This window comes from Bradyrhizobium sp. NDS-1 (assembly GCF_032918005.1).
Taxonomy (GTDB): domain Bacteria; phylum Pseudomonadota; class Alphaproteobacteria; order Rhizobiales; family Xanthobacteraceae; genus Bradyrhizobium; species Bradyrhizobium tunisiense.
On the sequence record NZ_CP136628.1, the window covers coordinates 1536078 to 1591074 of the forward strand.

Consider the following 54997-nt stretch of genomic DNA (forward strand, 5'->3'; position numbering starts at 1 on the left):
CCTACCTAGGGCTCATACAGCTCCATCGAGCGGCTCGCAAACCACATCCTTCTCGGAAAGGGCGGGTCATGTGCAGACATATGATTGCAGTTTTGGTCACCGGCTTCATTTTGGCATCCGCGGGTGGTCTCGCCGCGCAAGCGCAGACTCCAGTCAATCCCGTGATACGTGGCTCCGATGATGCGGTGCCAAAACCCATTGGCAAGGTCGTAGCCGTCACAGGTTCGGTCTCGATCGAGCACCAGGGTGCGGCCGTCGTCCAGGCGAACCTCGGTGACCCCGCTCAGGCAAAAACCGGCGATGCCGTCTATCTCCGCGACGTCGTGCAAACGGGGGCGGACAGCCGTGTCAGCATCAATTTCAGCGATGGCTCTTCGTTCAATTTGTCGAGCAACGCGCGCATGACCCTGGATGAGTACGTTTATGATCCCGACGGCAAGTCCAATGCCACATTTTTCAATCTGGCCAAAGGCACGGCGACTTTCGTCGCCGGCCAGATCGCCAGGACCGGCGACATGAAGGTCGATACGCCCGTTGCAACGATGGGAATCCGAGGCACTACGCCGCACATCGAAATTGCGGATGACGGCGCGGTCAAGTTCTCGACTCTCATCGAGGAGGGCAAGAGCAAACTGGCAAAGAAGCACGTGACTGCTGTCACGCCCGAACGGGGGAGCGGTCCGAGGCCGAACATTTGCAGAGGGTGCTGAAGCGACACGGGCATGACCATCCGAGCCGCCATCATCGACAGCGTCGCGTCCGCGCTCGTGATGCTGTCGCTCGGCTTGCCGGCGGGCGCGCAGCAACCGCAGAAGAATAGCCACCTCAGGAGCATCGAGCAGTGCAATGGCTCGGACCGTATTCCGGCCCAGGCCCGGGTCGCCGGCTGCACGGCGCTCATCAATTCGAGCGATACCAAGCCCGCCGCGCTGCCTCTGGCTTATAACAACCGTGGCAACGCCTTTGCCGCGGCGGCGGAGTACGACCGCGCAATCAGCGATTTCGATCGCGCGATCGAGCTCGCCGAGGGCTACGTCAAGCCGGTGAACAATCGCGGCGTTGCCTATCTGCGGAAGGGGGCCTACGAGGACGCGGTCAAGTCCTTCGACGAGGCCATCAGGCTCGATCCTGCTTATGTCCGCGCCTTCGCCAATCGTGCGCAAGCCCACCTGAAGCTGAAGCGGTATGACCAGGCCGCGCTGGATTTTGACGAGGCCATTCGTCTCGATCCGAATTTGACGTGGGCGAGGAGCGGACGTTGCTGGGCCCGGGCGGTGATCGGCGATCTGCAGGCCGGTCTCGACGACTGCGACAGGGTCATTCAATCGGGATCGAGCGACGCCGCGACCTATGATTCACGCGCACTGATCCATCTGAAGATGGGGCAGCTCGCCGCCGCGGTCGACGACTACAGTTCAGCGCTGCGCCTGGCGCCAAACCTGGCAAGCGCGCTCTATGGACGCGGACTTGCCCGACTGAGGCAGGGCGACAACGCCGGCGGCGACCGCGACGTCTCGGCGGCGAAGAGGATCGACCTCAAGATCGCCGACGAGTTCACCCGCTACGGCGTGCAGTGACGTCAGGATTGGTTCGCCGACATTCGTCCGCTAGACGTTCGATCCGTGGATGGCGTCGATCACGGCATCCGTCACTTCCTTCGTCGTCGCGTTGCCGCCGACGTCGGGCGTGAGCACGCCGGCTGCGCAGACTTTCTCGACCGCCGCCATCAGCCTTACTGCGGCATCCTTCTCGCCGAGATGCTCGAGCATCTGCGCGCCGGTCCAGAAGGTCGCGACCGGATTGGCGATGCCCTTGCCGGTGATGTCGAAAGCCGAGCCGTGGATCGGCTCGAACATCGAGGGGAAGCGGCGCTGCGGATCGATGTTGGCGGTTGGCGCCACGCCGAGGCTGCCCGCCAGCGCGCCGGCGAGGTCGGACAGGATGTCGGCGTGCAGATTGGTCGCCACGATGGTGTCGAGGCTCTTCGGATGCAGCGTCATGCGCACCGTCATGGCATCGACCAGCATCTTGTCCCAGGTGACGTCGGGGAATTCGGCCGCGACCTCGGCCGCGATCTCGTCCCACATCACCATGCCGTGGCGCTGCGCGTTCGACTTGGTCACGACGGTCAGGAACTTGCGCGGCCGCGACTGCGCGAGCTGGAACGCATAACGCATGATACGGGTGACGCCGACGCGGGTGAAGACCGCAACTTCAGTGCCGACCTCTTCCGGCAGGCCCTTGTGCGCGCGGCCGCCCATGCCGGCATATTCGCCTTCCGAATTCTCGCGCACGATCACCCAGTCGAGATCGCCTACGCCGACATCGCGCAGCGGCGAGGCCACGCCCGGTAATATCCTGGTTGGGCGCACATTGGCATATTGGTCAAAACCCTGGCAGATCGGCAGCCGCAGGCCCCACAGCGTGACGTGGTCGGGCACGTCAGGGGCGCCGACCGCGCCGAAATAGATCGCGTCGAACTTCTTCAGTTCGGCGAGGCCGTCGGCCGGCATCATCACGCCGTGCTTCTTGTAATAGTCCGAGCCCCAGTCGAACGTCCTGACGTTGAAGGCGAGGTCCCCGCTGCGTTTCGCCAGCGCCTCCAGCACGCGGACACCGGCCGAGATCACCTCGGGGCCGATGCCGTCGGCGGGAATGGCTGCGATGGAATGGGTGCGCATGGGGGAGGCTCCGTGTGAGAGATCGTGCCGGCCTGTCGGGCCGTCCGCGTTGCCGGCAAGTCTAGACGGGAGTGCAGCGCGAGCTCAATTGACGCTGGTTTATACAAAAAAATGATATAATCATCGTGGCGCGGGACGAGAGGATTTTGCGGAATGGAATTGCATCAGCTCCGATGCTTCCTGGCGGCGGCCGAGCAGCTGCATTTCGGCCGCGCGGCACAGCAGCTGCAGATGCTGCCATCCGCGCTCGGCCGGCAGATCAGGCTGCTGGAAGAGGATTTGGGAGCGCGGCTGTTCGCGCGGACGACGCGTGCGGTGGCGCTCACTGAGGACGGCACGACGTTGCTGCGCGATGCGCGTGCCATTCTCGCCAGGGTCGAGGCGGCCGAGAACAATTTGCGCAACCGCTCGCGCGCCGGCGCCGCGCGCCGGCTCCGGATCGGCGCCATCGATAGTGCAGCGGCCGGATTGCTGCCGCCGCTGCTCCGAGATTTCCGCGTCAGGCACCCGGCAATCGCAGTGCAGCTTCTGGAAGACAAGACCGTCCGGCTGCTGCCGAAGATCTTGAGCGGCGCGCTCGATGTCGCCTTTGTTCGCCCGCCCGCCACTGCGGACAAGCGGCTCGAATTCCGCGATCTGCTCCTGGAGACCGCGGTCGTGGCATTCCCGCAGCGGCACGCGCTGGCCAAGAGGACGTCGATCACGCTGGCCGAGATTGCGGACGAGGCGATGCTGGTACCGGACCGCCGCTCGCGGCCGCACAGCCACGACCTCACGATGAAGCTGTTCGAACAGGCTGGGTTGACGCCACGCATGGTGCAGGTCGCCGATGAGAAGCAGACCATCATCAACCTGGTGGCAACACGGCTCGGCGTCGCCATCGTGCCGCGCTGGACCGCGCGAATGGCGGTGACAGGCGTGCGCTTCGTGCCGCTCCGGCCGAAGCAGAGCGGTCCCGTCGGCCGCCTGCCGCTCGCCGCGGCCTGGCTGCGCGGCTCGCGCGATCCGGCCCGCGACGCCATGCTGGCTGTGCTCGCGGCGCGGCTGCGCAGCTATGCGCGGGAGGCGTGAGGCGCTATGACGGCAGCCGGATCAAAGGTGAGTGCGATGACTGAACAGAGAGCGTCGGGCGAGTTGCGCGTTGCCATCGCGGGCTTGGGCTCGATCGGCACCAAGGTCGCGACAGCCCTCGATCAGGGCATTGAGGGCTTGACGCTGTCGGCCGTCGCCGTGCGCGATGCCGCCAAGCATCAAGCCTTCTTGAGCGGCTTGTGCTCCCCGCCATCCGTGCTGCCGATCGCCCAGCTCGGCGACGCCGCCGACATCGTGGTGGAATGTGCGCCGAGCAGTCAGTTGCGCGCAATCGTCGAGCCCGCGGTGACGCGCGGCAAGGCAGCTATCGTGGTCAGCGTCGGCGGGCTGCTCGATCATTTCGATCTCGTCGACCTCGCCCGCACCAATGGCGGCCGCATCATCGTGCCCACGGGCGCACTGATCGGGCTCGACGCCGTCAACGCCGCCGCAATCGGCACCATTCATTCGGTGAAGATGGTGACCCGCAAGCCGATCGACGGCTTGAAGGGCGCGCCGTTCATCGTCCAGAACAACATCGACATCGACAATTTGCGCGAGCCGCTCAAACTGTTCGAGGGCACGGCGCGCGAAGCGGCCAAGGGCTTTCCGGCCAATCTCAACGTCGCGGTGGCGCTGTCGCTCGCGGGCGTCGGGCCGGATCGCACGCAGGTGCAGATCTGGGCCGACCCGACCGTGACGCGCAACGTTCACCGCATCGAGGTCGAGGCGGATTCGGCGCGCTTCTCGATGGCGATCGAGAACATCCCGTCTGAAAATCCAAAGACCGGCCTGATCACCGCGCTCTCGGTGATCGCGCTGCTGCGCAAGCAGCGCGCCACGCTGTGTGTAGGGACGTGAACCCTTACGCGCCCGTCACGCGCCAGATCACGTTGCCGACGTCGTCGGCCATCAGCAGCGACTTCTTGTCCGGTCCGATCACGACGCCGACCGGGCGGCCGTAGGATTCCTTCTCGTCCGGTGCGAGGAAGCCCGACAGGATGTCGCGCGCTGGGCCGGAAGGCCTGCCGTTCTCGAACGGGACGAACACCAGCTTGTAGCCGGACAGCTTGCTGCGATTCCACGAGCCGTGCTGGCCGATTGCCATGCCGTCCCCGAAGCCGGGCAGGGTGCCCGCGGGCATCCAGCACAGGCCGAGCGAAGCCGTATGGCCGCCGAGCGCGTAGTCCGGTTGAATCGCCTTTGCGACCATCGCCGGATCCTGCGGCACGCGATCGTCCACCGTCTTGCCCCAGTAGCAATAGGGCCAGCCATAGAAGCCGCCGTCGCGCACCGAGGTGAGATAATCCGGCGGCGTCTCGTCGCCGAGGCCGTCGCGCTCGTTGACCACGGTCCAGAGCACATTCGTAGTCGGCTCCCAGGCAAGGCCCACCGGATTGCGCAAGCCTGCGCCGAAAATGCGATGCGTGCCGGCGACGAGGTCGAGCTCGTACACCGCCGCGCGGCCCTCCTCGACCTCCATGCCCATCTCGGCGATGTTGCTGAGCGAGCCGACACCCGCATACAGCTTCTTGCCGTCCGGGCTTGCGAGGAGGCTGCGTGTCCAGTGTCCGCCCGGCTTGAAGGTCGTCAGCCGCTTGCCCGGCGCGGTGATGCGGTCGGCGCCCGCGACGTAAGGAAACGCCATCACGCCATCGGTATTGCCGACATAGAAGGTGTCGCCGACCAGCGCCATGCCGAACGGCTGGCTGAGGTTTTCCATGAAGGCGCCGCGGACTTCGGCGACGCCGTCGCCATTTTTGTCGCGCAGCAGCGTGATGCGGTCGGCGGAAACGCCGAGCGCCGCGGCGCGGCGCATGGTGGCCTGCATCGCATAATGAAACACGGACCTCGGTGCGCCCGCGATCTGCGTCGCTTCGGCGATCAGCACGTCGCCATTGGGCAGCACCTCGATCCAGCGCGGATGATCGAGACCGGTCGCGAACGCATTGACCTTGAGCCCGGGCGCGACTGTCGGCTTCTGTCCCTCGCTCCAGCCCCGCGCGGTCGGCATCTTCAGCGTCGGAATCGCACCTTGTGGCTTCGCTTCGGGGATGGCGGGCTTCTCTCCCCAGGCCGGCACGGGCTCGGTCCCCGTCAGCTTGCGCCATTGCAGCGCGATGCCGCCGAGGAGCGCAACGAACTGCGCGAAGATGCTGGAAAAGGTCATGAGAAGCCCCTGTTTGCGCGCGCATCCAACTGGTTGACGCGGCCCGCGTCAACCTGTGCGGTACGCCCGTGGGGTCTATTCCCGTGGAATAGCAGCCGATCGAATTTGCATGGGACGAACGCCGGCGGCTTGCCCGTCGATCAGCGGCGGATCTGCCGCTCCAGCCGTCGCGCCGCGCGAAAATCATCGAGATGATGGAGGTTCGGCGTCAGTGCGGCCTCCTTGGACAGCAGATGATAGACACGCGCCACCGTGCGCTGCTTCTGCTTCGGCCGCCCAGGCGGCAATGTCCGCGCCTTGCGGATTGCGGCGATCGCATGCTCGCGAAAATAGTCGTAGGCATCCGACATGGCTCGATGCTCTGCGGTTCGGACAGGTGTCGACGGGTAACGGGCCAGAGGGATTGCGGTTCCTCGGCGCGCCGGTCGTGCGCCTGCCCCGGACGCAGCGCCGCAGCGTTGCACGCTGCAGCGCGTCCGGGACACGAGAGGGAGGCGGGTTACTATACCTACCGCGGCGACAGGAACGGGATGATCATCGGCACGCGGCGGCAATAGGCACCGTAGGCGTCTTCGCCGAGCTCCTTGGACAGGAACACCTCTTCCATCCGGCCCTTCTGCCACATGCCGAGCGAGATCAGGATCGCACCGAGGATCGTCGTTACGAGGCCGATGGCGATGCCGGTGACGAGCATGCCGAAGATCAAGCCGGTATAGATCGGGTGACGCACGATGCCGTAGGGGCCGGTGTCGATGACGCGGTGGTCTTCCTTCTGGGTGATGGCGTTGGACCAGAATTTTCCCAGATGCAGTCGGCCCCACCAGGCGAAGGCAATGCCGGCGGCCGAGAGGATTGCGGCAATGGCGATGCCGGTGTTGCCGAGCACCCAGAGCGGCTTCCAGCCCAGTATCTCCGCGACCCACGGCGTGTACAGGATGCCGCCGACCAGGATCGGCAAGCGAAAGCGCTGCGACTCCAGCGTCATGACCTGCTTCTTGGTCTGGCCTTGCCAAAACGAAGCGCCGACCCAGCTGGCGAGAAAGGCGAGCCAGAGCAAGGCCAGCACTTTGGTCGGCCAGGCCGTGGTCCAGCCACCCCAGGCGACGGAGAGAAGCTTGCTGAAATCGAAGGACATGAAGGTTCTTTGCGTTAGGCGGCGGCGTTAGCTCGCGCGCGAGGAGAGCGCGCGATGCTCGATGGCGCCGGAGGCCGGCTGGCCGCCGCGGGCGAGAAGATGGGTGATGGTTTCGCGCAAGACGGGCTCGATCGGGCGCGGCGAATAGCCGAGCTCGGTGCGCGCCTTGCCGATCGAGAGGTCGCTGGCGGCGAGCGCGATGCGCACGCCCTCGGCGGTGCCGTTGGGCGGCCGGCGCGTGACATGATCGGAGATGTATTCGAGCATGATCGCGGAGAGCTCGGCGATCCTGCCGGGGACGACGACCGGATACTGCCGGCGGCCGCTCATCGCCGACATCATCCGCAGGATGTTGCCGAGCGGAACGCAGTCGCCGCCGAGGATGTAGCGCTGGCCGAGGCGTCCGCGCTCCATGGTCAGCACCAGGCCCATGGCGACGTCGCGCACGTCGACGAGGTTGACCAGGAAGTTGAGATGCGGCTGCACTTTCTTCTGGAGGAAGTACCACAGCATCGCCGTCGGCGGCGTCAGATTGTGGTCGGCGGCGCCGATCGGCATGGTCGGCGTGCCGATCACCAGCGGAAAGCCGTTGGCCGCCGCCTTGGCGGCATGATGCTCGGCGAGCGACTTCGACCGCGTATAGGCGCCCGGCATCGCATCGGCCGGCTGCAGCGCCTCTTCGGCGGGAACGCCTTTGAGGTCGGAATAGGGGAACAGGATCGATTCCGTCGAGCAGTGCAGAAAGCGCGACACGCCGCGCTTCATTGCGGCCGCGAGCACAATCTCGGTGCCCCGGCAATTGACCTCGTGAAAGTCCTGCTTGTTGGCGACCCACATGCCGGGCAGGCCGGCGAGGTGATAGACCTGATCGACCCCGGCGACCGCCGTATCAACCGCAGCGCTGTCCAGCACGGAGCCGTGGACATGTTCAACGTCAGTGTTCGCCGCCGCCGGCGCGCGGACGTCGAGCACACGTACCCGCTGCCCACGGGCACGGAGCGCTTCGACGAGATGATGTCCGATGAAGCCACTGCCACCGGTAACCAGGACGAGAGCCATGCAGAAGGTTGCTGTTTCGCTTATAGAGCTATCGGGTTGATAGGGAATTGGTCGGAAGAGGCGCCAGAATCGCGGCAAGGTCGCGACGGAAGCCCAAGGCAATGAATAATTTTGCCATTACGAACATCGGTCCAAGCAAAAGATGCGAAGGAAAAGTGAACAATGAGGCTTCGCGGCCCTCAAAAACCTTGTGGCCGATAGCCTGCGCGGCGAGGCCGAGCGCTACCAGCACGGCGAAAATTGCCCACATCGTGGCGGTGCTGACTTGCGCCGCGATGCTCGCCGCAACCGAAAACAGCACGATCGAGACCGCGAGAATGCCGATCCCGAGCGCCATGTCGAGCAACAGCCAATAGACCAGAACCGGCAAGGCCAGGATCACCGCCAGGCTGACGTCGAAACCGAACAGCGGCAGCTTGACCAGTGTGAGCGGCAGCACGGCGCCGGTGAACAACAGCAGGATACCGACCACATGCATCGCCGTGTTCCGGGGGTCGCGATGGTACTCGACATAAACGGCAAGTTGGCGCTGAAAATAGCCACCCATTTCGGTCTCATGCAGCACGGGGTCGGGAAGGGCGAACAGAGGCTATAGCACTGGACCGGGCGGTGCACAAACCGGCGCTCTTGTCGTGCAAAACCGTATTGGTGCGCTCCCGACAGGCTATAAAATATCAGAACTTCAAAGGGTTCCGTCAGCCGCGAAGCCGCGTTGACTCAGCGCTTCTTCGCGGGCTTTTTCGCCGCAGGCGCAGGCGCCGCAGCCGGATGCGCCTCTTCAGGCAACTTGGCATAGGTCAGGATCTGCAACTGGCCGTTGACGGCCGACGTCGGCTTGGCCCGGTCGAGAAACTGCTCTTCACCGAGGCCGATCGGGTGCAGCCGCTTGGTCGAGATCTTGAACGTGTTCACCAGCACGTCGCGGATCGCGTCCGCGCGGCGCTGGCTCAGGATCGCATTGGCCTCGCGCGTCTTCGAGTTGGATTCGACATGGCCCACGATCAGGAAGGTGTAGGGCAGCAGCGAGGAATGAACCAGCGCGTCCGCGATGCGGCCGACGGTCTGGTAGGAGGCCGGCTGGATGATCGGCGTGTCGGCGTCGAACTGGATCTGCGCGTTGAAGGCGGGCAACTGGGCGAGATCGGGTGCGATCAGCGGCCGGTTCACCGGACCGGGATCGTTCTTGATCCTGGTCTTGGCGCGCTCCATCACCTGCTGCTTCAGCGCGTGAAGGTCGATCTCGGCGGCTTGCTCGAAACGGTTGAGCTTGGCGACGATGTCGTCGCGGGTCGGAGCCGCCGTCTGGGCGCGTGCGGTGTCCGCGAGCAGAGCGAAGCCCAGGGCGATGCCTAGTCCGGCGGTGGCGAGCCCCTTCGCGCGCATCAGCGATACCCCGCATCGTCGACGGCCTTGAGGCAATTGTTGCTGATGCCCTTGGGCGTCGAGACCAGGCAGGGGACCGACTTGCTGGTCTCCTTGGTCGAGCCGCCGCAGACCTTGACGATCTCGCGCTGGCAGGCGTTCGCCACCGTGACGCGCGCGGCCACGCGCTTCTGGATGGCGTCGAACACGCCGAGATAGTCGCTCGTGCATTGCGGCGAAAGCACATCGCGGTTACGCGACAGGCATTCCTTCAGCCGGTTCGAATCCGGATTGACGCCGCGGCAATTGGCAACGATTTCCGCGCCGCAGCTCGCCGCCAGCTTGCCGATCGAATCGCCAAAGCTCATCGTCTGCGCCGCGCTGAGCGACGGCATCCCCAATGCAAGCACGATCAATATGACGGAGCCCCGGACCATGGGTTGCATCTGATACGGGGAAGTTCGCGATGGTCAAGGGCTGTTCGGACCAGAACCGTCGAACGTCCGGCCAGTGCGGCGAACAATCCTCACTCCGGGGCCTCGGCGAGGGGCGGCCATTCGATCAGGACGACCGTGTGCTTCCCCAGATCGTCGGCAAATTCAGGGGCGGCCTTGAGCTCGTCCAGCGTCCGCGGCGGCGGAAGCTGCCGGCCGTCCGCGATCAGCTCCTGCGCATAGAACGCGAGTGCCTCGGGCGCATTCTCCAGGGCCTCGTCGACATCGTCACCGCCGGAAATGCAACCGGGCAGGTCGGGGAACCAGAGGCCCACGGCTTCGTCCGGATCGGTGTCCTCGATGATGGCAACGTACTGAGCCATATCGCGGGCCTCACGCCCGCTGCACGAAGCTGTCCACGACCTTCTTCTCGCCGGCCTTATCGAAGGCGATGGTGAGCTTGTTGCCGTCGATCCTGGTGACGCGGCCGTAGCCGAATTTCTGGTGGAAGACGCGGTCGGACAGCGAGAATTCCGAGGTGGTGCCGGTGGATTTGGCGACCAGTTCGCCCTCGATCGTCAGGGGACCGCGACGGCGCGAGGAGAAGCTGCCGAAATCGGGGCCCGATGTCGAGGAGGAGGAGAACGTCGCGGCCTCTTCCTCGAAACCGCCGCGCCCGCCACCATTGCGGCCGCCTTGTCCACCTCGGTTGCGGTTGGCCTGCGCGCGCTGCCAGCCCGGCGTCGAATAGGTGGAGCCGAACGCCTCCATGTCGTCGAAGCGGGAGGCGCCGTAGCCGCCGGTGCCGCCCCAGGCCGAGCCGCCCTTGGATTCCGTGATCTCGACATTGGCCGCGGGCAGTTCGTCGAGGAAGCGCGAGGGGATCGTGGTCGACCAGGTGCCGTGGATGCGCCGGTTGGTCGCGAAATAGATCATCGCGCGGCGGCGGGCGCGGGTCAAACCGACATGGCCGAGCCGGCGTTCTTCTTCCAGGCCGGCGCGGCCCTGTTCGTCCAGCGTGCGCTGGCTCGGGAACAGGCCTTCTTCCCAGCCGGGCAGGAACACGTTGTCGAATTCCAGCCCCTTGGCCGAATGCAACGTCATCAGCGACACCGCATCCTCATCGGCGCCGCTGTCGCGGTCCATCACCAGTGAGATGTGCTCGAGGAACCCTTGCAGGTTCTCGAACTCCTCCATCGAGCGCACCAGTTCTTTCAGGTTCTCCAGCCGGCCCGCGGCGTCCGCCGAACGGTCCTTCTGCCACATCTCCGTATAGCCGCTCTCGTCGAGCACGATCTGGGCGAGATCGGTGTGGGCGGTGACCTCGCGCTGGGCGCGCCAGCGATCGAACTGGGCGACGACGTCGCGAAGCGAGCCGCGCGCCTTCGGCTTCAGTTCGTCGGTCTCGACCACCGCGCGGGCCGCCTCGAACAGCGGAATGCGGCGCTTGCGGGCGTGGTCGTGCAGCATCTGCACGGTGGCATCGCCGAGGCCCCGCTTCGGCACGTTGACGATGCGCTCGAAGGCGAGGTCGTCGGCCGGGGAGTTGATGACCCGCAAATACGCCAGCGCGTCGCGGATTTCCGCGCGCTCGTAGAAGCGCGGGCCGCCGATGACGCGGTAGGGCAGGCCGAGCGTGACGAAGCGGTCTTCGAACTCGCGCATCTGGTAGGAGGCGCGCACGAGAATCGCGACCTCGTTCAGCTTCTCGCCGCGGCGCTGGATCTGCTCGATTTCCTCGCCGATGCCGCGGGCTTCCTCTTCCGAATCCCACGAGCCCGTCACCGTGACCTTCTCGCCGTCCTGGTCCTCGGTGCGCAGCGTCTTGCCGAGCCGGCCTTCATTGTGCGCGATCAGATGCGAGGCGGCAGCGAGGATGTGCCCGGTCGAGCGATAGTTGCGCTCCAGGCGAATGACCTTGGCGCCGGGGAAATCGTGGTCGAAGCGCAGGATGTTATCGACCTCGGCGCCGCGCCAGCCATAGATCGACTGGTCGTCGTCGCCGACGCAGCAGATGTTTTTGGTGGGGGCGGCGGGAGCGGCTGCAATCGCCGCCCGCTCCGTCCTTCCGGGATGCGCCGAAGGCGCAGACCCGGAATCTCGATCGTCGGACTCACTGCCGGATTCCAGGTTCGGCTCTTCGAGCTGCCCCGGAATGACGGCCGGGGCGGCTGGCTTCGCGGCTGCAGCGGGCGCCTGCGACAGCAGCCGCAGCCACAGATATTGCGCGACGTTGGTGTCCTGATATTCGTCGACCAGGATGAACTTGAAGCGCTGCTGGTATTGCCGCAGGATATCCGGGTGCTCGCGGAAGATGCGGATGTTCTCCAGCAGCAGATCGCCGAAATCCGCAGCGTTCAGGATCTTCAGTCGCTCCTGATAATTCGCATAGAGCTTGCCGCCCTTGCCGTTGGCGAAGGTGGCGGCCTCGCCCGAGGGCACCTGCGACGGCATCAGGCCGCGGTTCTTCCAGCCGTCGATCAGGCCGGCCAGCATCCGCGCCGGCCAGCGCTTGTCGTCGATGTTCTCGGCCTGGAGCAACTGCTTGAGCAGCCGCACCTGGTCGTCGACATCGAGCACGGTGAAGTTCGACTTGAGCTGAGCCAGCTCGGCGTGGACGCGCAGGATGCGGCCGCCGATGGAGTGGAAGGTGCCGAGCCACGGCATGCCCTCGACGGCGTGGCCAAGCATCTGGCCGAGCCGGTGCTTCATCTCGCGCGCGGCCTTGTTGGTGAAGGTCACCGACAAGATCTCCGCGGGACGGGCGCGGCCCTGGCTCAGGATATGGGCGATACGCGTCGTCAGCACGCGCGTCTTGCCGGTGCCGGCGCCGGCCAGCACCAGAACCGGGCCGTCGAGCGTCTCCACCGCCTCGCGCTGTTCCGGATTGAGGCCGGAGAGATATTTCGGGCCCACGGACGCGCGCGCACGCGCGGCGATGCCGCCGGCTGCGGGCTGGTGGTCGGGTACGCTGGTGATCTTGCTCGGCTCGGTCATGCGAATCATCGGCCCCACGATGGCACCGCGGGGTGGTGGAAGGGAGCCTTCTTAACAGGGATTGGTGCCTATATGGGGCGGCCGAACGAGGTTTTCCACGTGCGCGGCAAGCCAATTTGTTCCTGCAGGCCCTGCGAATTTCCATCCTGTGCCGGCCGGAACCATCGTTCCGGCGTCGAGATTGTCTGGACAGGTGGTGCGGTCAGCCGCGCCAGACGCAAACGGACATCAAGACGAGGGTTTGACCATGCTTGGCTGGGTTGTGACGTTTCTGGTTATCGCGCTGATCGCCGGCATTCTAGGCTTCGGCGGCATCGCCGGCGCTTCGATCGAGATCGCCAAGATCATCTTCTTCATCGCGGTTGTTCTGTTCCTGGTCTCGGCCGTGGTGGGCTTGGCGCGCGGCCGCAACAGGATATAGCGCTTACCGCTTCGAGGGCATCGCCACGTTCCGGCCGATGCCCTCGGGCCGCGGTGCGGCGCTGTGGGCCTTTGTCACCGCAGCGATACGCTCGCGAATATCGAGCGGAAGCGGCGCGACGCGCCGCGTAGTCATATCCATATGCAGCGACATGTTCTCGGAAGTCGCCGAGAGCCAGCCTTCGCTGGCATGCCGCATCTCCTCGAACGTGTGGAGCCGCTTGTCGTCGGCCTCCAGCAACCAGACGAAGATCTGCACGGGATCGCCGAGGTGGATTTCGCGCAAATAGCGCACGTGGCATTCGGCGGTGAAGCTCGAGCCGCCTCGCTCCTTCATGTAGGCCGGCCCCATCCCGAGCTCGAGCCAAAGCTGGTCGATCGCACGGTCGAACATCACGTTGTAATAGGCCATGTTCAGATGGCCGTTATAGTCGATCCATTGCGGCTCGATCTGCATGATCGCGGCGCGGAACGGCTCTGCTTTCGGCGTTGAGGCGGCAGTCTCCGGCATATGTTCTTCCCTAGCCATGCGTCCGGTCGCTTGACTTGACCGGTTTTATGTCCTTTGCCACGGTTCTTCTGTCGGGAGGAATTCCGTGGGCACCACCATCACCAATAATCCGCCGCGGCCGGAGCCGAAAGCCCTCGCGAGCGCGCTGGAGCAGCTTGCCGCACGCTTCGGCAACCGCCTGATCACCTCGCAGGCCGTCCGCGAGCAGCACGGCCATACCACCACCTGGCTCCCCAACCAGCCGCCTGATGGGGTGGTGATGGCGCAGGAGACCGTCGACATCCAGGACGTGGTGCGGATCTGCGCTAAAAATCGTGTGCCCGTCATTCCCTTCGGCACCGGCACCTCGCTCGAGGGCCAGGTCAACGCACCCGCCGGCGGGATCTCGATCGATCTGCGCGACATGAACAAGGTGCTGGCGGTGCATGCCGAGGACCTCGACTGCGTGATCGAGCCCGGCGTCACCCGCAAGGCGCTGAACGAGCATCTGCGCGACCAGGGCCTGTTCTTCCCGATCGATCCCGGCGCGGATGCCTCTCTCGGCGGCATGGCCTCGACCCGCGCCTCCGGCACCAATGCGGTCCGCTACGGCACCATGCGCGACAGCGTGCTGGCACTGAAGGTGGTGCGCGGAGACGGCGAGATCATTACGACGGGCACGCGCGCCAAGAAATCATCCGCGGGTTACGACCTCACGCATCTGTTCGTCGGGGCCGAAGGCACGCTCGGCATCATCTCGGAGCTGACCATCCGCCTCCGCGGCATTCCCGAGACGATCGCGGCCGGTGCGGTGTCGTTCGAGAGCGTGCACGGCGCCTGTCAGGCCGTGATCCTGGCGATCCAGACCGGTATTCCCGTGGCGCGCATCGAGTTGCTCAACGCCGCGCAAGTGCAGGCCTGCAACGCCTATTCCAAGCTTACGCTGCCGGAGACGCCGCTGCTCTTGATGGAATTCCACGGCAGTGAGATCGAGGTCGCCGAGCAGTCCAAGGCCTTCGGCGAGATCGCGAAGGACTGCGGCGGCGGTGATTTCTCCTGGACCACCAAGCCGGAGGACCGCACGAAACTGTGGCAGGCCCGGCACGATGCCTATTGGTCGGTGAAGGCGCTGCGGCCCGGTGACAGCATCGGCGTGGTTGCGACCGATGTCTGCGTGCCGATTTCACGGCTCGCCGATTGCGTCAGCGAGACCGAGGAGGATCTCAAGCGCCTCAATCTGCTGTCGCCTATCGTCGGCCATGTCGGCGACGGCAATTTTCATTGCTCGCTGGTCTGCGACACCAACGACGCGGGCGAGATGGCGCGCGGCGAGGAGTTCATGCATCGCCTGGTCGAACGCGCGCAGGCGATGGACGGCACCTGCACCGGCGAGCACGGCATCGGCCAGGGCAAGCAGAAATACCTCAAGGCCGAGCTAGGTCCTGAAGCGCTGGATGCGATGCGGGCGCTCAAAAAGGCGCTCGATCCGCTCAATATTTTCAACCCCGGCAAGATCGTGCCGGAGGTGTAGCGCCGGCGAACCGTGGGAACCGGGAACTTTCGGCAATCCCGCCGGTTCCAATTCCCGCCAAGTTCCGGTGCCTCAATGGCACGGCTTTGCGCGGGAGGGTGCGATATGCGACCGGTCATGGGAATAGCCGCTGTGGCATTTGCCTGCATGCTGGCGGGCGCGGCGTTCGCGAAGGGCGGACATGGCGGTGGTCATGGCGGGGGCCATGGAGGCGGGCGCGGCGGCGGCCATTTCCGCGGTCACGGCGGCGGGCACGCGCATGGCGGACATCATCGCGCCGTCCGGTTCACGACCGGTGCACGGCGCGGCGGCCCCAATTTCGGTCAGATCCGCAATGCGGCGATCCGGCCCGCAAACTTTCGCAATGCCCTGAACTCCAGCGCATTCCGCAATGGCCGGTTGATCAGCAATCCGTCGGCGCGCGCACAGCTCGTGGCCGCGGCCGCGCTGGCCGGCTGGAGCGGCGCAAGCAGCGGATGGTGGCAGCATGCCGGTGGCGGTTACGGCTGGGTTGGGCCGCTGTTCTGGCCGTTCGCCTACAATGATCTCTACGACTACACGATCTGGGGCGACGGGCTCGGCTTCTGGGGCTACGGCTATCCGGACATCTATGCCGGCCTATTCGGCCCCTATGGCTATGACCGCCTGTCGGCCTATCTGCCACAGCAGCCGCAGGGGCGGCGGCGGGCGCGCAGTGCCCCGCTCGATCAGCTCTGTGGCAGTGACCGCCGTGCCATCGTCGGTCTGCCGATCGACCAGATCGCAGCTGCGGTGCAGCCGACGGATGCGCAGGGCGCCGCTCTCGATGCGCTCGGCAACGCCTCGATCGACGCGGCAGCGCTGATCCGCACATCCTGTCCCACGCAGGCCGCAGCGACGGCGCCCGGCCGGCTCGCGACGATGCAGCAGCGTGTCGAGGCGATGCAGAAGGCCGTCGACCTGGTCCAGCCTGCGCTCGACCAGTTCTATGGTTCGCTCACCGACGAGCAGAAGGCGCGCTTCAATGCGCTGGCCGACGATCAGCGGCGCGCGACGGCGTCGGGCAATGCGAGCGGATCGCCGGTGCAGACTTGCAGCGCGTCCGCCGCGTTCGATTGGCCCGGTGCCACTCTCGAGGAGAGGCTTCGTCCGAACGACACCCAGCGCGCTGCGCTCCAGGTGCTCCAGGATACCAGCGCCAAGGTCAGCGCATCGCTCAAGGCGGCCTGCGAGCCCAATGAGGTGATGACACCGCCGGCGCGCATGGCCGCTATCCGCAAGCGGCTCGAGCTGATGCTGGATGGCATCAAGTCGGTGCGCGCGGCGCTCGATGATTTCTACGCCACGCTGAACGACGAGCAGAAGGCGCAGTTCGAGGCGATCGGGCCGCGCCGCATCTCCTGAACACGCTTGCGAACTATGCCGCCATGAAGCTGGACGAGGCGCGACGGGGGGACGGGATGAGGTGGTTTGCAAGGCCGCGCCCGGCGGATATCTGGGACGAGCCGGTCCAGGGACCGATCGGCGACATCGAAGCGGCCGACCGCATCCGCAAGATATGCCAGGATGCGAGGGTATGCGCCGAGGCCGTCGGAGCTTCCGCGCAGTCCGGCGAACGCGAACGCTATGAACGTGCGGCGCGCAACGCGATGGAGATCGCGATGAAGATTTCCGACGATCTGATGCGCGACGACGCGGTCCGCCGCATCGTCGATCTCTGCGTGAAGGCCGACGATATAAAGACCGCCCAGATACTGTCGCGCGCAATCCAGGCCAGCTGGGTCCGCGAGGCGGTGCAGCGCGATTATCCTGCGCTAGCGGAATAGAACCAGGACCGCCTTGTCACGGGTGAAGAACGTGGATGCCCGGGACAAGCCCGGGCATGACAGCCTCGTGGTATGCGCGAATGCGGTTGTGCCGACAGGCTCAGTATCTGCGGTAGTCGCCGCGATAATGGTCGCCGCCGCCGCGGCCGCCGCCCATCCCGATGCCGATCCCGATACCGACGCCGATGCCCTGCATGACGGCGGCGGGCGGCGGACCTGGAGGGGGCGCGCGCTCATAGACCACTTCCTCGGGCGGCGGACGGCGCTTGGGCGGCGTCTCGACCACCTTGCGCTTCGGCGGCGTGTCGTCGACGCGCTTCTTGATGATGGGCGGTACACTCGGATTGGCGGGCGTTGCCGGCGGTGTCGGCGCCGAGCACGGGCAGGTCGGCGCCATCGCGACTGCGACCGGAGCCGGCGTCGCCGCGGCGGAGACGGGCAGGCCGTAGTTGCGGTTCTGCACGCGAAGCAGCAGCCTGCGTGCGGTTGCAGCGAGGTCGCTGTTGTCCCAGTTCGCAAGATACGCTTCGAACGAAGCGCGGGTGTTGATCGCGGTGGCGCGCTCCCAGGCCAGCATCTGGCGGCGCCGTTCCAGCACCGTGCGCAGGCGAGGCGTGCGGGTGTCCTGTGCGTAGAGCTCGATATAGGCCTGATACGCCTCCACGGTGTCTTCGGTGATCACGAGCTCGTAGGCGACCATGGCGGGCTTGCCGCGCAATTCCTTGCGCCAGTCCTCCAGGCTGCGCGTGCCGCCGGCAAGCGCCATCGCGGATGCGCCGGGAAGAGCGGGCGTGCTGCCGCTGCTCTCGCCGAAAAACTTGAAGTCGGTGGTCAGCGAGGAGCTTTCCCAGGGGATCTGCCGTCCGTCGGTCGATTGCGCGACGGCGACACGGATGCGCTTGAACACCTCCTCGATCGGCAGATTGGGCTGCTTGGCGACGGTCAGCACGGCCGCGGTGTAGGGGCTGTCGATGCCGTTGCCGTCCTCGGCTTCGGCGCCGGGCGAGGTCGAATAGGAGATGAAGGAGCCGGGTGCGCCGGCCTTGGTGTCGACGATCGCAAGCCCGTGGCCAGCGCCGCTGAGCGCGGGGAATGGATTGTTGCGGCAGGCATCGAGCATGAAGATGCGCGCCCGAGTCGGCAGCGCGCCGAGCGTGTTGAGCATGTCGTTCAGCCGGACGCCCTGCAGCGGAATGTCGGCCTCGCGCTTGGGATCGAGATCGACGGGAACGAGATAGTTCTCGCCGTCGATCTGCAGGCCATGGCCGGCATAGAACACCAGCGCCACGGTGTCGGCGCCGCTGGCGCTGACCTTGCCGGCGAAATCGGAGATCGCCGCGCGCATCTCATTCTGCGCCAGATTGGCGGCCGTGGTGACGGTGAAGCCGGCATTGCCGAGCAGTTCGGTCATGCCCTTGGCGTCGTTGGCGGCGTTGGGGAGTTCCGGCACCGTGCGATAGGCGGACTGGCCGATCACCAGCGCGAGCCGCGCTTCGGCGGCGGCATCCGTCGGTGCCGTCAACAGGGTGAGCGCAAGGAAACCGGACGCAAGAAGCAAACTGGAAAAGGCTGGACGGCGCATGATGTCACCTCCATTGGCAATGGGCGCAATGATGTCACTTTTTCTAGGGGGCCGCCATCAGTCCGTCTGTGCCCTGGATCACGTTCGCCGTGCGGCAAAATGGGGCAGGACGTCTACCGCGCCGGAAGCATCATTCGGGGTCGATCCATGGTGAATTGCACATCGATCCATGCTCAATTGGATTGATGCCGGCTCTGCGCGGGAGCGCTGCTGCGCGGTGACGTTTCCCTGCCTGGCTCGGCATAGCCTTCGTGCCATCGCGTTCGACAGCGCTGCCTCGCATATACGGCGACTGAAGGAGTTCTGCTGTGAAAGTCCTGCTGGCCCACACGCCTGAGATGCGGCGAAACTATTACGGCGATCGCAGCTTGAACGGCCTGCGTGCGGCCGCCGAGGTGATTCTGCACGAGGGAGAGGAGCCCTTGGACGCCACCGGCCTCGTGCGCGCGGCGAGGGAAGTCGACATCATCGTCGCCGACCGGATGACAGAAGGTCGCGGCGAGATTTTTGCGCAATTGCCCCGTTTGCGGGCCTTCGTCCGCTGTGCCGTCGACATCCGCAACGTCAATGTCGACGCCGCCTCGCAAGCCGGCGTGCTCGTGACCCGCGCGGGCCCCGGCTTCGTGCAGGCCGTGGCCGAACTCGCGCTCGGCTTCATGGTCGATCTGTCCCGCGGCGTCTCGCGCACCACCGCCGACTACCAGGCCGGCCGCAAACCCGAGGCGCGGATGGGCCGCCAGCTCGCCGGCAGCAAGCTCGGCATCATTGGTTATGGCAGCATCGGGCGCTATCTTGCCGAGGTGGCAAAGGTGCTGCGCATGGAGGTGCTGGTCGCCGATCCCTTCGTCGATGTCAGCGATGCCGCCATCCGGCAGGTCCCGCTCGACGAGCTCCTCGCTGCGTCGGACTACGTCGTCTGTCTTGCGATTGCGAATGAGCAGACCGAAAATCTGATCGGCGAGGCGGCGCTGGCGCGCATGCAGAAGCATGCAATGTTCATCAATCTGTCGCGCGGCAATCTCGTCGAAGAGGCGGCGCTGGCGCGCGCCTTGCGCGATGGTCGCATCGCCGGCGCGGCGATGGATGTCGGTCGCGCCCCCGATCAGATGCCGACGCCGGAGCTGGCGAAGCTCCCCAACGTGGTCGCCACGCCGCATGTCGGCGGGCTGACGCCGCAGGCGATCGAATACCAGTCGCTGGAAACCGTGCGGCAGGTGGACGCAATCGTCAGAGGCGTGGTCCCGCCGGGGGCGGTCAACGCCGAGCGCTGGACGCGGCGCCCCTAAAGCCGGTCCACCGCCCGGAACGTGCCGTCCTTCTGGATCACCGTCAAAAATACCTTCGGCGGCGTGTCGAGCATGCGCAGGCCGACGCTGATGATGCTGCCGCTGATGTCGAAGCGGCCGACATCGTTGATGGCGCGAAGCAGGCTTGCGCGCGTCGGCTTCGGCCCGGCCTTTTCCAGGGCCGCAGCCGCGAGGCGACCGGAGAGATAGCCTTCCAGCGACACGAAGTCCGGTGTCAGCGTCGGGTCGAACGCCTTCTGCGCTGCCTGGTAGTCGGCAACGAGCTTGAGCGAGCGATCCCACGGGAACGGCACGACTTGCGAGACGATGACGCCTTCGCCTTCGGGGCCGAGTTCCTTGGCGAGCGCAGTGGCGCCGACGAAGGAGACGTTGACGAAGGTCGGATGGAAGCCGCGGCGGTGCGCAAGCTTGATGAACTCCGCGCAGGGGCCGTAGGTCCCGACCATCACGACGGCCTCCGGTTCGGCGCGCTTGATCATTCGCCAGGCGGCCGTGACGGCGCGGGTGTTGCGCTCGAAGGTGCCTTCGGCGGCGAGCTCCAGGCCACGCCTCGCGAGCGCGCGCTTTACGCCGGACAGGCCGTCGCGGCCGAAGGAATCGTCCTGGTAGAAGATGCCGATGCGTGTGAACTTGCGATCCTCGGTGAGGTGCTTGATCCACGCTTCGGCCTCCGCACCGTAACTCGCGCGGATGTTGACGACGTTCGCAAGCTCGAGATCGCGCAGGAACTCGGCGCCGGTGAACGGCCCGATGAAGGGCACGTTCCGGGCGCTGGTGATCGAAATGGTCGCCATGGCGGTCGGCGTGCCCACTGCGCCGATCAGCGCGAACACCTTGTCGTCGTCGATCAGGCGCAACGTCTGCGCCACCGAACGGTCGGGATCGTAGCCGTCATCGCGGCTGATGAGCTGGAGCTTGCGACCGTGGACGCCGCCCTTGGCGTTGATCTCGGTGAACGCCGCGACGATGCCTTGCCGCATGTGACGTCCGAGTGCGGAGGAGGGGCCTTCCAGTGCGGCAGCCTGGCCGAACAGGATCGCATCCTCGCTGACGCCGGCCTCGTCGGCCTTCGCCGGAAGCATGGCCGCGGTCAGGAGCGCGATGGTCAGGACGACGGATGTCGCTGATCGAAATCGATACATCGGGAGATCTTGCCGGATGGATAAAATAAGACGTGGGCAAGATAGCTCCCGCACCTGAATAGCTCGCTAACCGGGTGCGCGCCGGCGGCCCGTAGTGTTCCGGGCAAAACCGGCAGATTGTTTCCACAACGCCGGGTCATTCACGCACTTCATTAACTAATTCACGCGTTGCATGACGATCCGGTTCCCGAAATTGTGCAGTTCTTAACCGCGGTCTTGCTCCGATAACGGCGTCGATGCCTCAACCAGAGGTTCGGCGTCGCAGACTAGGGGACGGCGGCTTCAAGATGGGCGTTCGCGATCGGAACGATCAGGATCGGAGGCGTGCGACAACCGGATGGTGGCGTGCTGCGCCGCTGCTCGGACTTTATCGCCCTGCGCTCGTCGCGGCCGGCGTCGGTCTTCTGTTCTCGGTCGTGGGCGCGGCCGCCGTGGCGCGGTGGGAAGATCGCGTCAACAGAATCGAGTTCGAGAACGCGGCCGAAACCGAAGCGATCGTCATGCAGAACGGCATGGGCGAATACATCTCCCGGGTCCTCGCGCTGCGTACGCTGTTCGAATCGACCAACGACGAAGTCACCCGCAGTGAATTCGAGACTTTCAGCGCCCGTCTGTTCGAGCGCCATCCCGGCATGCTGCGCATCGGCTGGCTGCCACGCCTCAACCGCAAGGAGCGCGCGGAATACGAGGCCGCGGCGATTTCGGACGGCGTTTCCGGCTATCGCATCAAGTCGCTTCAGGGCGAAAGCTTCGCGACTGCGCCGCAGAGCGACGAATATTTTCCGGTGTTCTACTCGACCCAGCCGAAGACCTCGTCGGTCTACGGCATGGACTACGGCACCGTTCCGGAGCGCCGCGCGATCTTGGAGCGCGCGCGCGACAACGATAGGGTCGCAGCCATTCGCACGCGCCTGTTCGAGCCGAGGGAGGGGGGCAGGCTGCCCGATGTCCTCGTTGCCGTTCCCGTCTACGCCAAGGGAACCTCGCGCGAGACGGTCGCGGACCGTCGCCGCAATCTCTCCGGCTTCGTCATCGGCATTTTCGATCTGCCGCTGCTGATTCAGTCCATTCGCGTGTCGACCGGAGCAAGCTCCGCGGTCAGCATGAACGTCTATCCGCCCTTTATCGGCCAGATCATCAGCCTGGAGCAGATGTTGCCGGACTATTCGTCGGCGGCGACGGCGCCGCAGTCGATGCGGGATGTCGCGCGGGCGCTGCATTGGTCGGGTAGTCTCAAGATCGGCGATACCGATTGGCAGGTGCGGGCGGTGCCAACTGCCGGCGGTCCGCTGGAGACGACTTATGATCGCGCGGGCGCGGTGCTGATCGTCGGCATGCTGCTGACGCTGTCGCTGTCGACCTATCTGATGCTCGCCAGCCGCAATTCGCGGCGGCTGACGCTCGCCAACCGGCGGGTGCTCGAGCTCGCCCAGACCGACATTCTGACCGGACTGCCGAACCGCGCCTTCTTCCTCGCCCGGCTCGACGAGCTCAATGGACGGCTGGAGGATGGCGCGCCGACCTTCTCGATCCTGATGCTCGACCTCGACCGCTTCAAGAACGTCAACGACTCCCTCGGTCACGGTGCCGGCGACGCGCTGCTGCGCCAGGTGGCGCAGCGGCTGAGATCGGCCGTGCACGCCGGCGACGTGCTGGCACGGCTCGGCGGCGACGAGTTCGCCATCATCCAGGAGCGGTGTCAGGATCAGCGCGCCTGCTCGACCGAGCTGGCGGGGCGGATCGCCAAGCTCTTGACCGAACCGTTCCTCCTGCCCGGTCATCGCGTCGAGATCGGCACCAGCATCGGCATCGCCGTCGCGCCGGATCACGGCCGCGACCAGGAGCAGCTTCTGAAGAAGGCGGACCTTGCGCTCTATCGTTCGAAATCGGCGGGCCGCAACTGCTTCACCATCTACGACGAGGCCATGTCGGCCGAGCTGGAGGCCCGCAACACGCTGGAGGGGGACCTGCGCGATGCGATCGCGCGCTGCCAGCTTGAGGTGCATTACCAGCCGTTCGTCGACGCCCTCAGCGGCGAGCGGCACGGCTTCGAGGCCCTGGTGCGCTGGCGGCATCCGACACGCGGCCTGATCCCTCCGGACCAGTTCATTTCGCTCGCTGAGGAGACCGGGCTGATCGTGCCGCTCGGCGAGTTCGTGCTGCGGCGCGCCTGCGCGGACGCGGCCGGCTGGCCTCCCGGCCTTTCGGTCGCGGTCAACCTGTCGCCGATCCAGTTCAAGGAAGCCGAGTTGTTCGAGATGATCTGCGCGGCACTCGCCGATTCCGGCCTGCCGCCCCAGCGGCTCGAGATCGAGATCACGGAATCCGTGCTGCTGGAGCGCGGCAGCGAGAACCACGACTTCATGCAGCGATTGAAGCAGCTCGGCATCGAGCTCGCGCTCGACGATTTCGGCACCGGCTATTCCTCGCTGAGCTATCTGACGGCGTTCCCGTTCGACAAGATCAAGATCGACAAGTCGTTCATCCGCAACCTCACACATCAGCCGCGCAGCTCCGCCATCATCTCCGCGATCGTGACGCTGGCGCGCGGGCTGGACATGTCGGTCACCGCGGAAGGCGTCGAAACCCGCGAGGAGTTCGATCGGCTGAAGGCGCTCGGCGTCAACTTTGCGCAAGGTTATCTGTTCGGTCGCCCGCAGCCGATCGAGCGGATCCTGTTCGACGAACCCGTCAAGTCGCCACGCCGCGACGCCGCCTGAGGGCGCGCCTCGTCCTTCGGGACGGCGCTGACGCGCCTCCATCATGTCCGACTGTTGCGCGCCAAAAGCGGCGTCACGCGAAAATAGCTTGACCCGGACACCCCCAGATGGTCGGAAGGACCGTCCAGGGATGAAATAAACAAAACAATGCGGCTTCCGTTCTTCTACGGCTGGGTCGTGGTCGTCGTGACCTTCGTCACGATGGCCATCGGCGTCAACGCGCGTACCGCCTTTTCGCTGTTCTTTCCTCCCATCATCTCCGAATTCGGCTGGGAGCGCGGCATCACCGCCGGCGCCTTCTCATTCGGCTTCGTGGTGTCGGGTGTAGTCAGTCCGCTGATCGGCCGCCTGATGGATCGCGCCGGCCCGCGCGCGGTGATGGAGCTCGGTGTCGTACTGATGGGCGGCGGGTTGTTGCTTGCGCCGCTCACGAGCACGCCCTGGCATCTCTATGTCACCATCGGCGTCATGGTCGGTGCCGGCTCGGTGTGTCTCGGCTATTCCGGCCAGTCACTATTTCTGCCGAACTGGTTCATCCGCAAACGCGGCTTCGCCATCGGCATTGCCTTTGCCGGCGTCGGCATCGGCTCGGTGACGCTGCTGCCGTGGGTGCAGCTCATGATCGAACAGACCGGCTGGCGCACCGCCTGCACCGCGATGGGGCTGCTCATCCTGGTCGTGCTGGCGCCGATCAACTTGTTGCTGCACAAACGACCCGAGGATATCGGCCTGCAGCCGGACGGCGATGCCGCTCCAGCTGCGGGAGCGGCATCGCCCGTCTCCAATATCGTCGATCCGGTCTGGGTCGGCACCGAATGGACACTGAAGCGCGCCGTCGCGACCGCGCGGTTCTGGTGGATCGCGCTCGGCTATTTCTGCGGTCTGTACATCTGGTACGCGGTGCAGGTGCACCAGACCAAATTCCTGCTCGACATCGGCTTCAGCCCTGGCGTCGCGGTGTGGGCGCTCGGCCTCGTCAGCCTGCTCGGCATTCCGGGCCAGATCCTGCTCGGCCATGTCTCCGACCGGATCGGGCGGGAATGGGTGTGGGCGATCAGCTGCGCCGGCTTTGCGATCAGCTTTGCCGCGCTGATGGCACTGAAGTTTCAGCCGTCGCTCTGGCTGGTCTATGTGATGGTGTTCGCGCAAGGCGCGCTGGGCTACGGCCTCACCTCGATCATGGGCGCGGTGGTGTTCGAGATTTTTCAGGGCAGGCATCAGGGCAGCATTTTCGGTACGATCATGCTGGCGGCGCTGGCGGGCGGTGCCGCCGGTCCCTGGGTGACCGGCGTCCTCTACGATCGCGCCGGCGACTACACGCTCGCCTTCGGCATCGCCATCGTCATGAGCGGATTGTCGGCGCTCTCGATCTGGCAGGCTGCGCCGCGCAAGGTGCGGGCCGTTGCCGGCCGGCTGCACAAGCTCCAGGGCCGAGTCGCCGAGTAGGTTCCAGACGCGCTGCATTGCCTGTGTCTGTTTCGCCGAACGTTAAGCACGTGGCAGCATTGGCGAATGCAGCCGGGATTGCAAAAACGTCTTGGACACCTTCCGCGCGTTAACGTCGGGCCATTGCCGCTTCTTCCCGACGCTCTCACGGTCCAAATGATGTCTGCCTCCGATTGCCTCGTGACGGAAATGCCGGGCGTGCTGCTGGCCGCGCTGGAACGCACCGACGATGCCATCATCATCGTCGACGGCGCGCGGCGCGTCACGCATTTCAACGCCGGCGCCGAGCGGATCTGGAAGCTGGCGCGCACCGACGTGCTCGGCCGCGATGCCGGCATTCTCACCTTGAAGTGTCTTCAGGACGATTCGATCGCGGAGTTTCGCGACGAGATCAGCCTCACACGTCCCGATGGCAGCCGGATACGGGCGGCCATCTCGCTTTCTTCGGTCGCAAGCGGTGGCGTGGCCCATCGCGTCGTGTTCGCGCGCGACGTGACCACCGAAGCCGAACGACGCGCGCGGATCGCGCTGCTCGACGCCGTCTCGGACCAGACCAACCGCGCCGTGCTCATCACGGACACCCAGCTCGGCATCCGCTACACCAATGCGGCGTTCACCACGCTGTTCGGCCATTCCCCCGCGGAAGCCGAGGGGCGGCGGGTGACCGATCTGCTGGCCGGCCCTCACACCCACCGCAAAGCGCTGACGCGGCTCGGACGGCGTCTCATCAAGGGCGGTCCGGGCGGTGAAGCCGAGGTCCTGACCTATACCAAGGACGGCGAGGAGATCTGGGTCAGCGCCCGGATCGATGCCTTCCGCGACAGGAAGGGCCGGGTCAAGCATATCTTCGCGCTGCTCGATGACATCACCGAGACCAAGCAGCTGCGCTCGCTCCAGCAGCTCATCATGAGCGCGCTCGCCGACGAGGTGCCGATCGGCGAGATCGCCGACCGGCTCTGCCGCCGTGTCGAGGAGATCGCGCCCGACGTCGTCTGTTCGCTGCTCCACATCGATGCCGCCGGCCTGATCCATCCGCTCGGCGGCCCCAGCCTGCCCGAGGACTATTCCCGCGCATTGGACGGTGTCGTGATTGGCCCCAATGTCGGCTCTTGCGGCACCGCCGCCTTCTATGGCGAACCAGTGCTGGCGACCGATCTCGAGACCGATCCGCGCTGGCAGCCGTACAAGGCGATGCCGCTCGCGATCGGCCTGCGGGCCTGCTGGTCGACCCCGGTCAAGGCCAAGGACGGCCGCGTCATCGCGACCTTCGCCTTCTACTATCGGGAGCCCCGCGCGCCCAGCAATTGGCACCGGCGCATCGTCGAGGCCTGCGTCAATCTCGGTGCCTTCGCGATCGAGCGCAAGGAAGCGCGCGCCGAGATCGCACGGCTCGCCTATCACGACATCCTCACCGGCCTGCCGAACCGTGCGCAGCTGCGGCACCTCATCACCACCGCGATCGACGCGTGCCCGACCGGCAGCCATGTGGCGCTGGCCTTCCTGGACGTCGATCATTTCAAGGACGTCAACGATACGCTGGGTCACGCCGCCGGCGACGAGCTGCTGATCCAGCTCGCCCAGCGCCTGCGCGAGCAGATCGGGCCCGGAGACATGCTGGGCCGGCTCGGCGGCGACGAATTCGTCATCCTGCTGCCGCAACGCAACGCGCAAGACGCCGAGCGCGTCGCAGCCGGGATCACGGAAGCGCTCGCCGCACCCTTACGGCTCGGATCGAAGCTGATGCCGATGTCGGCCAGCATCGGCATCAGCCTCTATCCCGATCATGCTACCGACATTGACACCTTGATGCAGCAGGCCGACGCCGCCATGTACATGGCCAAGCAGGCCGGGCGCTCGACCCATCGCCTGTTCTGCGCCGAGATGAACGGGCTCGCCGAGCAGCGCCTGGCACTGATCGCAGCGCTCCGCCGCGCCATCGCGGAAGGCGCGCTGAGCCTGAGTTATCAGCCGCAGATCCGCAGTTGCGACGGCGCCATTCACGGCGTCGAGGCACTCTCGCGCTGGCGCGATGCCGTGCTCGGCGACGTCTCGCCTGCAAGGTTCATCCCGCTGGCCGAGGAGTGCGGCCTGATCGAGCAGATCGGCCTGTGGTCGGTGCGCGAGGCCTGCCGCCAGATGGCGAGCTGGCGCCGCGCCGGGCTCAGCATTCCCTGCGTCTCGGTGAACCTGTCGCCGATCAATTTCCGTAACGTCACGCTGGCCGCGCGGCTCAAGGACATCCTCGCCGAATACGACCTGCCGGCCGACGCCCTGATGCTGGAGATCACCGAAGGCGCGTTCATGCAGGACGGCGTCGCCGCGCTGGAGACCATGAACGCGATTCGCGAGCTCGGTGTCGGCCTCGCCGTCGACGATTTCGGCACAGGCTATTCGAGCCTCAGCCGGCTCGCGCATCTGCCGATCCGCGAATTAAAGATCGACCGCAGCTTCATGCGCGACATCGAGAACGACGCGGGCGCGCTCGCGATTGCCACCGCCGTGGTCCGCGTCGGCCAGGGCCTCGGCATGACCGTCGTCGCCGAGGGCGTCGAGACCGAAGGCCAGCGCAAGACGCTGGCCGAGCTCGGCTGCGACGTCGTGCAAGGCTTCCTCTACGCCCCCGCGCTTCCCCCCGTCGCCTTCGAGCGCTGGCTGATCGAGCACTGCGCGGAGCAGGCCAGGGCGATGCTGGGCCGGCTTGATGTTGCGGCGGCGGGGAGTGACGAGGTGAGGCGGTCGGCTTAGGCCTTGGGGGCGTGTTGCTCGGGAACCAGAGATCGGATATCTCCGCGCATCGAATGATGCGTATCGGGCCTGACAAGACAGATGCCGTTCAACCGACTTCACGTCCCGCTGGAATTGGCGACTGAGACATGCCAAGCCATCAATGCGTGCCTCCATGCAAGTCTCGTGGCCACCTGCGGCGTCAATCCGGACGACGACTTTTGCTTGATCTCGCGGTACCCTCCAGGCGAGATGATCTGTCATCCGACGTTCTTGGGGCGACGCGATCCGAACTCGACCGTCATCATTGAAATCACGTTGCTTGCGGGCCGCTCCGACGTGCAAAAGGAAGCTTTGTACAAGGACGTTCGCGGTCGACTGGCCAAGATCGGCTTTGATCCAGCCAATTCAATCGTCTTCCTGACGGAGAACAAGCCGATCGACTGGTCTTTCAGCGAAGCTGGATCCGTCAAGTCGGTTCTCGGCCTGTAGTCGATAATCAGCCATTCCGGGATCGAACGGGAGTCCGCTTCGCCGGGAATGGATTCCATCAAACGTTGGCCACCCTCACTCCGCCGCGAACTCCCATCAGCAGAGTTCAGGATTCGCGCCTTGAGAGCGATGCTGTCTGCGAGAGAGTTCGACCGGTCAACTGCGACCGGCGAAAGTGCTCATGCTCACGTCTTCGCTCCGACTAGAACATCGAAAGCACGACAATCCCGTCTTCGAGCTCTCCCGAAGCAAGGCGCGCACGGGCCATACGCTCGAACTCCGTTCGATGCTTCTGCAAATAGCTGAAGGCCTGCTTCTGCGTGTTGAATGTCGTGGCAAGCCGGCACAACTGCCGATCTGCGCCGGACGCGAGAAAGAAGGTGATGGTTCCGTGGTCTGGTTTGATTCTAGGCACGATCTGCACTCTCCGGCATGTGAGCGGCCCCCCAAATTCCGGTGGCGGTCTGAAGACGACTAGCGCGCCGGCTTCCGTGAACGCTTCTTGAGTGCTGGTGCCGGCGAGGCGAGCCGAAGAGCTTCGTCTGCCGCTTCCTTGGCCTCGCGCGCCTCTCGGAGGCGCGCCATGTTCTTGCGAACATCGACGGCCTGCCTTTCGGCATCGGCCATGGCCTGCGCTCCGTCTTCAGCGGCCAGGCGCCGGCGGACGGACCGCGCGACGCTTTCGGGTGACGGCTCTGCCGGCTTCTTGGTGCTCATCGCTCGCCCGGCTCCGAAAACGACTAAACCCGCTCAATCCTGGGATTGAGCGGGCAGGGCGGCCGTTTCAGTACATCCGTGAAACGGCGCCACGATATCAAGCCAGCGAGAGGTTCTCGGCGCTGACTTTGCCTCGCATCTTGTCGGTCTTGGCCTCGAAATTGACCTGTTGGCCCTCAGCGAGACCTGCAAGACCGGCCTTTTCAACGGCGCTGATGTGAACGAACACATCGTTGCCGCCGTCGTTCGGCTGAATGAAACCGAAGCCCTTTTGGCCATTGAACCACTTCACAGTACCTGTCGCCATCTTCTTCTCCAAAGCGCGCAAGCGCATTCCGCGCGACAATCACGCGGCGATCTTCAACTTCGTCGATGTCTCTGGAAAAGGAGCCCGCGGGCGCATTCAACAAGGCACAGCGGCTAATCGAACGGCTTCAATATATATGATTTCCACGATTTTGCAAGGAGCTAAGCCAGTTTGTTTTGTGCGAGGCACTTCCGCTGTTCCGGTCGAGGCGGTTTGTGTCCATCGACCGGCAAGCGTTAGCGATTGACAGCGCTGCACGACGATGGTCACGTTCACGCCGCACAAGCTGCATCGCTGTGACAAGCAGATCAGCTCATCCAAGCCGCGACGAGTGTCGCCGCTGCCATCCTCAACAATCGCAACGAAGCTCCTGCGCAATTGGCTGCCCTGCAGGACGTGTCGCATTCGCAGCCCCCAGCTCGGAGGATCAATTGCACGTACTCGTCAGAGACAACAATGTCGACCAGGCTCTCCGCGTTCTCAAGAAGAAGATGCAGCGCGAGGGCGTCTTCCGGGAAATGAAGCAACGGCGTTCCTATGAAAAGCCGTCGGAGAGAAAGACCCGCGAGAAATCTGAAGCCATTCGGCGCGCCCGCAAGCTCGCCAGGAAGCAGGCGATCAGAGAGGGATTGCTGCCCGCGCCGCCGAAAAAGAAACCCTTTGAACGCAAGGCGCCCTTGCCGGAGATCAAGGCGCGGACGGAGTAGAGAAAACGTTCGAGCTGGCTGCGATCATGGGTCCGCGACGATCGGGTCCTTCTGCCATGCAGCCGGCTGTCGCGGTGCTGCCGGCTCCTATGGCCTGAAATCGATGCCGCGTAGCACGATGCCGGGCGGCGTGCCTTCGAACTCCGTCGCACGATATTTGCTCGCCGCGCGCGCTTCGATGCGATCCCGCAGGCGGGTGAACTGGGCCTCCCGCTGCTCGGGCCTGACTTTCGGGCCGCGCTCGAGATCGTCCATCGCGGAGGTCGAGATCGCGCAAGGAACCTCCCTGGTGCCGTCATGCATCGAGAACCGGACGATCATCCGGTCGTATTCGTGGCTGATGAAGTGGCCGCTGGTCAATGTCATGGCTTGCTCCGTTCCGTGATTGCCGGGCACGATCGTGCCCTCAAACTCCCGGCGACCGGCCGCCTGCTTTCCCGTCGCGCGTGGCACGTGTTGAGAATGCAGGCGGCGGTCGTTCGCCTCAGCTCTCCCCCGACAGCCGAGCGAAATCGTCGAGCAGGGCTGACACGAGCGCGCGGTGGCGCGTGTCCTCGGCTGGTAGGCCCGCGGCATAGAGGTTGAGCAAATGACGCGCTTTCACCGCGGCCTCCGCCCAGGACGCGGACGGCACCGTCATCATGCGGTGCTCGAGATCGGCCTCGCGTTCGCGCAGCTCCCTGACCTGGGCTTCGACGTCCGCGAGCGCGCGGCGCAGGTCGGTCGCCTTCTGTGCGGCCATGCCGCGGTGCTTGTCGAGATCGACCGGGTGGTCAGTCATTGCAGATGCTCGCGTCTGCGGCTTGCGCATTCGCAAGGTCCACTGAGCCGATCGACAGCCTCTCCATGGTGCCGGCCGCACCTTCGGCGGGCACGGTAATCATCGTGGCGATGCGGCGATAGGCGGCGAAGGTCAGGCCGTCGATCGTCTCTTCGTCAGTGACGACCTCATAGGCGCCGGCCGGCAAGACGCGGTCGATGCCGCGAACGCTGAAGGGATGCCTGAAGGTGACGGTTTCTCGCCGCGAGCGGATGGTCATGCACGCCTGCCTTTCGCAAGTGAAGCCCCAACCGGTGCCGGCACCCCAAACCATGCGCCTTTGGCGCCGCGATAGCCAGCACTATCGTCACCGCGTCGGCTAACGACGATGTCACGGCGCAATAGTCGCCCGCGAGGGATTTTACGCTCGCTATTGGTTCGGCAAGGGCGTAGCGTTACTGCCATCACCGCACGTCTGCACGGCTTCGACCGGTGACTGAGGGTCACGTGTGCTCCCGCCGAAGGCTTCGCAGGAGCGTTCGATGTCGCGTGTTCGCATCTCGGAACGAATCGTGCCGCCGGTGATCGTTCCGCTGTCTCTTCTGCTTCTCGTGTGCGGTGCGGCCATCCTGCATGGCTAGGCTGACACGACTGCCATATCTGGTCAGCGGAACGAACGAATATGGCAGTTCCAATCTCGGCCGCGGCACCGCGACGGTCGCGCTGCGCTACGCTCGAAAGCTGCTGCGCGAAGGCTACATGGATGTCAGAGTCTGCACCCCGCGCGGACGGGTGCTCCAGCCGGATGAATTCGACCAACTCAAACCACCAGAGGAGAGCGACATGGCGAAGGGTCAGCAACGCGGCAATCGCGAAACCAAGAAGCCGAAGAAGGAGAAGTCCAAGGTCATCGCCGCGGCTCCGAGCCGCAAGGACGCCGCCTGGCAGCCGGATTTCGGACCTACAAAGAAGAAGTAGGCACGAGCTGCAGCTCACCAGCTGTCTTTGACGACTCCCTTGCCGGCATAACTGGTGAGATTGCCGGAGAACTCGCTTTCGAACGCCGCACCGACCGAGAATCCGTTGGGCCACTTGGTCTCGGCGGTCGCGCCGGCAAGCGCGGAATCGGGATCCGGCCGCGCGCCGTTCACGATGAAGCTCGTGCCCCGGCAGCGACTGGAAGGCCGCACGCACCGCGCGCGGCCAAGTTCAGGAGCGCTTGTGATATTTGGAGCACGGCCAACAGGCGCGTGACGCGATTGATTACGGATTCGACTTCGTTGCCAATCCCGTCCTCCGCCGCAAATCCGTAATCGCGCGCAGAAAGCTGTCGGCCGGCGTGGTCTCGGGATCGATCAGCCGGTGCAGGCGAAAGCCGTCTTCCAGCGCCAGCACCACCGACGCCATCCACGATGGGTTCAGGTTGTGATTGCGTCCGTTGCTGGTCAGCGTGGCCTCGACGATGTCGGCGACCAGCTTGCGCCGCGCGCGCAGCCGTTTGGCGAGCTCGGGCCGGCGCTTCTCGGCGCGCGCGACGAACAGGATCATCTCCATGTGCAGCAGCGGCGCGCGGCCGAGCGGGTCCTGCCGGCTGCGGTCCATCGTCTTCAGCGCCGCGATGAAATCGTCGAGATTGTCGTGCTCGGCAAGGATGTCCATGTTGCGGCGGATCGACTGCTCGACATGGTCCTCGAGCATGGCGATGATCAGCTCGTCCTTGCTCCTGAAGTTCGAATAGAACGCGCCGCGGGTGAAGCCTGCCGCCGCCGCAATCGCCTCGATGCTGGCGCCGCCGATGCCGTCCTCCTCGAACACGCGCGCGGCCGCCTCGAACAGTCTGTCGCGCGTATCGTCCCTGGTCGGCCTGGTTCTCGCCCTTGACATCGGACGAGGTTAGGGCAGGATGCAATTCGATACAACAATGTATCGAGTTGATAAATTCAGGGATGGTTACGCCGGGCAGTGGGGCTGCGATCGGCGTATGCGTGTCATGCGGCAACCGATTTGAGGTCACCATGAACGAGCATTTGCAGGGCGCCGGCGGCGCACCGCTGTTCAACCCGCTCTCGCCGGATTTCATCCGCGATCCCTATCCGCATTACGACCGGCTGCGCACGATCGATCCGGTCCATGTCACGCCGTTCGGTCAGTTCGTCACTAGCCGCCACGCCGATGTCAGCCTGGTGTTGCGCGACAGGCGCTTCGGCAAGGATTTCGTCGAGCGCTCCAAGCGCCGCTACAGCGACAAGATCATGGACGAGCCGGTGTTCCGCAGCATGAGCCACTGGATGCTGCAGGCCGATCCGCCCGACCACACCCGCCTGCGCGGCCTCGTCGTGAAGGCCTTCACCGCGCGCCGGGTCGAGGACATGCGGCCGCGCATCCAGGAGATCGTCGACCAGGCCATCGATGCCGTGACCGACCGCGGCCACATGGACCTGATCGAGGATTTCGCTTTCCGCCTGCCCGTCACCATCATCTGCGAGATGCTCGGCATCCCCGAGGATCATCGCGAGGTCTTCTACAAGAGCTCGCGCGACGGCGGGCGGCTGCTCGATCCCGTGCCCCTCTCACCGGAGGAGATCAAGAAGGGCAACGAGGGCAACCTGATGGCGCAGATGTATTTCCAGCAGCTATTCGAGCTGCGCCGGCGCAATCCCGGGGATGATCTCACCACCCAGCTCGTGCAGGCAGAGGAGGACGGCAACAAGCTCACCAACGAGGAGTTGACCGCGAACATCATCCTTCTGTTCGGCGCCGGCCACGAGACCACGGTGAACCTGATCGGCAACGGCCTTCTGGCGCTTCACCGCAATCCGGACCAGCTTGCGCTGCTCAAGGCGCGCCCCGAGCTGATGGAAGGCGCGATCGAGGAGTTCCTGCGCTACGATTCCTCGGTGCAGATGACTGGACGCGTCGCGCTGGAGGATATCGACGATCTCGGCGGCAAGAGGATCCCCAAGGGCGAGACCGTGCTGTGCCTGCTCGGCTCGGCCAACCGCGATCCGGCAATCTATCCCGATCGGCCGGACCGGCTTGATGTCACCCGCCAGAACGTGAAGCCGCTGTCGTTCGGCGGCGGCATCCATTTCTGCCTGGGCGCTCAATTGGCGCGCATCGAGGCCGAGATCGCCATTGCCACGCTGCTGCGGCGGCTGCCCGATCTGCGCATCGACGACGTCGAAAACCCGGAATGGCGGCCGACCTTCGTGCTGCGCGGCCTCAAGCGGCTGCCGGCGAGCTGGTAAAGGCGTCCCGGCGTTAACCTCCGCGCGCAACAGTCGCTGTGACTTCGCCACACTTCCCCCTATATAAGGGACTGTTCCGGCACGCCTGAAGTCCAATAAGGCCAGGGTTTGGTCCGGGTGCCGGTTTGGCCGAGGGGAGACCCGTGCAGACGACGCTGCTCGGATTGGCGATTGCCTTCATCATTGCGCTGCTGGCCGCGCTGATCGGGCCTTACTACGTCGACTGGAACCAGTTCAGGCCCCAGTTCGAGGCGGAGGCTGGCAAGATCATCGGCGTGCCGGTGCGGGTCGCGGGCGAGCTCGACGCACGGCTGCTGCCGGCGCCGACGCTGCGGCTGCGCCAGGTCACCTTCGGCGGCAACAACGATCTCGGCCGCCTGCGCGCCGACAAGCTCGACGTCGAGTTCAGCCTGGGCTCCCTGATGCGCGGCGAATGGCGCGCCACCGAGCTTTCCGTGGGCGGCATGGCGGTCGATCTCGGCCTCGATGCCCGTGGACGGGTCGATCTGCCCTCCACCGCGAGCGGCACCTTCAATCTGGCATCCCTCGCCATCGAGCGGCTCAATCTTACCGGCCGCATTGCCCTGCACGACGCCGCCAGCCGCTCGACGCTGGAGCTGAACGACATCGCCTTTTCCGGCGACGTCCGCTCGCTTGCCGGCTCGGTCCGCGGCGACGGCGGTTTCACTGCCGCCGGGGTGCGCTATCCGTTCCGCGTCTCCTCCGGCCCGAGCGCCGACGGCAACGCCACCCGTCTGCACCTCAACATCGATCCCGGCGAGCGCGCCATCCTCGCCGATCTCGAAGGCGTGCTCGCCTTCGACAACCGCCTGCCGAAATTCGACGGCGTTCTGACGCTGGCCGTACCGGCGGCCAAGAAGGCGGGCGAGGCGGGGCCGACGCCGTGGAAGCTGACGACCAAGCTCAAGGCGGATCCGGCCGGCGCGAAGTTCGAGCAGATCGACGCGGGTTTCGGCCCTGAAGACAGCGCGCTGAAGCTCGGCGGCGTCGGCGACCTCAAGTTCGGCGCCTCGCCGCTGCTGCGCGCGGTGCTGTCGGCGCGCCAGGTCGATGCCGACAGGCTCACGGCCAAGGGCGATGCCGAGCCGCTCCGCATCCTGCCGGCGCTGCGCGCAGGGCTTGCCGCAATTCCGCAGGCGCCGATCCCGGCGCAGATCGAGTTCAACTCCGACCAGATCATGCTCGGCGGCCGTCCGCTCCAGAACATCTCGGCCGAGCTTCAGACCGACGGACGATCCTGGACCTTCCAGCGGCTCGAGCTGCGGGCCCCCGGCATGACGCAGCTCTCGCTCAACGGCGCGACGCCCGGCGCCGACAGTTTCAGCGGCCGTCTCAGCGTCGAATCGTCCGACCCGGATACGCTGATGGCCTGGCTCCAGGGCCGCAGCGAGATCAACCGCCGCAGCACGCGGCCGCTGCGCCTTGCCGGCGACGTGACGATCGCCGCCAATCATCTCGCCATCGACGGGCTGAAGGCCGACATCGAAGGCGGCGCTGTGCAAGGCCGCATCGCCTTCGTGCAAACAGGCGCGAGCAAGGGCTCGCGGATCGACGCCGAGCTCAAGGCCGACCGGCTCGACCTCGACGCCGCCGCAAGCTTCGTGCGCGCGCTCGCGGGTCCGCAAGGCGAATGGCCGGAAGAGGCAAAGCTCTCGCTCGATATCGGCCGGGCGATCTCCGCCGGCCAGGAGTTGCGCCCGTTCGCTGCAAAGCTCGGCTATGGCCCCGCATCGCTGTCGCTGGAGCAGCTGCGCTTCGGCCAGGCGAGCGGCGTGACCACCGAGGCGAGCGGCAGCTTCGACCGCACCAAAGCCACCGGAAGGCTCGCACTGAAATCCTCGTCCAATTCGCTGCGTGAGCTCACCGCGCTGATCGAGCCGTTTGCGCCCACGGTGCGCGCGCGCTTCGACTCCATCCCGGCGCTGCCGGGCGCGACGCGCCTCAAGCTCGATCTCAGCCTCGACAGGAATGCCGAGCATGCCGATCGCAGCAATGCCCGCGCGGTGCTCGAGCTCGACGCGCCGCAGCTCAAGGCGACCACCACGCTGGCCGCGCAGATGCCGGCAGCCGCCATTGGCGGCATTGATCTCGACCGGCTGAGGAACAGCGATTTCACACTCGAGTCGAAAGTCTCGGCGCCCCAGGCCGGAGCACTGCTGGCGCTGCTCGGGCTCGATCGCGTGGCGGCCGCAGGCGAGGGCGCTTCACAATTCGAGGGCAAGCTGACCGGCGCCTGGCGGCGGCCGATGCAATTGAACGCAAAGCTCAGCGGCGGCGGTCTGGATGCCGATGCGCAGGGCAGTGTCGAATTGTCGGAGCCGAAAGCCAGCGTGAATCTGCGCGTGCGCAACGTCAATCTGGCGCCGCTGCTCGGGACCGGCCCAACCGACAAATCGGCGCAGAAGGTCAGCCTGTCCTCCCGCCTCACGCTGACGGGCAATCGCCTGATCTTCGACGATCTCGACGGCAATGCGGCCGGCTCGCATCTGCGCGGCCATCTGGCCGTGACGCTGGATCCGGAGAAGAGCGTCGACGGCGAAGTCGGTCTCGATACGCTCGATCTTGCCCCGGCGCTGGCGATGGCGATCGGCGCAGCCGGGCATGATACGGGCGAGCCGTTGAGCGCAGGGCTCGTCACCGGCTGGCGCGGTCGGATCGCGTTCCAGGCGTTGCGCGGGATGTTGCCCGGCGGCATCGAGCTGCGCCCGTTCGGCGGCATGATCCGCAGCGACGGCCAGTCGCTCGCGCTTGATGCGCTGAAAGGCGGCGTCGGCGGCGGCGAGATGTCGGCGAGCTTTGACGCGCGCAACGGCGCGAGCGGTCTTGCGTTGAATGCGCGTATCGAGCTCGGCAATGTCGATGCAGCGACGCTGCGCTATCGCGATCTCGCGCTGCCGAAGGGGCGCGTCTCCATGCAGATGGCGCTGACCAGCCAGGGCCGCAGCGTCTCGGCCCTCACCGGCGCGCTCGCCGGCAACGGCACGGTGACGCTGGCCTCCGCGGAAATCAGCGGCCTCAATCCGCGCGCCTTCGAGATCGCGATCCGCGCCAGCGACGGCGGCCAGGTCGCCGACGACAACCGCTTGCGGCAGCTCGTCGAGCCCGCGCTTGCCGCTGCACCGATTGCGGTGGCCTCGGCGCAAATCCCGTTCACGATCCGCGACGGACGACTGCGCGTCGGCGCGACGCCGCTGGAAGCGAAGAACGCCCGCGCCATTGTCTCCGGCGGCTACGACATCCCCGCCGACCAGGCCGACATCCGCGCCAGCCTGACGCCGATCATGACCGGCCTCTCCGGCGCCCCGCCGGAGATCCAGTTGTTCGCGGCGGGACCTCCGGACAAGCTCAGTCGCATCATCGACCTCGCGCCGCTGTCCTCGTGGCTTGCGGTTCGCACGATCGACCGCGAGACGCGCCGGCTCGATGCCATCGAGCGCGGCGAGCCGCCACCGGCGACCGCGGCGCTGCCGACGCTGGTGTCTCCGGACGCAGCGCCCGAGCAAGCGCCTGGCAATGTGCCGCTGCCGGGCCAGGACCCGCGCCGTCCGCCGTCGAAGTCTAGAGTTGAACCCAAGATCGACCCCAAGATCGAACCCAGGGCTGCTCCGACGCCGAGGGCCCCGCAGGCCGCGCCCGCCGCGCCGAGCCCGCCGCTGGCGAGCCAACAGCTCGCACCGCTGCCGCCGCCGATCGACGTGAGGCCTGCGCCGGGCCCTGCGCCCGCAAAGCCCCGGCCAAAACCGCCGCTGGTGCTGACGCCGCAGAATCCGTGAAGTGCGACTTGGTTTTGCGCAGATCGGGCCGCGAGTTGGCCCACCTCTCCCGCTTGCGGGACAGGCAGCGCACCTCTTGCGCAGCGCCCTTCGCACTGCTTAACCCATTCTCTCGCATTTGAATGAATTTTGCCCGGCAAAACTGATTTGCCGATTTTACTGAATTCTCGCGTTTCATCTCTAGCGTCGTTTCCAGAGGAATTCGGCGTCGCGTCAACTGAGGCGCGACGGTTCGCAAAGAACGGCCAAGAACTGGGGATATCGAGATGAACGGGGCGAAATCGCTTCTGCAGGATCTGGACGATGCGATCGCGCGCGGCACCGACGAAAGCCGGGCGAAGGCGTTGTGGCATGCGACCGACATTCTGATCACCGGACGCTACAGCGACGACGAGATCAGCATGTTCGGCGAGGTCATCGGCCGGCTCGCCGAAGAGATCGAGGTCGCCGCGCGGGCGCAGCTTTCGGAGCTGATGGCGGCGTGCGATCACGCTCCCCTCAACGTCATCGAAAAGCTCGCCCTCGACGACGAGATCGAGGTCGCCGGTCCTGTGCTGCGCGAGTCCAATCGTCTCGACGAGAAGATGCTGGTCGAGAGCGCCATGACCAAGGGCCAGTCGCATCTGCTCGCGATCGCCCAGCGCAAGTCGATCGGCGAGGCCGTGACCGACGTGCTGGTCAAGCGCGGCGATCAGGAGGTCGTGACGTCGGTGGCAAGGAACGAGGGCGCGCGCTTTTCCGGTTCGGGCCTGCTGCACATGGTTCGCCGCGCCGAAGGCGATTCGATCCTCGCCGAGCAGCTCGGCCTGCGCAAGGACGTGCCGCGTCACATCTTCCAGCAGCTGATCTCGAAGGCGTCGGAGGACGTCCGCCGCCGCCTCGAGACCGAGCGGCCCGAAATGATGGCGCAGATCCAGAGCTCGGTGACCGAGGTCACCGGCGATCTTCAGTCCAAGTTCGGCCCGTCCTCGCGCAGCTATTTCGTCGCCAAGCGGGTCGTGACGACGCAGTATCGCCAGGGCAACCTCAATCAGGATTCGATCTCGAGCTATGCGCGCCAGCATCGCTTCGACGAGGTGCAGATCGGCCTGTCGCTGCTGTCGGCGCTGCCGGTGGACGTGATCGAGCGCGCGATGATGGACCGCAACCGCGAGATGATTCTGGTGCTGTGCAAGGCGCTCGACTTCTCCTGGGACACGACCATGTCGTTGTTGTTCCTCGGCGCCAAGGATCATCTGATCACGGCGCGCGAGCTTCACGACAACGAGCGCGATTTCGGCCGGCTCAAGATCGAGACCTCGCGCAGCGTTCTGAAGTTCTACCAGTCGCGCAAGAACAGCGCGGGTGCCGATTCCGCTACGGGCCGTCAGCCCGAGCTTCAGGTCCACTGATCAGGAATTCGACAGGGGAGTATTTGCAATGTTGCCTCAATTCGGCACCGCCGTTCGCAAGAAGAACCTCAACAGTGCTCTCACCGCCGATATCGGCGGTGCACCGGACAAGGCGTCGGTGGACGCGGCCTGGCTCGTTCTGGAAGCCGCAAACGATCTCGGCGACCACGCCGCGATCGAAGCCTGCCGCCGCGTCATCGACGCCGAGCTGAACGGCACGGTCGCCGGCGGCTCGGATGTCGATCTCGTGCTGGGATATTTCAGGTAAGACTTCGTAGCGCAGCGAATCATCGAACGCTCTCAGCCGGAATTGGAGCGCTTGGATCCTGCGTCGGGCCGTAGTTTTGATCTTGCCGCGCTCAGCGCTGCCGCCAGCTCGTCGATGTGGTAGGGCTTCGCCAGGATCTGGACGCCCGCTGCGTGGGCATCGTGGGCCGAAGCTTCGGCATATCCGCTGGTCAACAACACCGGGATGTGGCCTCGCCGTTTTCTGATCTCGCGTGCGAGCTCGACGCCGTTCATGCCGCCGGGCATCATGATATCCGAAAAAACAACATCGACCGAGCGGCCATCGGCCAGGGCGCCGAGAGCCGCGGCAGCGCTGGCGGCGCGCGTGACGTCGTAACCAAGCTGGCCGAGCATCTCGCTGACCAGCGCGGCAACTTCGTCGTCGTCTTCCACCAGCAGGACCTTGCCCTGGTTGCTCTTTTTCGGCCGCACCCGTGTGAGGTCGATCAGGTGTCGCCCGCTGGTGGGAAGATCGTGCGATCGAGGCAGGTACAGCGCAATGCTCGTGCCCCGGCCGACTTCCGATTGAATTCGTACGGTGCCGCGGGACTGGGTCGCAAATCCGTGGACCTGCGCGAGTCCCAGGCCGGAGCCCTTTCCCACGTCCTTGGTCGTGAAGAACGGCTCGAACACGCGCGCCAGGATCTCGGGAGACATGCCGATACCGGTGTCGACGACGGATAGCCGGACATAGTCGCCCGTGATCTGCTCGTCGTTGAAACCAGGGAGATTCTCCCCGCGCACGACGATCGTGCCGCCATTGGGCATGGCATCGCGGGCATTGACGGCCAGGTTCAGAATGACCAGTTCGAGTTCACCGGGATCGACCTCCACTGGCCAGAGCTGCTCCGGGAAATCGAACTCGACATGGACGTCGCCCCGCAGGCTGCGATCGAGCAGTTCACGCATCCCGCCGATCTGCACGGCAACGTCGACGGGCTCGGGACGAAGTGTCTGCCTGCGCGAAAACGCCAGAAGCTGCTTGGTCAGGCTGGCGCCGCGCTGCGCCGCCTGGATCATCCCCTCCATCAAGCGGCGGCGGCGGTTTGGATCGGTCTGGCGGTCGAGCATGTCGAGGCCACCGGAAATCACCATCAGCAGATTGTTGAAGTCGTGAGCTACGCCGCCGGTGAGCTGGCCGATGGCCTCGATCTTCTGGGCCTGGCGCAGCGTTTCCTCGACGCGGGCGCGCTCGTTCATTTCGAGACGCAACTGCTCGTTGGCCTCCTTCAGCTCGCGCGTGCGCTCGACCACCAGCTTCTCGAGGTCTTGCGCCGTCTGCTCGCGGGCCTGGAGCAGGGCCCGGATTTCATACTGGCGCCGTCGCGCCCTCATCGCGGATTGAACCGTGCTGGTTAGTGTGATCGGCTGAACCGGACGTTCGAGCAGCGAAACGTTGCGGAGAAGTTCGACGATGCTGCGTCGCCACGCAACGACAGCCGGCTGTTCTCGATGGCTGGTGAGGACGACAAAGGGCAGGTCGGACCATGGCGGTTGCGCCGCGATCCATTGGGCCAGCGGTGCCGTGTCCTTCCCGAACAATCCTTCCTCGGCGAGAAAGACGGCGCCCACGCCTTCGCTCATCGCGCTGACGAGTTCGGGCAGGCTTCGGCAGTTCACCGCTTCCAGATGGGAGTTGCGGAAGAGCTCGGCTGATGCCGGTCCATCGCGTCCGATCGGGGCGAATATGAGAACGCGGCTATCGCGAGCCGCGTTCATTCGATCGATCCTTCCGGGAGTGCCGTGCCGGTATAATGCGGATTGCCGGAAAAGATGCCACTGAACTCCTGGAGGGGCGGGCCGAGCTTGATCCCGGTGCTGCCGAGCCGGAACTCGCGGATGGTATGCTCGTGGTTGCCGCTGCGCTTCTTCACGACGGAAAGAGCGCGCCGCACCGTTCCGCCGAACTCGAAATAGCGCAACATCAACACTGCATCGCTCAAATAGCTGAGGTCGAGCGGCGTTTCCATTGGGCCCACCAGCCCATGCTGCGCGAGGATCAGGATGGTGAGCACACCCTGCTGCGCCAGATAGCTCAGCAGCTCATGCATCTGCAGGATGAGAAAGCGCTCGTCCGGCATCGCGTTCAAATAGCCGTTCAGGCTGTCGATAACGACAATGCGGGCGCCGTCGACCTCGACGCTTTGACGAAGCGTTGCTGCGAACTCACCGGGCGACAATTCGGCGGGATCAATCTGTTGAAATCGCACTTTGCCGGAATCGAGGTGTTTCTGCAGGGGCAGGCCCAGCGTAAGAGCCCGTGCTTCGATCGTTCCCCGGCCTTCATCGAACGCGAAGAAGACGGCGTGCTCGCCGCGTTCCGCCGCCGCGATGGCATAGGCGAGCGCGAGCGACGATTTCCCCACACCGGCCGAGCCGAGGAGCAGCACGTTGGTGCCCCGCTCGATCCCGCCTCCCAGGAGCCGATCCAGCTCGGGGTTTCCGCTGGACATGGACTCGCCGCGGAACGCCTTGTGATGTTCCGCCGCGACGAGCCGGGGAAAGATGCGCAAGCCTCCTTGCGAAATCGTAAAATCGTGATAGCCGCCCCGAAACCGGATGCCGCGCATCTTGATCACGCGAAGCCGTCGCCGCTCGGCCCCGTAGTCGATCGCGAGCTGTTCCAGCATGACGACGCCGTGCGCGATCGAATGCAGCTGCAGATCGTCCTGAGACGATGAGAGGTCGTCGAGGAGGACGACGGTGCAACTTCGGTTGGTGAAGAAGTGCTTCAAGGCCAGCACCTGGCGGCGGTAGCGCAGCGGATTCTGCGCCAGGAGGCGCAGTTCGGACAGGCTGTCGAGCACCACGCGGGTGGGATTGAGCCTTTCGACTTCCTTGAAGATCAGATTGGTGGTTTCGCTCAGCTCCATCTCGGCGGGATGGAAGACCGTGAGCTCCCGATCGGGATCGAGCGTCGTCTCCGGCGGTACCAGTTCGAAGATGTCCACGCCTTGCAGGGACCAGCCGTGCCTACGCGCTACGAGCTCGAGCTCCCGCCTCGTCTCGGACAGGGAGATATAGAGCACGCGTTCGCCGCCCCTCGCGCCCTCGAGAAGAAATTGCAGCGCAATCGTTGTCTTGCCGGTGCCCGGCCGACCCTCATAGAGATACATCCGGTTGGCGTCCAAACCGCCGCCCAGAATGTCATCCAAACCGTCGCTGCCGGTCGAAACTCTTGGCAAATCTTTGGGACTGTTGTCGGAAGCAGCCGTCGACGTATCGGTCATTGCACCCCCTTAACGCATTCCCAAAAAGAAAGCCGGTCTTGGGCAAAGCAGCCCCTTGGACCGGACAAAATCCGTCTCTATGGAACTCACACAGTCGGATTGAGTTCCGTCCGTGAGGCCGGCCCGGGCAGGTCGAACGAAGGGGACCCTCGGACCGGGAGCGGCACAACCGTTAACCGCACTGGTTCCTGTGGATTGCCCGGCTCGGGCCCAATGCTTGAGGATGCGACGTCAGTCGAGCCGTGTCGGTCCAGAATTGGACGAAGCGTGCGGATCATTGACCCGCCAATCCGGCTATTCGCGGCCCGATGCGGTAGCTCAGGCCAGATCGCGGGGGACGGGTTTGTTTGCGGCGATTGCTGAGAGGATCCTGATGAAAGTCGTCACCGCCGGAGCTGGCGTGCGGTGCCGCTGGGTGATGAGGCCGAATTCGATGTCGATCGGCGCGGGCTTCATCACCAGATGGGCGAGTTCGCGCCTGCGCCAGTAAGGCTCCAGAAGCGGGATTGGCGCCCAGCCGATTGCGTCGCTCGCCATCGCTACCTGGCGCATCGCGGCGAAGCTCTCGGCCCAGATCCGCGGAACGAAGCCGCCGGACTTGGGCACCCTGAATGCACGATTATCGCCGGCGCCGTTGGTCGCCTCGGATGAATAATGCGAGGGACGGGGGCCGGTGAGGGGATAGTCCAGCAGATCCTCCGGCTTGATCACCTTGTGCCGCAGCAGCGGATGGCCGCGCCGGCAGTACAGCGCGACCTTGACGGTGGCCAGTTTCTCGAACCCGAGATCGTCGAGCTCGCGGACCTCGACCCGGTCGGCGATCGCGATATCGGCGCTGCCGTTCAGCACCTCCTTGACTGCGAACCGGGCTTCAGTTGAGCGGAGCCGACAGCGGAGGTTGGGAAATTCCATCGCGAGGCGTCCGAGTGCCTGCGGCACCCAGAGTTCGGACGGAAACGTGCCGGCAACCACCGTGATCTCGCCGACTTCGAGCCCTCTGGCCAGACGAATCTCGCGCGACAGGAGGTCCATGCTGCGCGTCACCGGCTCGCCTCGCTCCAGCACGATGCGGCCGAACATCGTCGGCTCGGGCACGCCCGTTCCCCTGTCGAACAGTCGCACGCCGAGCTCGCCTTCAAGCGCCTGAAGCGCGCGCGTCAGCGCCGATTGGGTGATGCCGAGTGCTTCGGCCGCGCGTCCGAAATGACGGTGGTGGGCGAGAGCCTTGACGATCTCGATGTGCCGGATGGTGAGCATGCATAGGACTCATCAAATTTTGTCCTTGATGAATTTGACACATGTAGACGCGCTTTGTCATCTCACGGCGGGCGGTAAGTGGTTCATGCAGAAGCAGCTTTGGTCCGTCTGGAACGGGAATGAGCGCGGCGTGCATTGGGCCGCACTAAGGGGCTGGGCGGCTCAACCTCCTGCGCGGTGGCGTGCTGCCACTGTCACTGCGCAGGAGGACTTACGGCTCTCGACTTGCGGTAGATCACGACGTCTTCGCCGTGACGGTTCGTGTTCCGCTCGATGAGATAGTCTGATCTTTCCAGCACGCGGCGGGATGCACCGTTCCTGACATTCACGATGCCGATGAGGGACGGCAGCTTGTGATGCGACAGCCCGATGTCCGTCATCGCGGCCGCGATCTCGCTTGCGAATCCCCGGCCCCAGAATTCGCGCTTGTACGCGTAGAGGATCTCGATCTCGTCGATGTCCTCGACGAGAATGTGCCGGATGCCCGCGCGTCCCACGAACGCTCCGTCCTGCGTTCGCAGCACCCAGAGGCCGAAGCCGTGCTGGTCCCAATGGGCCATGTTGGTGGCGAGATAGGTCTTCGTGACCTCGGGCGTCCGCACCCCACCGAGATAGCGGGAGACCTCGGCATCGAGATGCAACGCGACGAGGTCGGTGAGGTGGCTTTCGTTCAGCCGCTCTGCGGTGAGCCGCTTGGTACTGAAGTGATCCATGATTGCGAGGTCGTCACCAAAACGCGTCACCAACTGGTCGCCAGTTGGATGCCGCTGAGGTCGATCATGCCAGCGTGCTGATGTTTTGCCCGACGGGTCAACCGGTCCGTCATCTGCGGTCGGATGATTTTCGTGCTCGCGTAAGCCATTGATTTTACAACCCCCGTCCACGGTGCATGGGGTTGTTTTCGCAGTTTTTGTTTGAAGGGGGCCTAGCCCGCCCCCAACGCGACCGCGACGTTGTAGGTCAGCAGGCTCGCGGCATAGGCCAGCACCAGCATGTAGGTGAAGGTCACGGCCATCCAGGTCCAGCTTCCGGTCTCGCGCCGGATCACGGCTAGCGTCGAGGCGCATTGCGGGGCGAAGATGTACCAGGCCAGCATCGACAGCGCCGTTGCGAGCGACCATTTCGTCGCCAGCACCTGCCCGATCTGCTCGGCCGCTTCCTTGCCGCCTTCGATCGCGTAGACGGTGCCGAGCGCGGCGACCGCGACCTCCCGCGCCGCCATGCCGGGGATTAGCGCCACCGCAATCTGCCAATTGAAGCCGACGGGGGCGAGCAGCGGCTCGAGCGCCTTGCCGATCATCGCAGCCAGGCTGAAGTCGATGGCCGGCTCGGTGGCGCCCGCCGGCGGCTGCGGGAACGAGGCCAGAAACCAGATCAGCACCATCATCGAGAAGATCGTAGTGCCGGCGCGCACCAGGAACATCTTGGCGCGGGTGTAGATGCCGATCACGATCGATTTCAGCCGCGGCATCTTGTAGTCCGGCAGCTCCAGCATGAACGGCGCCGGAGCATAGTCGCGCAGCATGAAGAACTTGATGAGGAACGAGACAGCCAGCGCGCTGATGATGCCGGCCGCATAGAGGCCGAACATCACGAGGCCCTGCAGGTTGATGAAGCCCCAGACGTCCTTCGCGGGGATGAAGGCGGAGATGATCAGCGTGTAGACCGGAATGCGCGCCGAGCAGGTCATCAGCGGCGCGATCAGGATCGTCGTCAGACGGTCGGGCTTGTTGTCGATGACGCGCGTCGCCATGATGCCGGGAATGGCGCAGGCAAAGCTCGACAGCAGCGGAATAAAGGCGCGGCCGTGCAGCCCCGCGCCGCCCATGATGCGATCCATCAGGAACGCGGCGCGCGCCATGTAGCCGAAATCTTCCAGCAGCAGGATGAACAGGAAGATGATGATGATCTGCGGCAGAAACACGATCACGCTGCCGACGCCCGAGATCACGCCGTTCTGAAGGAAGCTCTGCAGAAGGCCGGAGGGCAGGGTGGCTTGGATGAGCTCGCCCAGCGCATCGAAGCCGGAGTTGAGCAGGTCCATCAGGGGCTGCGCCCAGGCGAACACCGCCTGGAACATCACGAACAGGATCAGCGCCAGCACGATGAGGCCGCCAACGGGATGCAGGACGACCCGGTCGATCCGCCCGGTCCAGGTGTCGGGTCTGGCAGGCAGGCTGACGCAGTCGGCGATGATGCGGTCGGCCTCGCGCTGGGTCGCGCGCAATTCGGAGACGCTGAGCGCGCGCCAGCTGTTCGCCTCCGCCTCGGCGGCGAGCTTCGCCGAGATATCGTCGGTCAGTTTCAGGAGATCGGTGGTGCCGCCCTTGCGCACCGCGATCGAGGTGACCACGGGCAGGCCGAGCTCCTTGGCGAGCCGCTCGACGTCGACGGTGATGCCGCGGCGGGCGGCGATGTCGAACATGTTGAGCACGAGCACCATCGGCCGTCCGGTGCGCTTGAGCTCGAGCAGCAGGCGGATGGTCAGCCGCAAATTGGTCGAATCGGCCACGCACAGCACGAGATCGGGCACCGTCTCGCCGGAGGCCTTGCCGAGCACGAAGTCGCGGGTGATCTCCTCGTCCGGGCTGCGGCCGCGCAGCGAATAGGTGCCGGGCAGGTCGACCACCGAGACCTGGCGTCCCAGGGGCGTGACGAAGAAGCCTTCCTTGCGCTCGACGGTGACGCCGGGATAGTTGGCGACCTTCTGCCGGCTGCCTGTCAGTGCGTTGAACAGCGAGGTCTTGCCGCTGTTCGGCGTGCCCACCAGGGCGAGATGCAGCAGGGGTAATTCCATGGAATCACTGGTCCGGGATCAGAGGTCCGGCCGCTATCTAAGCGACGATGATGGCCATGGCTTCGCGGCGGCGGACCGCGATCGTGATGCTGTCGACCCGCACGGCGATGGGGTCGCGCCCGACCAGCCCTTCGTGCAGGACCTCGACCCGTGCGCCCTCGACGAAGCCGAGCTCGATCAGGCGACTCTCGAGCTCGATGTCCGAGAGCGCAGAGCCGGCCTCGCGAGCCGAAAGATGCTGGATGACGCCGGTGTAGCCGCGCTGGGCCAGACCCAGCGGCATGTGCGGGCGCGTGTCATTGGTGTCGGTCATGCCCTGTAATTTCAACGCAGGGTATTGAGGTCAAGCGGCGGGGTCGGCCGAAACTGCACCTTAGAGTGATTTTAAAGTGCAGATTGCCGGGCGCCGGGGAAAGCGGCCCGGCGGCTACTGGGCCGGGATCTTGTCCGGCTGGGCGGCCATGGCCCGGCTCTTGAAGTAGTCCAGGACGAACAGGCGGATCGCCGACGACAGGTTGCCCTGCTGGCGATTGTTGTCGATCTCGCCGACCAGCTCGGACAACGTCATGTTGCGCAGGCCCGAGATCTCCTTCATGCCGTTCCAGAACGCCTCTTCGAGGCTGACGCTGGTCTTGTGCCCGGCGACGACGATCGACCGTTTCACGACCGGCGACTTCATGGCTGCTCCTCGCGATCGATCTGATGCTGATCCAGGTGCGCCTTCGCCTTGTCCGCGCGCGTCTCCTCCGCCGACCGTTCCGCCTTCGTGCGACCGAACTTCGTCCGGTTGGCGTCCGCCTGTTTCGCCGAGGCTTCCCGCTCGGCGCGCTTCCGGAAGCGATTCAGGTTGATGACGTTCCCCATGCCGCGTCTCCATCATCCGATCCTCTTCAGGCTGGATGAAACATTCAGAAACAGGGTGCCGCTTTGCGCCCCACAAGACTTGATCGCCATTCGCTCGTCCTCGTCAATCGGCCCCTCGGGCCATCAAACGATGAATTTCGCCCTGTCGAGGGGGGCGGAAAGGCTGCGTAGCACGCCGTCCCGCCGGAACATTGACGGTAATCAAATCCCGCCCCCAAAACTGCATATTTCTGGGCGCCGAGCGTCCGTATCATTACGGATGCCTATCGGAATTCGGAATTTATCCCGGGCTGGTCATCTTCTCCGGGCGCACCAGGCGGTCGAATTCATCCGCCGAGACGAAGCCGAGCCGCAGCGCCTCCTCCTTCAGCGTGGTGCCGTTGGCATGCGCCGTCTTGGCAACCTTGGCGGCGTTGTCGTATCCGATCTTCGGGGCGAGCGCCGTCACCAGCATCAGCGAGCGCTGCATCAGCTCGCTTATCCGCTTCTCGTCGGCGCGGATGCCGCTGACGCAATGCTCGGTGAAGGATCGCGCGGCATCCGCCATCAGGCGGATCGAGTGCAGCATGTTGTAGGCGAGCACGGGCTTGTAGACGTTGAGCTCGAAATGGCCCTGGCTGCCGGCGACCGTGATCGCGGTGTGATTGCCGAACACCTGGCAGCACACCATGGTCATCGCCTCGCATTGCGTCGGGTTGACCTTGCCCGGCATGATCGAGGAGCCCGGCTCGTTCTCCGGCAGGATCAGCTCGCCGAGGCCGGAGCGTGGGCCCGATCCCAACAGGCGGATGTCGTTGGCGATCTTGAACAGGCCCGTCGCCACCGAATTGATGGCGCCATGCACCAGCACATAGGCATCGTTCGAGGCCAGTGCCTCGAATTTGTTGGCGGCGCTGGTGAAGGGCAGTTTCGTGATGCCGGCGACATGCTTTGCGAACAGTTTCGCGAAGCGCGGCTTCGAGTTGAGGCCGGTGCCGACGGCGGTGCCGCCCTGCGCCAGCGGATGGAGGTCCTTCACCGCGACCTTGAGGCGGGCGATGCCGCTCTCGATCTGCGCCGCATATCCGGAGAATTCCTGACCGAGCGTCAGCGGCGTCGCATCCTGGGTATGGGTGCGGCCGATCTTCACGATCTTCGAGAACTCCTTCTCCTTCTTGCGCAGAGCGCGCAGCAGTTCGCCGAGTGCAGGGATGAGATCGGCATTGATGCGGCTTGCGGCCGCGATGTGCATCGCGGTCGGGAAAGAGTCGTTCGACGACTGGCTCATGTTGACGTGGTCGTTGGGATGCACCGGCTTCTTGGCGCCGAGTTCGCCGCCCAAGAGCTCGTTGGCGCGGTTGGCGATCACCTCGTTGAGGTTCATGTTGGTCTGCGTGCCGGAGCCGGTCTGCCATACGACGAGCGGGAAATGATCGTCCAGTCTGCCGTCGATCACCTCGCGCGCGGCGCGGATGATGGCGTCCGCCCGGCGCCGGTCGAGCAGGCCGAGCTCGAGGTTGGACTGCGCTGCGGCGAGCTTGACGATACCGAGCGCGTGTACGAGCGCGATCGGCATGCGATCCGTGCCGATCCGGAAGTTCTGGCGCGAACGTTCAGTCTGCGCGCCCCAATAGCGGTCAGCGGTGACTTCGATGGGACCGAAGCTGTCGGTCTCGATGCGGGTCGCGGGGCGGGCGGTCTTCGAGCGGGAAACTTTGGCCATGAGCACATCCATTCCGCCGCGCGAGATGCCGCGCGGCCTCTTCATGTGCTCTTCTATATAGACAGTCTGGCCGGGTGCGACGGCTTCGCGGCCAACCTAGATCATTTCTTGCGGAAACGATCGAGCCGAACGACCTCGGCGCCGCCCTGGTTCGGGGCCGCCGGCTCCTCCGTGCCTTCCGCCGTTTCAGGGGAAGGCGTCTGCACCGCGACGGCCGACGGCGCGGGAGCCGCCGGCAGCGTCTCGGGCGCGACCTCGGCGACATCGGACGTGTCGAACTGCAGGCCGAACTTCACGGACGGATCGAGGAAGCTCTTGATGGCGCTGAACGGCACGATCAGCCGCTCAGGAATGCCGCCGAAGGACAGGCCGACCTCGAAGCGGTCCTCGAGCACGGTCAGATCCCAGAACTGGTGCTGCAGGATGATCGTCATTTCTTCCGGATATTGCGCGAGCAGCCGCGACGATAGCTTCACGCCCTCGGCCTTCGACACGAAGGTGATGAAGAAATGGTGCTCGCCCGGCAGGCCGTGGGCCGCGGCGTCGGTCAAAACCTTCCGGAGCACGCCGCGCAGCGCGTCGCGGGCCAGCACATCGTATCGGATATGATCGGTCGCCATGGTGGTCCTGTTGCATCCCCGAAGCCGGACCGTGCCGGCCCGACTCGCCAAGCCGCAATAGTACCGCGCCTGACGGGTCAGCAGGAGTCCCCGCCGGGGAAGAAATCGAGATTAAAGTGGAGGCTTCTGTTGCCAGGTGCCTCCGAACCCCGCCTAACGGAGCTTAACCCGTTAGGACTTTAAGTCGGTCTTTCAAACTGCGTTACGCAGCCTGAGCAACCGGAGCAAAGTTGTCGTTGGCAACTATTGCAGTAGCCCGATAACGGCGGAACAATACCGGGAAAAAGTTCGCCCTTTACGCCCTCGTCGATCCTATTTCGCCCCCGCCAAAACCCGCTTCTAGGGTATGCCCCGCGTGGGCTTTGGTGGAGGCGCCGGGTACCGCCCCCGGGTCCGAATGGTTTATTGCGACGACCGTTTATTTCCATAGCCGGCGAACCGGCACCCCCAATATAGGGGGCAAACGTTTCGAAAGACAGGGGTTTGGCGTGGATTGCGTCCGGTTCCCTTTGGATAGGTTCCGGATGCGCTTGGCCGTGGCGCGACCCCTGTTCTAAGCTCCTGACATGTCCCCGGATTCAGTACCGGCTGTCCAGGACTCGGACCAGGAGCCGGACCTCGCTGCCGCGCCGCCAGGTCTGGTCGCGCTTTTCCTGGCGTTCGCCCGGATGTCGCTGGCCGGTTTCGGCGGCGTGCTGGTGTTTGCCCGGCGGGCCATCGTCGAGCAGCATCGCTGGATGACCGCCGACGAGTTCAACGAGACCTTCGCGCTCTGCCATTTCCTGCCCGGGCCCAACATCGTCAATCTGTCGATGGTGTTCGGCGCCCGACTGCGGGGGGTCGCCGGGGGAGTGGCCGCCTTTGCCGGCCTGCTGCTGCCGCCGACATTCATCATGACCGGGCTCGCGATCATCTACGCTCAGTTCGGCGAATTGGAGCTGCTGCGCCGCAGCCTCGCCGGCATCTCCTGTGCGGCGGTGGGCCTGTTGATCGCGGTGGTCTTCCGCATGATGACCCCGCTGTTGAAGCGGATGGACGCCGTCGCGCTCACCCTGATGCTCGGTGTGTTCGCCGCCATCGGCCTGCTCCGCCTGCCGCTTCAGGCAGTGCTGCTGGTCGCAATCCCCGTGAGTATCGGCGCCACCTATTTCCTGCGGCGGAAAGTAGCAGCATGAACGCCGAGAACCCGATCTGGGTGCTGATCTCCACCTTCGGTCTGATGTCGCTGTTCGCGGTCGGCGGCGCCGCGGCGGCGGTGCCGGAGATGCACCGCATTGCGGTCGAGGTGCATCACTGGATGACCGACAAGCAGTTCGCTGATGCCTATGCGATCGCGCAGCTCTCGCCAGGTCCGAACGTTCTTATCGTGACCTTAATCGGCTATGCCGTCGCCGGGATCCCCGGGGCGCTGGCGGCGACGCTGGCGATGTGCCTGCCGACGGCCCTGCTTGCCTATTATGTCAGCCGGCTTCTGAATCGGCCCAGCCAATCGCGCTGGCCCGGATTGATTCAGGCTGCGCTGGTTCCGCTCTCGATCGGATTGATGGCGGCGAGCGCTCTGATCCTGGCCCAGTCGACCGATCGCACAATTGTTGCGGTGCTTCTGACCGCAATGGTTGCGGTGATCGCATCCGTCTCGCGCATCAATCCTCTTTGGCTTTTGCTCGCCGGGGGCTTGTTGGGTTTTGCTGGCATTGTGTAACGAAAATCGCTAGGCAATGGTCGGGGCGGGGGATCCAGTTCCAACTGATTTAGAACAACAGTGCTCGTGACTTACGGGTCGCGGAGGAGACATGCATGGCCGACACGATGGGCCACTCAGCGACGACCACCCGAAACACGCGGTTGGCGCTCGGCTTTTGTCTGCTGGCGATTGCGCCGCAGATTTTCGAATTGATCTGGTCGATCGGGACGATCTTCGGCTGGGGGACCGGCCGCGGCCCCGCGACGGTCGTCACCAGCCACGCGGCGGCGCTGATCGCAGGCGCGCCCAGCGCGATGTTCGGATCGCTTGGCGGCGGCACCAAGAAGATGTCGTCAGAGGTCCTGCTGGCGCTGATCTATTCCTATCCGCTGTTCGTGGTCGCAATCCTCACGCTGTTCATGAGCATCAGGTCGGCCCAAGATTATGTCGGCGGCGTCGTCCTGATGGCGGTCGCCCTGTTCGCGCTGTGGGCAGGGAGCGACTTGCAGGGCATGCGGGGCTTCTCCTTCGGCGCGGGCACCGCGCCGCGAATGTTCGGCGGCCTGCTGGTCGCCTTGTCCGCCGGCATCGCCTTGACCGGTCTTCTGACCGATGGGCCGGCAATGGCCCATTATTCATGGCGGGGGCCATTGTTCGTGGTGGCGGCGATTCTGTTTTTCGCGCTGGCGATCCGGCCGCTCGGCCTCGTGGTCACGGCCTTCGCGAGCTTCATGATCGCCGCGACGGGATCGCAGGAGACGCGCTGGGTGGAGGCGGTGATCGTGGGCGCTTGCCTGACGATCGGTTGCGCAATCCTGTTTCCATACGTGCTCGGGCTGCCGATGCCGATGTATCCGCGTTTTATGATCCAGTGAGGGTGTGATGGATATCTTTGCCAACCTCGCTCACGGCTTCGCCGTCGCGTTCTCTCCGATCAACCTCCTGATGTGTCTGATCGGCGCCCTGGTCGGGACGCTGGTCGGCGTGCTCCCGGGCATCGGCACCATCGCAACGGTGGCGATGCTGCTGCCGATCACCTTCGGACTGCCGCCGGTCGGCGCCCTGATCATGCTCGCCGGCATCTATTACGGCGCGCAATATGGCGGCTCGACCACGTCGATCCTGGTCAACATACCAGGCGAGGCGACGTCGGTCGTCACTGCCATCGACGGCCACCAGATGGCGAGACAAGGCCGCGCCGGCCCGGCGCTGGCGATCGCCGCGATCGGCTCGTTCTTCGCCGGCTGCGTCGCGACCGTCCTGATTGCCGTCCTCGGCGCGCCGCTCACCAAACTCGCGCTGGCGTTCGGCCCGGCCGAATATTTCTCGCTCATGGTGCTCGGCCTGATCTTCGCGGTGGTGCTGGCCAAGGGCTCCGTGCTGAAGGCGATCGCGATGATCGTGTTCGGCCTTTTGCTCTCCATGGTCGGCTCGGACATCGAGACCGGCGCCTCACGCATGGCCTTCAACATTCCGGAGCTCGCCGACGGCCTCGGCTTTGCGACGGTGGCGATGGGCGTTTTCGGCTTTGCCGAGATCATCCGCAATCTCGACGCCGGCGCCGAAATGAGCCGCGATCTCGTGCAGCAGAAGATCACCGGCCTGATGCCGACCAAGAAGGATCTGATCGACTCGACGCCCGCGATCCTGCGCGGCACCGTGCTCGGCTCGATCCTCGGCATCCTGCCCGGCGGCGGCGCGACCATCGCATCGTTCGGCGCCTATACGCTCGAAAAGAAACTCGCCAAGGACCCGTCGCGGTTCGGTCGCGGCGCGATCGAGGGCGTGGCGGGGCCGGAAAGCGCCAACAACGCTGCGGCGCAGACCTCGTTCATCCCGCTGCTGACGCTCGGCATCCCGCCGAACGCCGTGATGGCGCTGATGGTGGGCGCGATGACCATCCACGGCATCGTGCCGGGCCCGCAGGTGATGCAGAAGCAACCCGACCTCGTCTGGGGCATGATCGCCTCGATGTGGATCGGCAATCTGATGCTGATCATCATCAACCTGCCGCTCGTCGGCATCTGGGTCCGTCTGCTCCGCGTCCCCTACCGGCTGATGTTCCCCTCGATCGTGATTTTCTGCGCGATCGGCATCTACTCGGTGAACAACGCACCGGTCGATGTGATCCTCGCCGGCGTGTTCGGTCTCGTCGGCTACTGGCTGATCAAGCACGATTTCGAACCGGCGCCGCTGCTGCTCGGCATGGTGCTCGGACCGTTGATGGAAGAGAACCTGCGCCGTGCGCTGCTGATCTCGCGCGGCGACTGGAGCGTCTTCCTGACGCGTCCGTTGTCGGCGGTGCTGCTGGCGGTCGCGGCGGGTCTGCTTATCCTTACGGTGTTACCGGCGTTGCGCGCCAAGCGCGACGAGGTGTTCACCGAGTCCGAGAACTGAGGTCCTGCGTCGGCGCGCCGCATTCGGAAGTCGAATCGACTTGTGTTACGGCTTCGTGAAATGGAAATGCCGGCCTTTGGGCCGGCATTTTAATTATGTCCAAAGGGGAAACGTCATGACGTTCATTCGCGCGCTTACGGGCGCATGTGCCGCAGCGCTCACAGCGCTCGGCAGCTTCATCGCAACGGCTGAGGCGCAGACCTATCCGACGCGCAGCATTACCATGATCGTGCCGTTCGCGGCCGGCGGCCCGACGGACGTGATCTCGCGCATTGTCACCGGGCACATGGCGCAGACTCTCGGACAGAGCATCATCATCGAGAACGTGGTTGGCGCCGGCGGCACCACCGCCACCACGCGCGCCGCGCGTGCGGCCAATGACGGCTATACGCTCATCACCGGGCATATGGGAACGCATGCCGCCTCGGTGCCGCTCTATCCGAAGCTTGCCTATCATCCCGAGAAGGACTTCGAGCCGATCGCGCTGCTCGCGGGCACGCCGATCCTGATCCTCGCGCGGAAGGACTTTCCGCCGAAGGATCTCAACGAATTCGTCACCTATGTGAAGGCGAACGTCGAGAAGGTGAACGCCGCGCATGCCGGCGTCGGTTCGGTTTCGCACGTTTCGTGCGAGCTCCTCCATTCCATCCTCGACATCAAGCCGGT

55 protein-coding genes and 1 other RNA gene (1 of these 56 running past the window's edge) are annotated in these 54997 nt (G+C 65.1%); 24 read left to right on the forward strand and 32 right to left on the reverse strand.

Annotated elements, in window-relative coordinates:
• The first annotated feature begins 80 nt into the window (after positions 1-80).
• Both RX330_RS07270 and RX330_RS07275 read left to right on the forward strand, forming a co-directional pair.
• Positions 81-710 carry a FecR family protein gene (locus tag RX330_RS07270; protein WP_317242550.1) on the forward strand — a complete coding sequence of 210 codons (630 nt, stop codon included), beginning with the start codon at positions 81-83 and terminating at the stop codon, positions 708-710.
• A 12-nt stretch (positions 711-722) separates the two neighbouring features.
• Complete coding sequence (locus RX330_RS07275; RefSeq protein WP_317242551.1) at positions 723-1577, forward strand: tetratricopeptide repeat protein; 855 nt, start codon at positions 723-725, stop codon at positions 1575-1577.
• Positions 1578-1607: 30 nt separating this feature from the next.
• Here the strand turns inward: RX330_RS07275 and RX330_RS07280 are convergent, their stop codons facing one another.
• Positions 1608-2681: a tartrate dehydrogenase gene (locus RX330_RS07280; RefSeq protein ID WP_317242552.1), complete on the reverse strand. Its 1074-nt coding sequence runs from the start codon at positions 2679-2681 to the stop codon at positions 1608-1610.
• A gap of 153 nt (positions 2682-2834) precedes the next feature.
• Between RX330_RS07280 and RX330_RS07285 the strand changes: the two genes are divergently transcribed.
• A complete protein-coding gene (locus RX330_RS07285) occupies positions 2835-3752 on the forward strand; it encodes a LysR substrate-binding domain-containing protein (protein ID WP_317242553.1) in 918 nt (305 codons plus the stop codon).
• A gap of 36 nt (positions 3753-3788) precedes the next feature.
• A complete protein-coding gene (locus RX330_RS07290; RefSeq protein WP_317242554.1) occupies positions 3789-4613 on the forward strand; it encodes an aspartate dehydrogenase in 825 nt (274 codons plus the stop codon).
• Positions 4614-4617: 4 nt separating this feature from the next.
• Here the strand turns inward: RX330_RS07290 and RX330_RS07295 are convergent, their stop codons facing one another.
• From RX330_RS07295 to RX330_RS07335, 9 genes are all read right to left on the reverse strand, one after another.
• Entirely contained in the window at positions 4618-5922 is a 1305-nt protein-coding gene (locus RX330_RS07295; RefSeq protein WP_212080642.1) for a PQQ-dependent sugar dehydrogenase, read from the reverse strand.
• A 140-nt stretch (positions 5923-6062) separates the two neighbouring features.
• The gene (locus RX330_RS07300) at positions 6063-6272 is read right to left on the reverse strand and encodes a hypothetical protein (RefSeq protein WP_212080643.1); all 210 of its coding nucleotides are present in this window, start codon (positions 6270-6272) and stop codon (positions 6063-6065) included.
• A 158-nt stretch (positions 6273-6430) separates the two neighbouring features.
• A complete protein-coding gene (locus RX330_RS07305) occupies positions 6431-7057 on the reverse strand; it encodes a methyltransferase family protein (protein WP_317242555.1) in 627 nt (208 codons plus the stop codon).
• Positions 7058-7084: 27 nt separating this feature from the next.
• Positions 7085-8116 carry an NAD-dependent epimerase/dehydratase family protein gene (locus tag RX330_RS07310; RefSeq protein ID WP_212080645.1) on the reverse strand — a complete coding sequence of 344 codons (1032 nt, stop codon included), beginning with the start codon at positions 8114-8116 and terminating at the stop codon, positions 7085-7087.
• A 28-nt stretch (positions 8117-8144) separates the two neighbouring features.
• Entirely contained in the window at positions 8145-8663 is a 519-nt protein-coding gene (locus RX330_RS07315) for a DUF962 domain-containing protein (protein ID WP_317242556.1), read from the reverse strand.
• Positions 8664-8833: 170 nt separating this feature from the next.
• Complete coding sequence (locus RX330_RS07320) at positions 8834-9499, reverse strand: OmpA family protein (protein ID WP_317242557.1); 666 nt, start codon at positions 9497-9499, stop codon at positions 8834-8836.
• The gene (locus tag RX330_RS07325) at positions 9499-9915 is read right to left on the reverse strand and encodes a hypothetical protein (RefSeq protein WP_212080648.1); all 417 of its coding nucleotides are present in this window, start codon (positions 9913-9915) and stop codon (positions 9499-9501) included. The genes RX330_RS07320 and RX330_RS07325 overlap by 1 nt, the downstream gene beginning before the upstream one ends.
• A gap of 89 nt (positions 9916-10004) precedes the next feature.
• The gene (locus tag RX330_RS07330; protein ID WP_212080649.1) at positions 10005-10295 is read right to left on the reverse strand and encodes a type II toxin-antitoxin system HicB family antitoxin; all 291 of its coding nucleotides are present in this window, start codon (positions 10293-10295) and stop codon (positions 10005-10007) included.
• Between the two features lie 10 nt (positions 10296-10305).
• Entirely contained in the window at positions 10306-12918 is a 2613-nt protein-coding gene (locus tag RX330_RS07335; protein WP_212080650.1) for an ATP-dependent helicase, read from the reverse strand.
• Between the two features lie 238 nt (positions 12919-13156).
• On the opposite strand from RX330_RS07335, the gene RX330_RS07340 reads away from it, so the two are divergent.
• The gene (locus tag RX330_RS07340) at positions 13157-13330 is read left to right on the forward strand and encodes a DUF1328 domain-containing protein (RefSeq protein WP_008556598.1); all 174 of its coding nucleotides are present in this window, start codon (positions 13157-13159) and stop codon (positions 13328-13330) included.
• Between the two features lie 3 nt (positions 13331-13333).
• On the opposite strand, the gene RX330_RS07345 is transcribed toward RX330_RS07340, so the two are convergent.
• On the reverse strand, positions 13334-13840 hold the full coding sequence (locus RX330_RS07345; protein ID WP_317242558.1) for a thioesterase family protein: 507 nt from the start codon (positions 13838-13840) through the stop codon (positions 13334-13336).
• An 85-nt stretch (positions 13841-13925) separates the two neighbouring features.
• On the opposite strand from RX330_RS07345, the gene RX330_RS07350 reads away from it, so the two are divergent.
• The 3 genes from RX330_RS07350 (at position 13926) to RX330_RS07360 (ending at position 17155) form a co-directional block, all read left to right on the forward strand.
• Positions 13926-15350: an FAD-binding oxidoreductase gene (locus tag RX330_RS07350; protein WP_212080652.1), complete on the forward strand. Its 1425-nt coding sequence runs from the start codon at positions 13926-13928 to the stop codon at positions 15348-15350.
• A 105-nt stretch (positions 15351-15455) separates the two neighbouring features.
• A complete protein-coding gene (locus tag RX330_RS07355; RefSeq protein ID WP_317242559.1) occupies positions 15456-16733 on the forward strand; it encodes a Spy/CpxP family protein refolding chaperone in 1278 nt (425 codons plus the stop codon).
• A 56-nt stretch (positions 16734-16789) separates the two neighbouring features.
• Positions 16790-17155, forward strand: a complete 366-nt coding sequence (locus RX330_RS07360; protein ID WP_317242560.1) for a hypothetical protein — start codon at positions 16790-16792, stop codon at positions 17153-17155.
• A gap of 100 nt (positions 17156-17255) precedes the next feature.
• Here RX330_RS07360 and RX330_RS07365 read toward each other — a convergent pair whose 3' ends face one another.
• On the reverse strand, positions 17256-18737 hold the full coding sequence (locus RX330_RS07365) for a caspase domain-containing protein (protein WP_317242561.1): 1482 nt from the start codon (positions 18735-18737) through the stop codon (positions 17256-17258).
• A gap of 308 nt (positions 18738-19045) precedes the next feature.
• On the opposite strand from RX330_RS07365, the gene RX330_RS07370 reads away from it, so the two are divergent.
• Complete coding sequence (locus RX330_RS07370; RefSeq protein WP_212080656.1) at positions 19046-20023, forward strand: hydroxyacid dehydrogenase; 978 nt, start codon at positions 19046-19048, stop codon at positions 20021-20023.
• Here the strand turns inward: RX330_RS07370 and RX330_RS07375 are convergent.
• The gene (locus RX330_RS07375) at positions 20020-21186 is read right to left on the reverse strand and encodes an ABC transporter substrate-binding protein (protein WP_212080657.1); all 1167 of its coding nucleotides are present in this window, start codon (positions 21184-21186) and stop codon (positions 20020-20022) included. The two genes, RX330_RS07370 and RX330_RS07375, sit on opposite strands and share 4 nt — an antisense overlap.
• A gap of 287 nt (positions 21187-21473) precedes the next feature.
• On the opposite strand from RX330_RS07375, the gene RX330_RS07380 reads away from it, so the two are divergent.
• The 4 genes from RX330_RS07380 (at position 21474) to RX330_RS07395 (ending at position 28568) form a co-directional block, all read left to right on the forward strand.
• Complete coding sequence (locus RX330_RS07380) at positions 21474-23906, forward strand: EAL domain-containing protein (protein WP_317242562.1); 2433 nt, start codon at positions 21474-21476, stop codon at positions 23904-23906.
• A 147-nt stretch (positions 23907-24053) separates the two neighbouring features.
• On the forward strand, positions 24054-25352 hold the full coding sequence (locus RX330_RS07385) for an MFS transporter (RefSeq protein ID WP_317242563.1): 1299 nt from the start codon (positions 24054-24056) through the stop codon (positions 25350-25352).
• A 159-nt stretch (positions 25353-25511) separates the two neighbouring features.
• A complete protein-coding gene (locus RX330_RS07390; RefSeq protein WP_317243856.1) occupies positions 25512-28097 on the forward strand; it encodes an EAL domain-containing protein in 2586 nt (861 codons plus the stop codon).
• Between the two features lie 81 nt (positions 28098-28178).
• Positions 28179-28568, forward strand: coding sequence for a tautomerase family protein (locus tag RX330_RS07395; RefSeq protein WP_317242564.1), 390 nt, complete (start codon positions 28179-28181; stop codon positions 28566-28568).
• A 202-nt stretch (positions 28569-28770) separates the two neighbouring features.
• Here RX330_RS07395 and RX330_RS07400 read toward each other — a convergent pair whose 3' ends face one another.
• From RX330_RS07400 to RX330_RS07410, 3 genes are all read right to left on the reverse strand, one after another.
• Positions 28771-28992, reverse strand: a complete 222-nt coding sequence (locus tag RX330_RS07400; protein WP_317242565.1) for a hypothetical protein — start codon at positions 28990-28992, stop codon at positions 28771-28773.
• Positions 28993-29042: 50 nt separating this feature from the next.
• Complete coding sequence (locus RX330_RS07405) at positions 29043-29285, reverse strand: transcriptional regulator (protein WP_212080662.1); 243 nt, start codon at positions 29283-29285, stop codon at positions 29043-29045.
• Positions 29286-29382: 97 nt separating this feature from the next.
• On the reverse strand, positions 29383-29592 hold the full coding sequence (locus RX330_RS07410; protein ID WP_212080790.1) for a cold-shock protein: 210 nt from the start codon (positions 29590-29592) through the stop codon (positions 29383-29385).
• Between the two features lie 431 nt (positions 29593-30023).
• Here RX330_RS07410 and rpsU point away from each other — a divergent pair, with 431 nt between their 5' ends.
• Positions 30024-30299 (forward strand): 30S ribosomal protein S21, encoded by a 276-nt coding sequence (gene rpsU, locus RX330_RS07415; protein ID WP_061847124.1) that lies wholly within the window; start codon positions 30024-30026, stop codon positions 30297-30299.
• 87 nt (positions 30300-30386) lie between these two features.
• On the opposite strand, the gene RX330_RS07420 is transcribed toward rpsU, so the two are convergent.
• From RX330_RS07420 to RX330_RS07430, 3 genes are all read right to left on the reverse strand, one after another.
• On the reverse strand, positions 30387-30665 hold the full coding sequence (locus RX330_RS07420; RefSeq protein ID WP_212080663.1) for a DUF1488 domain-containing protein: 279 nt from the start codon (positions 30663-30665) through the stop codon (positions 30387-30389).
• A gap of 118 nt (positions 30666-30783) precedes the next feature.
• Positions 30784-31080 carry a hypothetical protein gene (locus tag RX330_RS07425; protein WP_212080664.1) on the reverse strand — a complete coding sequence of 99 codons (297 nt, stop codon included), beginning with the start codon at positions 31078-31080 and terminating at the stop codon, positions 30784-30786.
• Positions 31073-31339: a hypothetical protein gene (locus RX330_RS07430; protein ID WP_212080665.1), complete on the reverse strand. Its 267-nt coding sequence runs from the start codon at positions 31337-31339 to the stop codon at positions 31073-31075. The genes RX330_RS07425 and RX330_RS07430 overlap by 8 nt, the downstream gene beginning before the upstream one ends.
• A gap of 353 nt (positions 31340-31692) precedes the next feature.
• Between RX330_RS07430 and RX330_RS07435 the strand changes: the two genes are divergently transcribed.
• Positions 31693-32037, forward strand: coding sequence for a hypothetical protein (locus tag RX330_RS07435; RefSeq protein ID WP_249152884.1), 345 nt, complete (start codon positions 31693-31695; stop codon positions 32035-32037).
• 14 nt (positions 32038-32051) lie between these two features.
• On the opposite strand, the gene RX330_RS07440 is transcribed toward RX330_RS07435, so the two are convergent.
• Positions 32052-32210, reverse strand: coding sequence for a hypothetical protein (locus RX330_RS07440; RefSeq protein WP_212080666.1), 159 nt, complete (start codon positions 32208-32210; stop codon positions 32052-32054).
• A 112-nt stretch (positions 32211-32322) separates the two neighbouring features.
• Positions 32323-32943 (reverse strand): TetR/AcrR family transcriptional regulator, encoded by a 621-nt coding sequence (locus RX330_RS07445; RefSeq protein WP_212080667.1) that lies wholly within the window; start codon positions 32941-32943, stop codon positions 32323-32325.
• A 131-nt stretch (positions 32944-33074) separates the two neighbouring features.
• Between RX330_RS07445 and RX330_RS07450 the strand changes: the two genes are divergently transcribed.
• From RX330_RS07450 to RX330_RS07465, 4 genes are all read left to right on the forward strand, one after another.
• A complete protein-coding gene (locus tag RX330_RS07450) occupies positions 33075-34307 on the forward strand; it encodes a cytochrome P450 (RefSeq protein ID WP_317242566.1) in 1233 nt (410 codons plus the stop codon).
• Between the two features lie 143 nt (positions 34308-34450).
• Complete coding sequence (locus RX330_RS07455) at positions 34451-38101, forward strand: AsmA-like C-terminal region-containing protein (protein WP_317242567.1); 3651 nt, start codon at positions 34451-34453, stop codon at positions 38099-38101.
• 266 nt (positions 38102-38367) lie between these two features.
• Positions 38368-39492 carry a DUF2336 domain-containing protein gene (locus RX330_RS07460; protein ID WP_212080670.1) on the forward strand — a complete coding sequence of 375 codons (1125 nt, stop codon included), beginning with the start codon at positions 38368-38370 and terminating at the stop codon, positions 39490-39492.
• Positions 39493-39520: 28 nt separating this feature from the next.
• Positions 39521-39760: a hypothetical protein gene (locus RX330_RS07465; protein ID WP_317242568.1), complete on the forward strand. Its 240-nt coding sequence runs from the start codon at positions 39521-39523 to the stop codon at positions 39758-39760.
• A 32-nt stretch (positions 39761-39792) separates the two neighbouring features.
• Here RX330_RS07465 and RX330_RS07470 read toward each other — a convergent pair whose 3' ends face one another.
• From RX330_RS07470 to ssrA, 11 genes are all read right to left on the reverse strand, one after another.
• Complete coding sequence (locus tag RX330_RS07470) at positions 39793-41499, reverse strand: ATP-binding protein (RefSeq protein WP_212080672.1); 1707 nt, start codon at positions 41497-41499, stop codon at positions 39793-39795.
• Positions 41496-43010, reverse strand: coding sequence for an ATPase domain-containing protein (locus RX330_RS07475; RefSeq protein ID WP_212080673.1), 1515 nt, complete (start codon positions 43008-43010; stop codon positions 41496-41498). The genes RX330_RS07470 and RX330_RS07475 overlap by 4 nt, the downstream gene beginning before the upstream one ends.
• A gap of 318 nt (positions 43011-43328) precedes the next feature.
• Positions 43329-44267 carry a LysR family transcriptional regulator gene (locus RX330_RS07480; protein ID WP_317242569.1) on the reverse strand — a complete coding sequence of 313 codons (939 nt, stop codon included), beginning with the start codon at positions 44265-44267 and terminating at the stop codon, positions 43329-43331.
• Between the two features lie 194 nt (positions 44268-44461).
• Positions 44462-44980: a GNAT family N-acetyltransferase gene (locus tag RX330_RS07485; protein ID WP_317242570.1), complete on the reverse strand. Its 519-nt coding sequence runs from the start codon at positions 44978-44980 to the stop codon at positions 44462-44464.
• 212 nt (positions 44981-45192) lie between these two features.
• Positions 45193-47064, reverse strand: coding sequence for a ferrous iron transporter B (gene feoB / locus RX330_RS07490; RefSeq protein ID WP_317242571.1), 1872 nt, complete (start codon positions 47062-47064; stop codon positions 45193-45195).
• Positions 47065-47101: 37 nt separating this feature from the next.
• Entirely contained in the window at positions 47102-47377 is a 276-nt protein-coding gene (locus RX330_RS07495; protein ID WP_018319701.1) for a ferrous iron transport protein A, read from the reverse strand.
• Between the two features lie 114 nt (positions 47378-47491).
• The gene (locus RX330_RS07500) at positions 47492-47743 is read right to left on the reverse strand and encodes a ribbon-helix-helix domain-containing protein (protein ID WP_212080678.1); all 252 of its coding nucleotides are present in this window, start codon (positions 47741-47743) and stop codon (positions 47492-47494) included.
• The gene (locus RX330_RS07505) at positions 47740-47928 is read right to left on the reverse strand and encodes a DUF4169 family protein (protein ID WP_018640859.1); all 189 of its coding nucleotides are present in this window, start codon (positions 47926-47928) and stop codon (positions 47740-47742) included. The genes RX330_RS07500 and RX330_RS07505 overlap by 4 nt, the downstream gene beginning before the upstream one ends.
• A gap of 280 nt (positions 47929-48208) precedes the next feature.
• Positions 48209-49642 (reverse strand): class II fumarate hydratase, encoded by a 1434-nt coding sequence (gene fumC / locus RX330_RS07510; RefSeq protein WP_317243857.1) that lies wholly within the window; start codon positions 49640-49642, stop codon positions 48209-48211.
• An 89-nt stretch (positions 49643-49731) separates the two neighbouring features.
• The gene (locus RX330_RS07515) at positions 49732-50250 is read right to left on the reverse strand and encodes an SspB family protein (RefSeq protein WP_212080679.1); all 519 of its coding nucleotides are present in this window, start codon (positions 50248-50250) and stop codon (positions 49732-49734) included.
• Positions 50251-50365: 115 nt separating this feature from the next.
• Positions 50366-50732: a transfer-messenger RNA gene (gene ssrA, locus RX330_RS07520) on the reverse strand.
• 84 nt (positions 50733-50816) lie between these two features.
• Here ssrA and RX330_RS07525 point away from each other — a divergent pair.
• The 5 genes from RX330_RS07525 to RX330_RS07545 all read left to right on the forward strand — a co-directional run.
• Positions 50817-51425, forward strand: a complete 609-nt coding sequence (locus tag RX330_RS07525) for a chromate transporter (protein ID WP_317242572.1) — start codon at positions 50817-50819, stop codon at positions 51423-51425.
• Positions 51422-51952, forward strand: coding sequence for a chromate transporter (locus tag RX330_RS07530; RefSeq protein ID WP_317242573.1), 531 nt, complete (start codon positions 51422-51424; stop codon positions 51950-51952). The genes RX330_RS07525 and RX330_RS07530 overlap by 4 nt, the downstream gene beginning before the upstream one ends.
• Before the next feature lie 95 nt (positions 51953-52047).
• Positions 52048-52809 (forward strand): tripartite tricarboxylate transporter TctB family protein, encoded by a 762-nt coding sequence (locus tag RX330_RS07535; protein ID WP_212080682.1) that lies wholly within the window; start codon positions 52048-52050, stop codon positions 52807-52809.
• A gap of 7 nt (positions 52810-52816) precedes the next feature.
• Entirely contained in the window at positions 52817-54331 is a 1515-nt protein-coding gene (locus RX330_RS07540) for a tripartite tricarboxylate transporter permease (protein ID WP_317242574.1), read from the forward strand.
• A gap of 115 nt (positions 54332-54446) precedes the next feature.
• A protein-coding gene (locus tag RX330_RS07545; protein ID WP_317242575.1) for a tripartite tricarboxylate transporter substrate binding protein BugD crosses the window boundary here: on the forward strand, positions 54447-54997 show its 5' portion. The gene runs 430 nt beyond the window's last position; the window shows 551 of its 981 coding nt (coding positions 1-551); it begins with the start codon at positions 54447-54449; its stop codon lies beyond the right edge, outside the window.

What these genes read in the sequence shown, in the direction of transcription:
- RX330_RS07500 (WP_212080678.1), bottom strand. Translation starts at nt 47,743, where the DNA reads ATGAAGTCGCCGGTCGTGAAACGGTCGATCGTCGTCGCCGGGCACAAG.
- RX330_RS07535 (WP_212080682.1), top strand. Translation starts at nt 52,048, where the DNA reads ATGGCCGACACGATGGGCCACTCAGCGACGACCACCCGAAACACGCGG.
- fumC (WP_317243857.1), bottom strand. Translation starts at nt 49,642, where the DNA reads ATGGATGTGCTCATGGCCAAAGTTTCCCGCTCGAAGACCGCCCGCCCC.
- RX330_RS07325 (WP_212080648.1), bottom strand. Translation starts at nt 9,915, where the DNA reads ATGGTCCGGGGCTCCGTCATATTGATCGTGCTTGCATTGGGGATGCCG.
- RX330_RS07495 (WP_018319701.1), bottom strand. Translation starts at nt 47,377, where the DNA reads ATGACCGACACCAATGACACGCGCCCGCACATGCCGCTGGGTCTGGCC.
- RX330_RS07310 (WP_212080645.1), bottom strand. Translation starts at nt 8,116, where the DNA reads ATGGCTCTCGTCCTGGTTACCGGTGGCAGTGGCTTCATCGGACATCAT.
- RX330_RS07380 (WP_317242562.1), top strand. Translation starts at nt 21,474, where the DNA reads ATGGGCGTTCGCGATCGGAACGATCAGGATCGGAGGCGTGCGACAACC.
- RX330_RS07340 (WP_008556598.1), top strand. Translation starts at nt 13,157, where the DNA reads ATGCTTGGCTGGGTTGTGACGTTTCTGGTTATCGCGCTGATCGCCGGC.
- RX330_RS07470 (WP_212080672.1), bottom strand. Translation starts at nt 41,499, where the DNA reads ATGAACGCGGCTCGCGATAGCCGCGTTCTCATATTCGCCCCGATCGGA.
- RX330_RS07515 (WP_212080679.1), bottom strand. Translation starts at nt 50,250, where the DNA reads ATGGCGACCGATCATATCCGATACGATGTGCTGGCCCGCGACGCGCTG.
- RX330_RS07480 (WP_317242569.1), bottom strand. Translation starts at nt 44,267, where the DNA reads ATGCTCACCATCCGGCACATCGAGATCGTCAAGGCTCTCGCCCACCAC.
- RX330_RS07295 (WP_212080642.1), bottom strand. Translation starts at nt 5,922, where the DNA reads ATGACCTTTTCCAGCATCTTCGCGCAGTTCGTTGCGCTCCTCGGCGGC.
- RX330_RS07525 (WP_317242572.1), top strand. Translation starts at nt 50,817, where the DNA reads ATGTCCCCGGATTCAGTACCGGCTGTCCAGGACTCGGACCAGGAGCCG.
- RX330_RS07435 (WP_249152884.1), top strand. Translation starts at nt 31,693, where the DNA reads ATGGCTAGGCTGACACGACTGCCATATCTGGTCAGCGGAACGAACGAA.
- RX330_RS07375 (WP_212080657.1), bottom strand. Translation starts at nt 21,186, where the DNA reads ATGTATCGATTTCGATCAGCGACATCCGTCGTCCTGACCATCGCGCTC.
- RX330_RS07405 (WP_212080662.1), bottom strand. Translation starts at nt 29,285, where the DNA reads ATGAGCACCAAGAAGCCGGCAGAGCCGTCACCCGAAAGCGTCGCGCGG.
- RX330_RS07335 (WP_212080650.1), bottom strand. Translation starts at nt 12,918, where the DNA reads ATGATTCGCATGACCGAGCCGAGCAAGATCACCAGCGTACCCGACCAC.
- RX330_RS07385 (WP_317242563.1), top strand. Translation starts at nt 24,054, where the DNA reads ATGCGGCTTCCGTTCTTCTACGGCTGGGTCGTGGTCGTCGTGACCTTC.
- RX330_RS07475 (WP_212080673.1), bottom strand. Translation starts at nt 43,010, where the DNA reads ATGACCGATACGTCGACGGCTGCTTCCGACAACAGTCCCAAAGATTTG.
- RX330_RS07315 (WP_317242556.1), bottom strand. Translation starts at nt 8,663, where the DNA reads ATGGGTGGCTATTTTCAGCGCCAACTTGCCGTTTATGTCGAGTACCAT.
- RX330_RS07355 (WP_317242559.1), top strand. Translation starts at nt 15,456, where the DNA reads ATGCGACCGGTCATGGGAATAGCCGCTGTGGCATTTGCCTGCATGCTG.
- RX330_RS07530 (WP_317242573.1), top strand. Translation starts at nt 51,422, where the DNA reads ATGAACGCCGAGAACCCGATCTGGGTGCTGATCTCCACCTTCGGTCTG.
- RX330_RS07410 (WP_212080790.1), bottom strand. Translation starts at nt 29,592, where the DNA reads ATGGCGACAGGTACTGTGAAGTGGTTCAATGGCCAAAAGGGCTTCGGT.
- RX330_RS07420 (WP_212080663.1), bottom strand. Translation starts at nt 30,665, where the DNA reads ATGACATTGACCAGCGGCCACTTCATCAGCCACGAATACGACCGGATG.
- RX330_RS07330 (WP_212080649.1), bottom strand. Translation starts at nt 10,295, where the DNA reads ATGGCTCAGTACGTTGCCATCATCGAGGACACCGATCCGGACGAAGCC.
- RX330_RS07280 (WP_317242552.1), bottom strand. Translation starts at nt 2,681, where the DNA reads ATGCGCACCCATTCCATCGCAGCCATTCCCGCCGACGGCATCGGCCCC.
- feoB (WP_317242571.1), bottom strand. Translation starts at nt 47,064, where the DNA reads ATGGAATTACCCCTGCTGCATCTCGCCCTGGTGGGCACGCCGAACAGC.
- RX330_RS07395 (WP_317242564.1), top strand. Translation starts at nt 28,179, where the DNA reads ATGCCGTTCAACCGACTTCACGTCCCGCTGGAATTGGCGACTGAGACA.
- RX330_RS07465 (WP_317242568.1), top strand. Translation starts at nt 39,521, where the DNA reads ATGTTGCCTCAATTCGGCACCGCCGTTCGCAAGAAGAACCTCAACAGT.
- RX330_RS07290 (WP_317242554.1), top strand. Translation starts at nt 3,789, where the DNA reads ATGACTGAACAGAGAGCGTCGGGCGAGTTGCGCGTTGCCATCGCGGGC.
- RX330_RS07275 (WP_317242551.1), top strand. Translation starts at nt 723, where the DNA reads ATGACCATCCGAGCCGCCATCATCGACAGCGTCGCGTCCGCGCTCGTG.
- RX330_RS07320 (WP_317242557.1), bottom strand. Translation starts at nt 9,499, where the DNA reads ATGCGCGCGAAGGGGCTCGCCACCGCCGGACTAGGCATCGCCCTGGGC.
- RX330_RS07445 (WP_212080667.1), bottom strand. Translation starts at nt 32,943, where the DNA reads ATGTCAAGGGCGAGAACCAGGCCGACCAGGGACGATACGCGCGACAGA.
- RX330_RS07390 (WP_317243856.1), top strand. Translation starts at nt 25,512, where the DNA reads ATGTCTGCCTCCGATTGCCTCGTGACGGAAATGCCGGGCGTGCTGCTG.
- RX330_RS07300 (WP_212080643.1), bottom strand. Translation starts at nt 6,272, where the DNA reads ATGTCGGATGCCTACGACTATTTTCGCGAGCATGCGATCGCCGCAATC.
- RX330_RS07360 (WP_317242560.1), top strand. Translation starts at nt 16,790, where the DNA reads ATGAGGTGGTTTGCAAGGCCGCGCCCGGCGGATATCTGGGACGAGCCG.
- RX330_RS07505 (WP_018640859.1), bottom strand. Translation starts at nt 47,928, where the DNA reads ATGGGGAACGTCATCAACCTGAATCGCTTCCGGAAGCGCGCCGAGCGG.
- RX330_RS07450 (WP_317242566.1), top strand. Translation starts at nt 33,075, where the DNA reads ATGAACGAGCATTTGCAGGGCGCCGGCGGCGCACCGCTGTTCAACCCG.
- RX330_RS07270 (WP_317242550.1), top strand. Translation starts at nt 81, where the DNA reads ATGATTGCAGTTTTGGTCACCGGCTTCATTTTGGCATCCGCGGGTGGT.
- RX330_RS07425 (WP_212080664.1), bottom strand. Translation starts at nt 31,080, where the DNA reads ATGACTGACCACCCGGTCGATCTCGACAAGCACCGCGGCATGGCCGCA.
- RX330_RS07460 (WP_212080670.1), top strand. Translation starts at nt 38,368, where the DNA reads ATGAACGGGGCGAAATCGCTTCTGCAGGATCTGGACGATGCGATCGCG.
- RX330_RS07365 (WP_317242561.1), bottom strand. Translation starts at nt 18,737, where the DNA reads ATGCGCCGTCCAGCCTTTTCCAGTTTGCTTCTTGCGTCCGGTTTCCTT.
- RX330_RS07430 (WP_212080665.1), bottom strand. Translation starts at nt 31,339, where the DNA reads ATGACCATCCGCTCGCGGCGAGAAACCGTCACCTTCAGGCATCCCTTC.
- RX330_RS07285 (WP_317242553.1), top strand. Translation starts at nt 2,835, where the DNA reads ATGGAATTGCATCAGCTCCGATGCTTCCTGGCGGCGGCCGAGCAGCTG.
- RX330_RS07345 (WP_317242558.1), bottom strand. Translation starts at nt 13,840, where the DNA reads ATGCCGGAGACTGCCGCCTCAACGCCGAAAGCAGAGCCGTTCCGCGCC.
- RX330_RS07485 (WP_317242570.1), bottom strand. Translation starts at nt 44,980, where the DNA reads ATGGATCACTTCAGTACCAAGCGGCTCACCGCAGAGCGGCTGAACGAA.
- RX330_RS07305 (WP_317242555.1), bottom strand. Translation starts at nt 7,057, where the DNA reads ATGTCCTTCGATTTCAGCAAGCTTCTCTCCGTCGCCTGGGGTGGCTGG.
- RX330_RS07540 (WP_317242574.1), top strand. Translation starts at nt 52,817, where the DNA reads ATGGATATCTTTGCCAACCTCGCTCACGGCTTCGCCGTCGCGTTCTCT.